The following is a 55,058-nucleotide window of genomic DNA, read 5'->3' as shown; positions in this document are numbered from 1 at the left end:
GGCTGGTGACCCGTCACGCGGCTCAGGCCGGTCTCGCCCATGCGGTGATCTATGTGGCCGACCTGCAGCAGAACGTGCTGCGTCCGCTGGCCGACGACGGCGGGGCCGGCGAGTTGCTTGTCGACACCACGCTGGCCGGCCGAGCCTTCCAGGAAGTGCGGCCCCTGTCGCAGCGAGGCGAGGACGGAGGGCAGTTGTGGTGGCTCCCCCTTCTGGACGGCACCGAACGGCTCGGCGTGCTCCGGCTGCCCGGCGACGGGAACGCGCCCCCTCCGGCCGGTCGTCATCTGGCTTCGCTGCTGGCGTTGTTGCTGGTCAGCCAGCGCACCAGCAGCGACACCTACTCGCGGCTGGTGCGCTCGCGGCCGATGAACGTCGCCGCCGAGATGCAGTGGCGGCTGGCTCCGTCGTTGACCTGCGCCACCCCGCGGGTGACCGTCAGCGCGGTGATGGAACCCGCCTACGAGATCGGCGGAGACTGCTTCGACTACGCCTTCCACGGTGACACCCTGCATCTGGCCGTCTTCGACGCCGAAGGACACGACCAGTCGGCGGCCCTGACCGCCGGCCTGGCCATGGCCTCCTGCCGCAACCATCGCCGCCAGGACATGGACCTGGCCACCAACAGCGCGGAAGTCGAAAAGGTGTTGATCGGACAGTTCGGGCGCACCACCCGCTATGTCACCGCCGTCATGGCCGACCTCGACCTGCGGACCGGCACGCTCAGCTGGATCAACCGGGGCCATCCGCCGCCGGTGCTCATCCGCGGCGGCCGGTGGAGCACCACCTTGACCTGCCCGCCCGCCCATCCCATGGGCATGAACCTGGGCGTGCCCGTCACCCTGTGCCGCGAGCAGCTCGAACCCGGCGACCGGCTGCTGCTCTACACCGACGGCATCACCGAAGCCGGCGCGCCGCACGGCCGTGAGTTCGGGCTGGCACAGTTCGTGGACTTCATCATCCGTCACCACAGCGGCAACCTGCCCGTGCCGGAAACCCTCCGGCGCCTGATCATGAACATCCTCGACTATCATCACGGCCGGCTCGGTGACGACGCCACGGTCCTGCTCACCGAATGGCGTACCGCCGCCCACGAACAACTGACGCCCGAGCAGGGGAGCGGGCGGTGAGGCTCGTGCGCCATCCCGGCGGCCTGACCGTCACCGTGGCCGGCCCGGCCGCGCCGTCACGACGGCTTCAGCCGTACCTCAGGAAGGGTTGAGCTGCCAGATGGCGAGGTTCAGCGTCGCCGCGTAGCTCACCCAGAGCAGGTACGGCACCAGCAACAGCGCGGCCACGCGGCGGATGCGCCAGAACAGCACGATGTTGGCGACGATCAGCAACCCGAGCGCCACGATGTCGGCGAAGGCGAGACCATACTGGCCGGCCGCGAAGAACAGCGGGGTCCAGGCGGCGTTCAGCACCAGCTGGGCCCCGTAGGCGACGAACGCCGCCGGATCGCGGCGGGTGGTCCAGGCGAGCCAGCCCGAGACGGCGATCAGGACGTACAGGACGGTCCAGGCCGGGCCGAACAGCCACGGGGGCGGCGCCCACGCGGGCCGCCGCAGGGCCAGGTACTGGCCGCGCGCGTCCATCGCCGCCACGGACCCGACGGCGGCCACCAGCACGACGACCGCCACGAAGATCGGCAAGGTGGCCCAGGTGCGGGCCGGCTGGTTGATGACCATGCGTTCCTCCCTGCCCGCACGGGGACGAGTGACACGGATCGGTCAGCCGGGAAGGGTCTCGCCGCCGATCGGGGCGAGGATCTCGCCGCTGTAGTAGGACGACAGCCGCTCGGCGGCGAAGAACACGTACGAGGGCGCGATCTCGTCAGGTTGCGCCGCACGGCCCATCGGCGCCTGCTCGCCGAAGTCCTCGACCCGCTCCTGCGGGAAGGTGGCGGGGATGAGCGGCGTCCATACCGGGCCGGGTGCCACCGCGTTCACTCGAATGCCGCGGTCCAGGAGGTTCTGCGCCATCGCCTGGGTGAAGGCGTTGACCGCGCCCTTGGTGGCCGAATAGTCGAGGAGTGTCTTGTTGCCGCGCAGGCCGTTGACCGAGGAGGTGTTGACGATCGCAGCCCCTTCTCCCAGGTACGGCAGCGCCGCCTTGGTCACCCGGTAGTAGCTGTGGATGTTGACCTCGAAGGTGCGCTGCCATTGTTCGTCGGTCAGCTCGTCCAGAGACGACACCGGCGCCTGGTAGGCGATGTTGTTCACCAGGATGTCAAGGCCGCCGAGCTCGGCCACGGTCTGTTCGACGACGTACCGGCAGTGGGTGGCCTCGCCGAGATCTCCGGCCAGCAGGACGCACTGCCGGCCGGCCCTTTCGACCAGGGATCGGGTGTGGGCGGCGTCCTCGTCCTCCGACAGGTAGGCGATGGCGACGTCGGCGCCCTCCTTGGCGAAGGCGACGGCGACCGCACGGCCGATACCGGAATCGCCTCCGGTGATGAGTGCCCGCTTGCCCGCGAGCAGGTCCCGGCCGGCGTAGTCGCGCATCTCGTCGCGCGGGTCCGGAGTCATCCGGTCGCTGGCCCCGGGATAGCGCTGTTCCTGGGGCGGCGGCGTGCTGTCGTTGACTGCCATTCCTTTCGGCTCCCCGGAGCGAGCATGGCCAAACATCATGGCCGCGCGTGACCTGCGATGACGTGCGAGCGGATCGCTATTCGAGCGTGCTGGGGAAGCGTTCCCAGACCCGGTGCCCGGCCAGCAGCCCGGTCACCTTCTCAAGGACGTCGTCCGCCTCGCCGGCGGACACCACACCCAGCGCCGAGGCCGGGATCGCGGCGGCGTCGAACACCTCCTGCGCCCCGCCCCAGCCGCCGATCGGCTTGGCGTGCCGGTACGCCTCGCCGAGTAGCATCACGACCCGCGGATCGAGTTGGCCGCAGCTCACGCCCGCCTTGGCGTCGCGGGCGCCCCGGGCGTCGGCGGCGGGCGCCGGCGCCCCGGCGACGATGATCGCGTCGAACTCCACCGACCTGGCAGCCGCGAACGTACGCTGCACGGCCACCGGTTCGCCCGGCCCCGGCAGTACGCCGCCGGCCGGCGCGATCACCAGTGGCATCATGCCGCCGTCGAGCACCGCCTGCCGTACCGTCCGGACCGCGTCGAGGTCGGGACCGGCCACGATGCCGATGACGCGGCCCGCTGTCGGCCAGCTCTGGCCCACCTGCGACAGCGCCGGGCTGGGCTGCGGGTCCGCTTCCGGCGCGCCGTCCGGCACCGGCAGGCCGAGCCCGGCTGCCACCTCCCGGCACAGCACCGGATCGATCCTGGCCAGCACCATGAGCTGCCGCTCCTTGACCACCTGCTCGTACACCTTGCTCAGCTCGAAGGTGTAGGCGGCGATCACGTGCTCCCGCTCCGCCGGCGACAGGCTCAGCCAGAACAGGCGCGGCTGGGTGAAGTGGTCGTCGAAGGAGGCGGGCGCGAGCCGCCCGCGCGGCCCCGCCTCCACCGGAATGGGCGCCTCGACGTAGCCGCCGGGCGCGTGGAACGGGCAGCCGCCGTCGAGCGAGTTCGGCCGGTACGGCGCCGCCCCGGCGTGCACCGCGCTCTGGTGCATGCCATCGCGCAGCATGTCGTTGACCGGCGCGTGCGGCCGGTTGATGGGCAACTGGTCGAAGTTCGGCCCGCCGAGCCGGGTGATCTGCGTGTCCAGGTAGGAGAACAGTCGCCCGGCCAGCAGCGGGTCGTCCGTCACGTCGATGCCCGGCACCAGGTGACCGACGTGGAAGGCGACCTGCTCGGTCTCGGCGAAGTAGTTGACCGGGTTGGCGTTGAGCGTCATCAGCCCGATCGGCTGCACCGGCGCCAGCTCCTCCGGCACGATCTTCGTCGGGTCGAGCACGTCGATGCCCTCGAACGTCTGCTCCTCGGTGTCAGGGAAGACCTGCACCCCCAGCTCCCACTCGGGCAGAACGCCCGCCTCGATGGCGTCGGCCAGGTCCCGCCGGTGGAAGTCGGGATCGAGGCCGCCCAGGAGCTGCGCCTCCTCCCACACCAGGGAGTGCACGCCCGCCTTCGGCTTCCAGTGGAACTTCACCAGGACCGTGCCGCCGTTCTCGGCGACCAGGCGGAAGGTGTGGACGCCGAAGCCCTCCATCATCCGGTACGAGCGCGGGATGCCGCGGTCCGACATGTTCCAGATGGTGTGGTGGGTGGCCTCGGTGTGCAGGGAGACGAAGTCCCAGAACGTGTCGTGGGCGCTCTGGGCCTGCGGGATCTCCCGGTCCGGGTGCGGCTTGCCCGCGTGGATGACGTCGGGGAACTTGATCCCGTCCTGGATGAAGAACACGGGGATGTTGTTGCCGACCAGGTCGAATACCCCTTCGGAGGTGTAGAACTTGGTCGCGAAGCCCCGCGTGTCACGGACCGTGTCGGCAGAGCCGCGGGAACCCAGCACGGTGGAGAACCGCACGAAGACCGGGGTCTCGACGTCCTTGGCCAGGAAGGCGGCCCGGGTGAGCGAGGCGGCGGTGCCGTACCCGCGGAAGATCCCGTGCGCGGCGGCGCCGCGCGCGTGCACGACACGCTCGGGGATGCGCTCGTGGTCGAAGTGCGTGATCTTCTCGCGAAGGTGGTGGTCGCGCAGCAGGGTCGGCCCGCGCGGCCCGGCCTTGAGTGAGTGGTCGGTGTCGGGCAGCCGCGTGCCCGTGGCCGTCGTCAGGAACTCCCCGCCCTGGGCACGCGTCTGCGCCGTCTCGCCGGACGGCTGTCCCGTGGGCGTGAACGGGCCGGGTCCGCGCTGGTTCGGCTTGGGCGGCAGCGGATCGCGCGGCTTCACGGGTTCGGCCAGGCTCGGCGGCTCGGCGCCGGGCCGCCCCGGGATCTCCTGCGCGTCGCGATCGGCCGCCTTGGTCTTCTTCTTCGGCATGGAAGCGTTCCCCTGTGTATGGCGTGCTTCTAGTCGCTGAGCGCGTCGATCAGTTCGTCCTTGGTCATCGAGCTGTAGCCCGTGACGCCCTTTTCCTTGGCCTGGTCCAGCAGTTCCTGTTTGGTACGCCCGACGGGCTTGGGCGGCGTCGCCAGTTCGTCGGCCTTGGCCTGGCTGAAGACGCGGCCCAGCTTGACGAGCTTGTCGGCGGGGATGGCCTTGGCCATGGCCGGGAGGATCTCGTTCTCCTCCTCCTCGACGTGGTGGCTGACCGCCTTGATCAGGTTCTCCAGGGCGCTGAGGAACTCCGGCTTGTCGGGGTTGGCGTCCATCAGCTTGGCCAGCAGTTCCTCGGCCTCGTGGTGCTCCTGCACGCCGTGGTGGACCTCCCCGCGCTCCGACGGCTTGGCCTTGGCCAGCGCGGTGTAGACCTTCGTCTCCTCCGCCCGCGCGTGCGCGACGAACTTGGCTGCCAGCTCGGCCACCAGCGCGGGACGGTTCTCCGGCTGCCGCTTCAGCTTCTCGAAGAGCATCTCGACGTCGCGGTGGTCCGCCTTGATGAGGTCGATTACATTCTGTGACATTATTCCTCCTGATCGTGACGCGGATGGTGCTACCCGGGTATGAGCGACATACGCGGCCGACCGGTCGTGACCTCGGCAGACGTACCCAAGGTCTATCCACCGCCCGTCAGGGCAGGGGCCGGGCATGAGCGCACAGTCGTACTGGATGCGGACCGCGCCGGGGCACTCCTACCCCGCCCTGGAGCAGGATCTCCGCGCGGACGTCGTGGTGGTGGGGGCGGGCATCGCGGGACTGAGCGCGGCCTGGGAACTCGTGAAGGCCGGCCGCAGCGTGGCGGTGCTGGAGGCCGGGCGGATCGCGGCCGGGGTGAGCGGCCACACCACGGCCAAGCTGTCGGCCCAGCACACCCTGATCTACGCCGACCTCGCCTCCTCGGCAGGGGCGGGGACAGCGGCTCTGTACGCGCAGTCCCAGCAACAGGCGATCGACCATCTCGCCGCCACCGCGACCACCCTGGGCATCGACTGTGACCTGGAGCGGGTGCCCGCGCTCACCTACGCCGAGTCGGCCGACGACCTCGGTCTGCTGCGCGCCGAAGCCGAGGCCGCCGCCCGGGCCGGACTGCCGGCCTCCTTCGTGACCGACAGCACGCTGCCCTTCCCGATCGCCGGTGCCGTACGGGTGGAGAACCAGGCCCAGTTCCATCCTCGCGCCTACCTCCTCGCCCTCACCGAGGCCATGGCCGGGGAAGGCGCGCTCGTCTTCGAGGGCACGCGCGTGGTCGATCTGAAGGAGGGCGAACCCTGCCAGGTCACCACCGAGAGCGGGCAGGTCGTCACGGCGGCCGACGTGATCGTCGCCACGCACTATCCGATCTTCGACCGGGCTGTGCTGTTCGCCCGCCTGCGGCCGCATCGCGAACTGGTCGTCGCCGCGCCGATCCCGGCCAGGAGCGACCCGGGCGCGATGTTCATCACCACGGAGCAGAACACCCGTTCCGTCCGCACCGCCCCGTACGGCGACGGGCAGCGGCTGCTCATCGTCACCGGTGAGTCCTTCACCCCCGGAGCGGGCCGGGTGACCGAACGGCTGGACCGGCTCCGCTCCTGGACGACGGAGCGGTTCGCGACCGACACGGTGACGCACTGGTGGGCGGCTCAGGACAACAGCACCACCGACGGACTGCCCTTCGTCGGCCCGCTCCACCTCGGGGCCAGGCACGCCTACGTCGCCACCGGCTTCGGCGGGTGGGGCATGAGCAACGGAGTCATGGCGGGCCTGCTGCTCAGCACCCTGATCACCGGGGGAGAGTCGCCATGGTCGGAGATCTACGATCCCCGGCGGCTGCACCCTCTGCGCGAAGCCGGTCCGGCGGTCAAGGCGCAGACCGCCGTCGTCCGGCACTTCGTCGCCGACCGGCTGGCCGTACCTGACAGCGGCGACGTGACCGATCTGCCGCGCGGACAGGGAGCCGTAATCAAGACCGACGGCGAACTCCGCGCTGTCTACCGCGACACCGACGGCGCCCTCCACGCCGTGTCGGCCATCTGCACCCACCTGCGCTGCGTCGTGGCCTTCAACGAGGCGGAACGCTCCTGGGAGTGCCCCTGTCACGGCTCACGCTTCGACGTCGACGGCGCCGTCCTGCAGGGACCCGCGGTGCACCCATTGCCACCGGTCGAGCCGGACGCATCACCGGATTAGGACATGGTCGAAGCCGGTCTCCTCGGCCAGATCGCGCACCGGCCGTCGTACCACGATCGCGGTCTCCTGCCGACCAGCTTGTTGCCGGATGCGCCGCCAACGTGCGTGCCGGTAAGGAGGCCACCGCCCGCGGGCCATGAATGAGTCCGCTGCGTGGAAATCGTGGGCGAGGCAGGATGCGCGCGTGGAGGGGCGGGTAGGAAGCGCCCGTGATTGCTTCAGGGCGTGACGTTCCGGTCATGATGGACATGCGGCTGTCGGTCAACGGCGACGGCCACCCCGTGGTCGTGGACACCCGCGAGACGTTGCTGGACACGCTCAGGGAACGCCTGGATCTGACCGGCGCGAAGAAGGGCTGCGACCACGGTCAGTGCGGCGCGTGCACCGTGCTGGTGGACGGCCGGCGCGTCAAGTCGTGCCTGACGCTCACGGTGACCCTGGACGATAAAGAGATCACCACGGTCGAAGGGCTGGCCGAAGGGGAGACGCCGCATCCGCTCCAGGCCGCTTTCATCGCCCACGACGCCTTCCAGTGCGGCTACTGCACGCCGGGACAGCTGTGCTCGGCGGTCGGCGTGCTGGCCGAGGCCGCCGCGGGCTGGCCGAGCGTGGTCACGGGGGACGTGCGCGCCGAGCCTGCCCTCGACGAGGAGGAGATCCGCGAGCGAATGAGCGGGAACCTGTGCCGCTGCGGCGCCTACGTCAACATCGTCGCCGCGATAGGGGAGGTGGCGCGGTGAAACCCTTCGACTACCAGCGGCCGGGCGACGCGCGGTCGGCGGTCGACGCGCTGAGCAGGCAGTCCGAGGCCATGTACCTCGGTGGCGGCACGAACCTGGTGGATCTGATGCGGCTGGGCGTGGCCACGCCCGCCGTGCTGGTGGACATCACCCGCGCCACGTCGGACGCCATCGAGGAGAGCTCCGGCGGCGGCCTGCTGATCGGCGCGGCGGCGCGCAACAGCGACCTGGCCGCCCATCCCGTGGTGCGCCGTCGCTACCCGATGCTCGCGCAGGCGCTGCTGGCGGGCGCCTCCGGGCAGATCCGCAACATGGCCACCGTCGGCGGCAACCTCCTGCAGCGCACCCGCTGCTCCTACTTCCAGGACATCGCCAAGCCGTGCAACAAGCACCGGCCCGGCTCGGGCTGCCCCGCCCGCGAGGGCGACCACCGTAACCTGGCGATCATCGGGCACTCCAGCAGCTGCGTGGCGACCCACCCTTCGGACATGGCCGTCGCTCTGGCCGCGCTCGGCGCCAGCGTGCACGTCGAGGGCATCGAAGGGATGCGTACCCTGCCGATGCCAGGGCTTCACCGGCTGCCGGGCGACGATCCCGAGCGCGACACCGTGCTGGAACCCGGTGATCTGATCACCGCGGTCGAGTTGCCTGCGTTGCCGTACGCCGCCCGCTCGCGCTACCGCAAGGTACGCGACCGGGCTTCGTTCGCGTTCGCCGTGGTGTCGGTGGCGGTGGCGCTCGACCTGACCGACGGAGTCGTGCGCGACTGCCGCATCGCGCTGGGCGGCGTCGCCCACGTGCCCTGGCGGGCCACGCTGGCCGAGTCGGCGTTGCGTGGCGCGCCCGCCACCGCCGAGGAGTTCACCAGAGCGGCCGACATCGAGCTGGCCGGCGCCCGCCCGCTGCCGGACAACGCCTTCAAGGTGCCGCTCGTCCGCAACGTCCTCGTCCGTGTCCTCAGCGAGCTGGCGTCATGACCACCACGGCCAGGAAGTACGTCGGCACGGCCCTCGACAGGGTCGAGGGCATGGAGAAGGTGACGGGCCGCGCCCGCTACGCCTACGAGCACTCTCCCGACGAGCTTGTCTACGCGGTGCCCGTGCAGGCGGCCATCGCCCGCGGGGAGGTGCGAGCGATAGACGTGCAGGCGGCGCTCACCATCCCCGGCGTGATCGCGATCATCTGGCATCGCAACGCGCCCAGGCTGGCGCCCCCCGACAATGCCGAGCTGTCGGTGCTGCAGTCCGCGCGGGTCGCCTACCGGGGTCAGTACATCGCCGTCGCGGTGGCCGAGACCCTGCAGGCGGCCGGGGATGCGGCCAGGTCGCTGTCGGTCGACTACGCGAGCGAACCGCACGACACCGAGCTGCGCGCCGACCATCCGGGGCTGTACCGGCCCGAGAAGGTCAACGCCGGCTACCCCACCGACAGCGAGCACGGCGACCCCGACGCGGCCATGGAGGCGGCGCCGATCCGGGTCGACGCGATCTACAGCACGCCCGCCGAGCACAACAACCCGATGGAACCGCACGCGACCGTCGCCCGATGGGACGCCGACGGGCTGACCTTGTACGACTCGACCCAGGGGGCATCGGCGGTGCGCGCCACGCTGGCGGCGCTGTTCGCCATGCCGCCGGCGAACGTCAGGGTCATCGCCTCCCATGTCGGAGGCGGGTTCGGGTCCAAGGGGCTGCCCCTTGCCCCGGTTGTGCTCGCAGCGCTGGCCGCCAAGCACGTCAGCCGCCCGGTCAAGCTCGCCGTACCCCGCCAGCAGATGTTCGCGGTGACCGGCTACCGCACTCCGACGATCCAGCGCGTACGGCTCGGCGCCGACGCGGACGGCCGGCTGACCGCGATCGTGCACGAGGCGATCGAGCAGTGTTCCACCATCCGCGAGTTCGTCGAGCAGACCACCGTGCCCACCCGGATCATGTACGCCGCGGCCAACCGGAGGACCACCCACAGGGTGGTCAGGCTCGACGTCCCCACTCCGAGCTGGATGCGCGCGCCGGGAGAGGCCCCCGGTATGTTCGCGCTGGAGTCGGCCATGGACGAGCTGGCGATCGCCTGCGGGATCGACCCCGTCGAGCTGCGCGTCCGCAACGAGCCCGACGCCGATCCGGAGAGCGGCGAGCCGTTCAGCTCCAGGAACCTGGTGGCCTGCCTGCGTGAAGGGGCGCGGAGGTTCGGCTGGACGGACCGCGATCCCACGCCGGGCGCCAGGCTCGTGGGGCGGACCCTGATCGGGACCGGCGTGGCCGCCTCCACCTACCCGGCCTATCGCAGCCCCTCCCAGGCGAGCGCCCGCCTGGAGCCCGATGGCCGCTACACCGTCAGGATCGCCACCACGGACATAGGCACGGGCGCCCGCACGGTGCTCACCCAGATCGCCGCCGACGCCCTGCGCACCTCACCCGACAGGGTGACGGTGGAGATCGGCGACAGCGCGCTGCCCCCCGCCACCCTTGCGGGCGGGTCGATGGGCACCGCCTCCTGGGGCACGGCCGTCGTGCGGGCCTGCGAGGCGCTGCGGGAACGGGTCTCCAGGAGCGGCGACGTGCGCTCAACCGGTCTGGAGGCCACCGCCGACACCAAGGAGGAGATCGGCGCGCAGGAGCGCCTCTCCCGCCACGCCTTCGGAGCCCAGTTCGCCGAGGTCGGCGTGGACGTCGACACGGGAGAGACCAGAGTCCTGCGGATGCTCGGCGTGTTCGCGGCGGGAAGGATCGTCAACCCGAAGACCGCGCGCTCGCAGTTCATCGGCGGCATGACGATGGGCCTGTCGACGGCGCTGTTCGAGGAGAGCCTCATGGACAGGGAGTTCGGCGACTACCTCAACCGCGACCTCGCCCAGTACCACGTGGCGGCGTGCGCGGACGTGCGCGACATCGAGGCGGTCTGGGTCGAGGAGGACGATCCGCACCTCAACCCGATGGGCACCAAGGGCATCGGCGAGATCGGCATCGTCGGCACCGCGGCGGCCATCGCCAACGCGGTGTACCACGCCACCGGCATCCGGATTCGCGACCTGCCCATCCGCCTCGACAAGCTGCTGCGCTGAGCGCTCCTCCCAGGGGACCGGGCTGAGGAGGCGTCGGCGGCCATCGATGATCGCGGTCAGGCGCAGTGGCGCAGGTCCTGAGCATCTGCCGGTACGACTCCATCAAACCCAGTCTCATGGCGGCGGCCTGTTGCTCCCAAGACTCTGATCGGGCCCCAACAGGCCTGGGCATGAGGGCCGGACCCCGGCCGGGGCCCGGCGAAACCTCCGGCGGCTGCCCGGCTACGGCAGCTGGAAGCGGGCGTAGCGGCGGTGCCCGGTGCCGGAGCGCGGCGGCTCGATCAGGTCGGCGGCGCCCAGAGTCCTCTGGCCGTTCCCAAGCGGTTCGCCGTCCACGATCAGGCCTTCAGGAGCGAGCCGAGGCGGTCGAACACCATGGGGATCTGCTTGCCGAGCTGGGCTCGGACCAGGCGTTCTGCCATCTTCGGCACGCCGTCGAGCTCCAGGCTGAACGGGACCTGGCAGCCGTTCGCGGATGCCCGTACGCCATAGCGCTGGGTGACGCCGGGGCGGCTGTTCGGCGCGGTCCGCAGGGTGAGGTACCCACCGGGCGCGTACTCGGTGACGGTGAGGTCCAGCTCGGTGCGGCGTCCCATGACCTTGCGCACCTGGGAGACGGTTCGCATCCCCTGAGGTGGGGTGTTGCGACGACCACTAGAACGGAAGATTTCACCGTCGGGGCCTTTCCCTCCAGGGCATCCGAACGGTCGGCTCGGGCATAACTCCTCCGTAGCTGCGCTACCGCTAATTCCTGCGGACTTCCTCCTCGACCCCGGACATGGTCATGAGCAGCATCACACGCCCGGACGGGGATGTGGGGCCTCGAAACGCGTGGTGCTCAGCCGATCGAGGTCTGGCGCGTTTCGTACGGTGCGGTTGGCTGGCCTGCCGACGACGGCCGCTGGGTGCCGGACACGATCAGGGCCCAGGCCAGGCAGCCGAAGGCGGCGATGTGGACGAGAGCCCGGATGCTATTCCACAACACCCACTTGCTCTCGAAATGCTCGCGTGCGGCGGCGAGATGCTGAGCGTCCCCCGCCTTGGCGAGCTGGTCGTTGAGGGGGACGTTGACGCCGCTGGTGATGAGGAACGCCACCAGGCAGAGCACGAGAGCGGCGATGATCCACGGCAGTGCCGGCTTGCCGTACCCCCGCCAGGCCAGCACGCCGGCCAGGGCGATGAGCGGGATCGACCCCATGAACAGCGACATGAAGGTCGGATTGAGGATCGCCTTGTTGATGTTCTGCATCGCCTCGACCATCGTGCGGTCGGAGGAGCGGTTCAGGCCCGGCATCACCGAGTAGGAGAAGCCCGCGAACAGCCCGGCCATTAGGCCGGTGCTGATAGCGGAGATGAGGAGTATGACGCTTTGCAGGAGTTTCACATGGCCTCCTTGGGGTTCCAGATGCCGGTGGCGGCGGCGTGGCGGCGTAGTCGGCAAAGGTGCGGGGAGCACGGCCCAGGGCCAGCTGCACACCGTCGCCGAGGTGAGCGTTGCGGCCGTCCATGACGGTGGTGAACAAGTAGCCGAGCAACTCGACGATCTCGATGGGCACACCCTCGGCGGTCAGCGCGTCAGCGTAATCCGCCGCGGGGATCGAGTTGAAGGTGACGTCGCGGCCGGTGGCCGAGGCGATGGCGGCGATCGCGTCAGCGAAGGTGAGCAGGCCAGGGCCGGTGACCTCATATGTCTGGTCGGCGTGCCCCTCGCCGGTGAGCGCGGCGACCGCTACGTCGGCGATGTCGTCGGCGTCCACGAACGGCTCGCGGATGTCACCGACGGGCAGGAACACCTGGCCGTCCAGTACGGGCTCCAGCAGGTAGTTCTCGCTGAAGTTCTGGTTGAACCAGCGGCGATATCGGCTGCTTCGACCGGGGGTGAAGCAGCAGCCGCCGACGGGTACCCGGCAGCTTGTTCGACCTGCGACGGCTTGCTGATCGTTGTGAGTTTCATCGGTAAATGGCCGGGATTCTTCAGCGCTATCTGGCCAAAGGCACCGGCCCAGACGACCGCGTTTCGGCTGTGGATGAGCGCTCGCTGCTCGGACCGGATTGGCCTGGTGGTCGGTGCTGTGCCGCTGACCTGGGGTGACGCAACGCAGGAGACCGTACAGAGCCTGGCTTCTGTCTGGTCAGCCTGCTGCACCGCAGCCAGGACGTCGCGCCGGCCTGACGGTGCCTTCAGCGACTCTCGATCCGGCCTCGAGCGGCTCGGTCGACCATGAGGATTCCGGCGATCCGTCGTTGTTGGGAGGACGGACCTTGATCTCCTCGCCGCTGAGGTATCCGTTCGCATGCCCACACACCGATACGTTCTGCATAGAAGTCATTACATATCGTGACGGATCGCTTTCTGGTAGGCCGATTCCAGAGAGGCAGACCGCTGTGTGCATCCACCCCCTCCCGTACCCCTTCCGCCGGCCGGGGCCGCTCGCCGTACCCGAGGAGCTGGACACGATCCACGACGAGCCCGTGCGGCGCGTGAGCATCCCCAGTGGGGACGAGGTCTACCTCGTGACGCGCCACGAGGACGTCAGGAAGGTGCTGACCGACCCCAGGGTGAGTCGCAACCTGAACCGGCCGGACGCGCCGAAGATGTCCAAGACCACCATGATGTTCCAGGACGCGAAGCTGGACCCCGACCCGCCCGAGCACACCCGGGTGAAGCGGCTGGTGATGAGGGCGTTCAGCGCGACCCGGGTGGAGCGGCTGCGGCCACGCGCGCAGGAGATCACCGACGAGCTGATCGACGCCATGGCGGCCAAGGGCCCGCCCGCGAACGTCGCCGAGGACCTGGCGTTCCCGCTCAGCATCCGCATCATCTGCGACCTGCTGGGCGTCCCGCCGCAGGACCAGAGCAGGTTCCGCAGGTGGACCGACCACTTCCTGTCCACCAGCAGATACACCAGGCAGGAGATCCACCGCGCGCTGGGCGAGCTGAACACCTACATGAGCACGCTCATCACGGCCAAGCGGGAAAGCCCGGCCGGCGACCTCGTCAGCGCGCTGATCCAGGTCCACGACGACGACACCCGGCTCACCGAGTACGAGCTGCACTGGTGGTGCCGCCTGCTGCTGCTCGTCGGCTACGAGACCACCGCCAGTCAGCTCAGCCTGAGCGTGGCCAAGCTGCTGTCCGAGCCGGACCAGCTGAAGCTGCTGCGGGCCGATGAGTCGCTGCTGGACGGCGCCGTGGAGGAACTGCTGCGCTGGAGGCTCATGAGCGGCTCGCTGTCGATGCTGCGCTATGTCACCGAGGACATCGAGGTCGGCGGCGTGACGATCCCCCGGGGATCCGGGCTCATCCCCGCGGTGGAGTCGGCCAACTGGGACCGCGAGGTGTTCGAGCGGCCCGGCGACCTCGACATCACCCGCACCGACAACGCCCACCTGACCTTCAGCGCCGGCCCGCACTTCTGCATCGGCGCCGCGCTGGCCCGGCTGGAGCTGCAGACCGCTCTGGGCACCCTGCTGCGCAGGTTCCCCACGCTGCGCCTGACGATCGCGGCGGAGAAGTTGCGGCGTACCGAGGGAACCCTCATCGAGAGCCTGGTCGAGACCCCGATCACGTGGTGAGCCGCGCGGTGAACCAGGCCGCCGGCAAGCCACGGTGGCGTGCTCGGCGAGCCCGGCGGATGGTGCCGAAGCTTCGGCCGGGCCGGCGCGTGAACGTCAGCCCGGTGGGGAGGGCTGGGCAGGGCGGGGGCCCCAGATGTCGGCTGCGCGGTTGGCCAGTACATAGACAAGGTTCACGGTCAGGATGGCCGGGGCGACCACCGCCACGAAGCCGGGGAATTCCCGTTCAAAAGCCAGGGCCAGGATCACCGCCGTGATCCCGTTCTGTTGCGCCAGCCCCAGATGGATCCGGTCGATCATGGGCAGGCCGTGGGTGAGGACGAGCGCGGCGAGCATCTGGGCGGTGAACGCGGCCAAGCCAAGGAGCAGGCCCATCGCCAGGTTGGTCCCACCGACCAGCAGCAGTCCCATCAGGAACGCCGAGAGGGCGAAGGCGGCGGTCACCGCCCGGGAGAGCCAGCGGGAATCGGGCAGGCGCAGGTACAGTCCGGCGGTGGCGATGCCCAGCATGAGCGAACTCCAGGCCGCGGAGGCGATCGCGGAGACCACGGCCAGATAGGTCAGTACGGGCGGCGCGTTGCGAACGAGCCGCCACAGTCCGTAGGCGGCCGCGGCGAACAACGCGTTCAGTCCCAGATCCATCAGGTAGGACGCCGACAGGCCGTCGGTGGGCCGGCTGAGTGACACGGCGTAGAAGGCCAGGATGATCGTCACCGGATCGTCGAAGGACGACCATGCGCCCAGGATCGTCCTGGCTCGATCGGACAGGCGGTTGTCGGCCATGACGGAGGCGACCGACAGCGGGTCGATCTGCGCCATCGCCACCGCCAGGATCACCGCGCGCGGATCGCCGGAGACGAGGTAGACGACTCCCGCGATGAAGGCCGCCTTCAACAGTACGCCGACGGTGACCGCGAGCAGGATCAGCTTGCCATGCTGGCGGGCCTCGGCCCGGTCGATGCCGTGCGTGCTGCCGTACAGGCCGATCGCCAGCAGCAGGCTGCTGAGCAGCAGATAGGCCCCCGAGTGCGTCAACCCGCGAATGCCGGCCAAGTCAGCAGTAAGCCATCCGAAGCCGACAATGAGGATTAAGAACCCGATTCTGACCAACGTTCACCCCCTGAGATCGGTCGCAAGTGCCCTCGCGATGGGGGCTCGCGCTGGTTGATCGGCGGCAGCGTGAAGTGCCCGCGGATGATGTCCACGAGCCGGGCCATCTTGTCGTCGACCACGTCGACCTTGCGCTGGTCCAGCGTGACGCCGACCAGATAGAGGCCGGCATCGACCCAGTGAAAGTACAGCGCGCCACGCTCGACGTCGAGCACAGTCCTGATCAGGATGCCGCTCTCGATCCTGGACAGTTGCCGGTCCAGCCGGGCGGTCAGCCACAGCATCTGCCGCCCGGCCTGTAAGTAGAGTTCTCGGCGCTGCTCGGGGTCGGTGTCGTGGAAGAAGTGGGCCAGATCGGCGTCCTCCAGCACGTCGGTGTAGAACAGGCATTGCTCACCGAGGAAGTAGCCGACGAAGTGCAGGTCGTCCTGGTCCAGCATGGCCACGCAACTGTTGAGAGCCTTCTCCACCGAGCCGCTCGGGTTGGGCACGGTCCGGATCAGGATTTCCGATTCGCCGATCACCCTGCGCTTGGTGGCCGTCGGTGCCGGACCCGTGGGCGCCGACAAATGCGGAAGGTAAAGGCCCCGGCGGTACAGGGTCATCAGGTAGACGCCGGTGGCAATGGTGAACGCGCTGACTCCCGCGGTGACCAGCCCCAGCAACTCGCTCGCGATTCCGCCCCGCCACCACACCGGACCGAACGCGGCGACGAAACCCATGACGCCTTCTGCCACCGCTGCCACCGTCATCGCGGCCACCAGGAGTATCGGCAGCCGGGCCCGCAGCCGGCCGAGCACCAGCGCCGTCACGGCCAGCGAGACGATAACCAGAAGCACGGTGATGGCGCGGGAGACGCTGTAGTCCTCCCGTTCGATGTACCAGGAGATGAGCTCAAGGACCAGCGGGAGAAGGACCAGTGAGGCGATGACGATGGCGAACCTGGCGTAGCGATCCCTGTCCACGCGTGTACCGGCCTTTCGAGGGGGTGACTCCAGGCTCCAGGACATCGGGCGATCATGTCAATTCCCATGGATTCAACTCGCGGGAGGGTTCCTTTACGGATACCGCGCAAGTCATCCAGAGAATGCAAGGCCGCCTTTCTTTCGGCACCGACCCCGGAAATGGCGGGGCCTATTCCAGGCCGCGGACACCGGTGCCGCGACAACCCACGGGTCCACCAGGGCAGGTTGCTCCGGGACATGAACACCCGTGTCTGCCGGCCACTGGTTCAGATTTCTCTGCGATACGCGTACCGGGTGGCCAGGGTCAGACAGATTGTGGTGGCGATCGCCGCCACTCCGGCGGCGGGTGTGAAGTCGGTGAGGCCGGCCGTTCCGAGCAGGGTGTGCTGCGCGGTGAGTAGTCTCGACGGCATCCACGCGCCGAGCCCGGGTACAAGCCCCGCCACGGGCAGTGCCAGCAACACCATGGCCGCGACACCGGCGATGAGCAGCACGCCGCGAAGGAGTGCGGACAGCAGGGCGACCACCGCGACGGCGAACGCCAAGTAGAGGGCCACGAGGAGATTGCCGAGCACCATCGCCGCCGCGGAGGGCATCGCGATGAGGACCGCCGTCTCGTACCAGGTGATCCACGCACCCACCGAGTAGGCCGCGATCATGGCGAGCGTCACCACGACATAGCGGGGAACGAGCAGGGCGGCGGCCGAACGCGCCCGGCTGCGGTAGTAGATCGACACGGCCGGACGGTGGTCGATGGCCAGGGTCGCCGCGGCGATCACGATGACGAGCAGGAGGCCCAGGCCGATGCTGTTGTCGACGAAGGAGGCGACGCCGGCCGCGGGCGTCACCGCGACGGGCGGAACAGACAGCGAGGCACCGGCTCGCGCGATGATCGCACCGGAGTACAGGGCCATGAACGGCCCTGACATGCCGAAGGTGATGAAGAGCGCCGCCGCGGCCAGGAAGCGGTGGGTGCGGCGCAGGCGCAGCCACTCCAGGCGCCATGCCCATCCGTTCATCGGGTGCCTTCCGAGGTCAGCGCCGCGAAGGCGTCTTCCAGTCTGGCTTCCTGCGGGTACATGCCGGTGATCGCGTGGCCCGCGGCGCTCAGCACCGCGGGGATGCCGCGCTCGCCCGAGGCGATCGAGCCGGCCTCGACATGGACGGTGTCGTGGTTCACGGCACGGGACGTCGTGACCCAGGGCTGCGCGGCCAGCAGGTCCGCGATGTCGTGGGCGGTGCCGCGCACGCCGATGCGCCAGGCCGGGGACAGGCGTTCGGTCAGCAACTGCCGGACGGGTCCTTGGTGGACCAGGCGTCCGTCTCGCAGGACGCCGACCTCGTCGCAGACTCGCTCGATGTCGCCGAGCTGGTGGCTGGAGAAGATGACGGTGGTCTGTCCCGCCAGGGATTCGATCAGGGTGAGCACGTCGGCTCGTCCTTGCGGGTCGAGGCCGGCGGCGGGCTCGTCCAGGATGAGCAGGCGTGGCCGCCCGATCAGGGCGGCGGCCAGGCCGAGGCGCTGGCTCATGCCGCGGGAGAATCCCTTGGTACGGCGGTGCGCCACCGCACCGAGCCCCACCTGCTCCAGAACGTGCCGGGCCCGGCCGGGCTCATGGTCGTGCCCGGCCAGTCGGGCGGCCCATTCGACGACTTCCGCGGCGCTCAGCCAGGGTTCGAACTCCGGCACGTCCGGGCAGATCGCGATCTCGGTGGGGGCCGGTCTGGCGTTGATCTGCCCGGAGTCGGGATGCCTGAGTCCGGCAAGGAGCATCAGCAGTGTGGTTTTACCGGCGCCGTTGAGGCCGACGAGCCCGTAGACGATGCCCTGGCCCACCGACAGGTCGATGTCGAACACCCCGGCGCCGTTCCCATAGTCGCGCGTCAGCCCGTGGGTGATCACAGCATGCTCGCTCACCGATCTCTCCCCACGGCCAGGTAGAGGATGCCGCCCAAGGGCATGGCCAGCAGGCAGGCCAGCGCCCAGCCCCACTTGGGCAGGTGCTTGACTCCGGGGACGCGGGAGAGGTCGATCAGGCAGTAGATCGCGAAGGCGATCATGATCGCCATGTAGGGGATGAGAGTGAGCAGGACGATTGTCGTCTTGTCGGGTGTCATCAGCGGGACCTGGCCATGGCGAGAAGGACCATCAGAACGTAGATCGGCGCGATCAGCAGGGCCGCGGCCACGACCACGATGGTCGGCGGCAGGAAAAAGACTCCGATGGCGCAGGCGATCCCCAGGATCACCATGGCCGCGCCGCCGGCTCGCTGTGAGTGCTGCCAGGCCAGCGCGAAGCGGCCGGAGACCCGCGCCGGGCTGATCTTGGGGAGCACGTTGCCGAGCGAGGCCAGCAGGACGCCGAAGGCCACCCCCACCGCCTGCTCCAACGGGAAGTGCCGGTCGGTGGTCTTGAACAGCAGGCCGGTGTGCAGGACGAGGAGGAACAACGGGAGGATGACGAACAGGACGTTCATCGACCTGGTCTGCGAGCGCGGGCTGGCGACGAGTCGCGGGTCGACATGATGGCGCAGACGGCCGCCGAGCGTGGTGGAGACGGTCATGATCGCGGCGATCAGCACCAGTACGCCCGGCAGCGCGGTGACGACGACGATGCGCGGCACCTGGACGCCGGCGCGGATGGGCGTGGCCTCGCGGGTGTTCACGAGTGCGGGAAGGGAGTCCCATACCCTCCAGGCCACGACGGCCATGGCGAGCAGGCTCAGGGCGGACACGATGATGCCGATCCACGGTGGACGGGCGGTCTGGAGGTTCGATGGCGCGTTGCTCATACAGCCTTCCTCATCCTCACGTGGTGGTTGTCGGTGAGATCCGCGAGGACGGCCGCGCGGATCTTGAGTGCGGTGTTTTCTCTGGTCAGAAGCGATAAGACGAGGTGGGCGGTCTCTTCCATCACGCTGAGGTTGAGCCGGTACCAGATGGTCGTCCCGTCTCGCTCGCCTACGATCAGCTCCGCGCCTTTCAGGACGTTGAGATGCCCGGAAAGGGTGGGCCGGGGCACGCCGAGGTGCTCGGCGAGCTGGCCGGCCGACATCCGCTGGTGATCTCTGAGTACGGACAACACCTCGCGGCGCCGCGCGTGAGCCAATGCTTCGAAGGTGCGATTCGCCAACACCTAACACGCTCCGTTCCGACGTTTGTCGCTGCCTGAGCCGGGCCCCCGTTAGGAGTCGTGATGATCGTAGATTCGGATAATCGGTCCCAGATATCCCACACATGGCACATCAGGGTCATGATTCGGAGCGGGGCCGCCATGACCGGGGTCATGGCTGTCAGGACATGACCTTTGCCACGCTGTGCTGAGGGAAAGGGCTGGTTATGCTCCCGGTTATGCGGGATGCCAGGTCGATCCGTGACGTCAACAGCTGGGTGGGATTCCCAGAGGATCGCCCGCCGCTGGTGTTCAACATCTTCTTCTGGGGGTCCGCGCTCATCAGCGCGCTGGTGTTCGTGGTCGGATTCCAGGCGTCAGATCGGTTGCAGGATGGGTGGCCGCTGTCGCAGACGACGTTCCTGATCAGCGCGGCCGCCTTACCACTGAGCTGCGTGTTGTGGCTGGCGGTGCCGTGGCGGCCCGGGGCTTCTGTTCCGCGCAAGACGGCCAGTGCGCTGTTCGTGGTCACGAGCCTGCTGCTGATGATGGCCGGAGGGGTCGCCGCTCTGCTGATCGCCAGCATGGCTGTGGGCAACGTCCTGGTGGTCTTCGGATTGCGCGGGGGCATCGCCTACGCCGCCACGGCCGGGTTGTTCCATTTCCTGCTCGGAGTGATCAACCCGGAGCAGTCGCTGCTGGCCGCCGTTCTGAACGGCGCGACCGTGCTGCTTCTCTGTTTGGTGATCATGGTTGTCGTGGTGGCGATGATCGAGGCGCATCGGCGGGCGGAGGAGACGCGGCGTCTGCTGTCCGAACTGGAGGATGCGCACGCGGAGCTCCGGCGCCATGCGGCGCGGACTCGGGAGCTGGCCATTGCCGAGGAGCGGGCCAGGATGGCGCGGGACATGCATGATTCGGTGGGTCACTATCTGACCGTGATCAATGTGGGGCTGTCGAACGCGCAGCGGTACAGGTCCTTGCGCCCCGAGGCGGCCTGGGGGGAAGTGCGGCAAGCCCAGGAGCTCACGCTGGAGGCCCTGACGGACACGAGGCGGTGGGTACGTGCGCTGCGGCCGTTGCGGATGGACGGTCGCAAGGGTATCGCCGCGCTGCGGGCACTGGCCGAGTCGTTCTCCTCGGCCGACCTCGAGGTCGACTTCACGGTGACGGGCGCGTGGCCGGACATCGATGAGGGTCGTGAACTGGTGTGTTACCGGATAGTTCAGGAAGGGTTGACCAATGCTCTACGCCATTCCCGGGCGCGCCGCATCGAGGTGGCGCTCCAGTGCACGCCGGAGCGTGTGGAGGTGAGCGTCCGCGACGACGGCACCGGTGTTGTGGTGGACGCGATCGCCGGCGGGTTCGGACTGCGCGGCCTGCAGGAACGAGTGGAAGCCGTCAAGGGCGAGCTGCGGCTGGCGAGCGACCCTGGTGAGGGATTCACTCTGCGAGCGATGGTGCCGGTATGAACGTGATTCGGGTCTTGCTGGTCGACGATCAGATCCTCATGCGTGAGGGCCTGCGTAAGCTGCTGGAGATCGAGCCGGGTATCGAGGTCGCCGGGTTGGCCGCCGATGGTCTGGAGGCGCTGGAGCTGCTGACGACGTTTTCGCGGGAGCGTCAGCCGGAGGTCGCCTTGGTCGACGCCCGAATGCCGCGTATGGATGGTGTCGAGCTGGTTGCGAGGCTGCGTGCGGACTTCCCGCGGATCGCCGCGGTGATGCTGACGACGTTCGACGACGATGACTATATTTTTGGCGGCCTGCGCGCGGGAGCACGCGGTTATCTGTTGAAGGACACCTCGCCAGATGAACTGGTGGCCGCGATCAGGCGGGCTGCGCGGGGGGAGACCGTGCTGGGCGCGCCTGCGGCCGAGCGGCTGGTGGCGGCCCTGCGTGAAGAGGCCGGCGTGGCTGGTCCGGCCGAGCCGCAGCAGCCGGGCGCCGCGGTGGGGGCACCGTGCGGGTTGTCGGATCGCGAGTATGAGGTTGCCATGCTCATCGGTTCCGGCGCTTCCAACCGTGAGATCGCGCGGCACCTGCACATCACCGAGGGCACGACCAAGAATCACATCTCCAACTGCCTGCGCAAGCTGGGCCTGCGCGACCGGACCCAGCTGGCGGTGTGGGTGTCTCAACGGCAGACCGGCTCGTGAGGTACGGCGGATCCGCCATGGCCTGATCCGCGCTGTCCGGCGGGAGCGACGAGTTCGGCGTAGAGCGCGCAGGATGTCAGGAGATCGTCATGGTCGCCGAAGAAGGCACGGGTGCCGTCCAGCAGGAGGATGTGGTCAGCCCGCAGGGCGGACGCGGCGCGGTGAGCGATCACGATGAGCGTGCCCGGCCGGTCGCGGAACGCGCGCTCGGCGTGTGCCTCCGCGGCGGGGTCCAGGTGGCAGCTGGCCTCGTCCAGAATGACCACCCGGGCTCGGCTCGCGTAGGCGCGGGCCAGCCCGATCAGCTGCTTCTCGCCCGCCGACAACGTGGCGGGGTCGAGCTGCGCGCGCAGCCCGCCCAGGCGGGTGATGAGCTCGTCGGCGCCGACGAGCTCAGCGGCGGTCACCAGCTCATGCTCGTTCGACTCGGGAGCGAGGTAGCGGAGGTTGTCGGCGACGGTGGCGCGGAAGACATACGACTCCTGCGGTACCAGCACGATGTGCTCGCGGCGGTGGTGGGCGGCGATGCCATCAGGACGCACCGCCCCCACCGTGACCTCCCCCCGGCAGGGGAGCGCAAGCCCGGCCAGGAGCATCGCGAGCGTCGACTTGCCGATGCCGCTGGGGCCCACGATGGCCAGATGGCCGTCCTCAGGCACGGCGAAGGACAACTCACGCAGGACGGGTTCGGTGTCCGCGCCGTAGGAGAACCAGATGTCGTCCACCATGACGCGGTTGCCGCGCGGAGTGACCGGCTCACCTGCCTGAGCGGGCGCCGGCGCGTGATCGAGGGCGGCGAGGCGGCGGATGGTCACCGCCAGTTGCAGCCCGGACCCGCCGACGAGCTCGGTGAGCATCCGCATGGCCGGCTCCAGGTGCGCGCTGAGGTAGGTCGCCGCGCCCACGAGCACACCGGCGCTCATGCCACGGTCAATGAGCCAGGGAGCGGCCAGCAGCAACGCGAGCAGAGGTAGCTGGCCGCCGATCGCGGTGATGAGGCTGCGCGTGGCGGTCGCGCCGGCCAGCCGCTGCTGGGCTGCGCGCTCGGCGCTCAGCGCGAGGTGGACGCCGTCGACCACCTCGTCCTGGCGGCCGAAGGCCGCGATGTCGCGATGGCCGCCGATGGCGGCGCTCGCCTCGCGGGCCACGCGCTCGTTCGCCTCGATCGTGGCCCGCTGGCGGCGGGCCAGGCGGCGTAGCAGCGCGGTGAACAGCAGCGCCGAGACGAGCACGGGCGGCAGGATCAGCCACACGATCTCGCCGGCCAGCGCGCTCAGCCCGATGGCCGCCGCGACGATCGTGAAGGCGAAGCGGCGCAGCCCGTTCAGCAGCGCCGCCACCGATCTGCGTACGGATTCGACCTGCTGGGTGATACGGGAGATCGTGGCTCCGTCGGCGATGACGCCGTCGCTGCCGCGCACGATGCCGGCGACGACCGCGTGCATCAGTTCGTCGCGCAGGGGCTCGACGATCGATCCGATCATCGGGAAGGTGAAGCGGGTGGCGATGCCGCCGAGGGCGTAGGCGAGCAGCAGCCCGGACAAATACAGCAGCCCGGTTCGGATGTCGCCGCGCAGGAAGCCCGTGTCGATCGCCTTGGCGAGCAGCAGTCCGGTTACGGTCGCGGGCAGCGCCTCGAGAGCCGACCAGGCCGCCAGCCCGGCCAGCGGCTTGCGGCGGGCCACGAGCGAGTGGCCGATCAGGTGCCAGCCCACCGTGTCATGACGCATCGCTGAACTCCCGTTCCTGTCCCGGGTTGAACAGCCGGCGGTAGCGCGGCTGTTTCCACAGCTCGTGGTGTGGCGCCACAGCGCGCAGGCGGCCGTCTTCGAGCCAGGCCACCCGGTCGGCGCGGGCGGCCAGTGAAGGGCGGTGGGTCACGATGATCCGAGTAGCGGTGACCTGCTGGGTGAGGGCCTTGCTGATGTGCAGCTCGGTGACGCTGTCCACGCTGGACAGCGCGTCGTCGAGGATCAGCAGGCGACTGGTGCGGGCCAGGGCGCGGGCCAGGCCCAGGCGCTGGCGTTCCCCGCCGGACAGCGGGGTGCTCGCGCACTCACTGTCATACCCTTGGGGCAACCGCCTGATGAACGCGTCCGCCTGCGCCGCCTGGGCGGCATCCCGGACCCGGTCGCCGGAGCCGAAACCGATCGCGTCCGTGAACGTCCCCTCCAGGTAGCAGGGGCGCTCGAACGCCCAGCTGACATGGGCGGCCAGCTCCGCGGCGGCGAGTTCACGTACCGGTACCCCGTCCAGGAGTACCTGGCCGGCGTCCGGGTCGGTGAGCCGACCGGCGACCGCTGCCAGCGTGCTCTTGCCCGATCCGGACAAGCCGACGAGAGCAAGGCTGCTTCCGCCCGGCACGCGCAGGGTGACGCCGTCCAGGACTCCGTTCACGGTCAGGCCTTGAAAGGTGAGTTCACCGGGACTTTCGGGCAGCGTGCGCGTGCCGTACGACATGGTCGGGGTGGACAGGACTTCCTCCAGGCGGCGGGCGCCCGCGCGTGCCTGGGCAAGGGCCATGAAGGCCCCGGCCTGACTCAGCAGCCCGAGGGCCATCCCCGCATACGCCGCTGCGGCGGTCAGCTGGCCCGGGGTGATGTCGCCACCCACCAGCGCGTACCCGGCGGTGGCCAGGACCGCGACCTGGATCAGCGGCATCAGCAGGGAGGCACGCAGGCTCAGCTTGCCCTGCAGTATCCACGAGTCATGCCCGGCGCGATGGAGGTCGGGCAGGTCCGCGAGCACGCGGTCGATCTCCTGAGTTTCGGAGCCGGCCGCGCGGACCGTGCGGATGCCGGCCAGAACCTCCGCCAGCCGGCCCGACATCCGGCCCTGGATCTCCAGATACGTGGTCAGCAGCGGCGAGACCCTGCCGACGAAGGAGCGGATCACCAGAGCGGCGACCGGCGCGCCGACGACGAAGGCGGCCGACAGGCGAAGGTCGATCAGAGCGAGCGCGATCAGGGCGCCGCCGGATACCAGCAGCGAGGTGATCCAGGAGCTGAACAGCGGGACGACGGAGGCCGTCTCCGTGGTGTTGGTCAGCAACCTGCTGGTCAGATCACCGCCGGCGAACCTGGCACGCTCGCGGGTGCCGAGCCGCAGGATGTGGGTGAGGAAGTCACGCCGCAGGCCCAGGACGAGCGTGCTCACACACCAGGGCGCGATGAGCTGGTTGACCACCTCGGCTGCCAGCAGGAGCAGGACAAGGCCGGTCAGCTGGGTGATGGCGGTATGTCCCTCCTCCTTCGCGAGCCGCTCGTCGATCGCCGCCGCGAGGACCGCCGGGAGCGCGAGAGCCCCGGCCGCGCGGATCAGATTCACGGTGAAAAGCGGGATGTTCCACCACCAGCCGGCCCGTGCCGTGCGGGCCAGTAGCCGGTCGGCGCTTGTCCAGCGCATTCATGTCCTCCCTGACATGAGCGTGGCCGGGGCGCGCGAGGCGCCCCGGCCAGGCTCGGACGGTGCTACATGCAGACGACGGCGCTCACCGTGCTGCCGCCGATGCACGCCGACAGGCTGACGGTGCTGGCCAGGCAGGCGACGCCGACGCTGACGGTGCTGAGTACCGAGGCGGGTCCCTCACCGGAGGAGGGGGCGCTTCTGTTCTGCAGATTGAGGACGTATCCCATGGTCGGTTCCCTTCGCTTGTGCGGATGGTTAGCAGACGGCGATGCTGGTGGTGCTGAAGCACGTCACAGGGCTGAGGAAGCTGAGCGAGGCCGGCTCGACGCCGTCGTGCGCCTCGCGGACGTTCTTGGTCTGGAGATTGAGGACGAAGCTCATGTCGGGTTTCTCCTTTCAGATCACGCGGTGATGGTGGTGATGCACAGGAACTGACTGGCGCTGCTCTGGCAGTTGAAGTAGCTGTTGGTGCTGATCGACAGGACCGCGTCACCGTCGGCGGAGGCGCCGGATCGCGACAGGTCCTGAAGGTTGAGGACGAAAGCCATGTCGGTCTCTCCTTAACGGCTAGCAGGCGGCCCAGCTTTGATTGCTGAAGCACAGCGACAGGCTCCAGGTGCTGGGCTGCCTGGCGGCGCCGTTCCCGGTGTCGTCACGGCCGGCCTGGATGCTCTGCAGGTTCAGAACGAAGGACATCTCTTGGACTCCCTTGGGTCGTCAGCAGCCGATCAAGGTCCAGCCGCTGATACAGAACGATGGGCTGAGGCTGCTCGGACCGAGCGCGTCGTAGTCGCCGTTGGCCCGGTCGGCCGGAACGCCACGCGACTGGAGGTCGAGGACGAATGCCATGTGGATCTTCCTTTCGGGATGGAGTGGAACGGTCAGTCGAGCTCGTCTGGGTGAGCGGGCGCCTCCTTTCCGCGCTCTGCCCCGGCGAAGGGCCGCAGGAAAGGCAGCAGCGGCAACGACGCATCGCGTACACCGGCGAGCGCGTGCAGGATGCCCGCGCTGCCGGTGCCGAAGTCCATCGACAGCCGCATCAGCTGATCGCCGGGGAAGGCGATCTCGCCCCGGAGCCCGACCATGTGCAGACGCAGCCGCTCGCGTTTGACGGCGATCAGCTCATCCAGGCGGGTGGTGTCCGGGTAAAGCGTGCGGAGGTGGTTGAGGAAGCCCATCTGGCCGGCAGTGCCGAAGAACACCATGGGGCACACGTGGAACTCGGCGTGGGCCGCGCGGCGCAGGCGATCCATCGCGAGCGACAGATCCTCGGTACGGCGGTGCCGCAGCAGCTCACTGAGAGCCAGCCCGACACCCGCCGACCCGGTGCCGATGTAGGGCATCATGCGCCAGCCCTCGTTGACGAACAGCACGTCGGTTTCCTCGACGTGGGCGCAGCAGTCCAGCTCGTGCCCGATGGCCTGTTCGGCCAGATCGAGGTAGGTGTCGTCGCCGGTGGCCTCGAAGAGCCGGACGAACAGCAGGGCCGGCCCCGACATGCCATACAGCAGCCCGGCTCTGCGGTGCTTGCCGTTGTCATCGACCGGCTTGGGCGGCTGGTTCACCAGCCGCTCGCCGATCTGGTTGGCCGCCTTGATCGCCGAGTCGCGTAACCCCTGATCGTCCAGGCGTCCGGCGAAGTAGAGCTGGTTCAGCGCCACGCCGCTCAGCCCGCTCATCAACTCGTCGGCCAGCGACACGTGGCCGATCGTGTCGATCCGGTCGAGTACCTCCAGCGCGGCCTTCCGGTTGCCGATCTCCTCGAAGGCATGAGCGATGCCGTGCAGGCCGTCATAGAAGCCGATCCGGTGCAGGCCCTGATGGTGGCGGACCCGCTCCAGCAGCCACCGCTCGTATTCCTCGCGCCGGCCGTACCCGCTTTTGGCCAGCGCGTACAGCACGCCGGCCGCGCCATAGCCGAACCCGAGGCCGCCCAGGGTGAACTGCTCGACGTCGCCCGGAAAGAGGCGGTCTTCGCGTTCCGGTGTGGCGCTGGCCCACACCGCCCTGGCCATGGATGCCTCGATCTCCTGCCAGTCGGCTCCAGCGATCACCTCGCTGGTACGCGTCATCTGCTCCTGGCTGCCCGCCCATTCAGAGGAGCCCAGGTCGAGCAGGCCGAGCACGCTCTCGCCCCAGCCTTCTGGCATCGGGAAGCGCTGCTGCACGAAGTCGACCAGGGCGCGTGCCCTGGTGGTGTCGAGGGTGATGAGCACGGTGAGCGGCACGAACGGTGCGATCTTCAAGCAGCCGAGGGCATAACGGTCGGCGGCCAGGCTCTCGCGCTTGTCCGGCGGCACGAAGCCCGGCGCCCCCATGCCGATGCGCTGTTCTTGGTCGACGTAGGTGGCCAGCTCGAAGTCGATCAGTTTCACCTGACCCTCTTCGGTGATCATGATGTTGTTCGGGTGCAGGTCTCCGAAGGCGATGCCGCGTTCGTGCAGCCGGGCGACGACCTCGTCGATCTGCGCGGTGATGTCGACGGCCCATTCGGCGAACTCGCGGATCGTCTCCTCGGTGGGCTCGAACTGGATCAGCGGCGTGCGGTGCACCATGCGCTTGTTGAGCGTGACGCCGTCGACGAACTCCTGGACCAGGAAGTGGTGCTCCCAAAGCTCGAAGTAGTCGTAGCAGTCGACGACCGCGTCCAGGTCGGCCAGCTTGACCAGGAACTCGTGCTCCCTCTTCAACCGGCTGACCGCGTCCCGGCCAACCTGGTCGAGCCCCGCTCCGGGCCTGGCCTCCTTCAAGATGACCTTCCTGCCGGTGGCCTTCTCGATGGCCACGTAGATGCCGCCGCCGTTGGAGAAGTGCACTGCCGACTCGATGTCGTAAGGGAAGTCGGCGGGGGCCTCACCGTCGCGCCGCTCGCGCAGATGGGAGTCGAGGAAAGCCGGCGGGTGCACCCAGTCCGGCACGTAGAACACCGGATCCCGCTGGTCCACCACCAGCTCGCCGTCCGGCGTCTCGATCGCCATGGCCGGCTCGCCCAGGTCATTACGGGTCACCCGCTCGACGAAGCCGCCGTAGCGCAGGTACAGCGGGCCGTCCTTCCAGCGCAGGTCACTGAGGATGTACGGCCCGCCGAGCCCTCGCAGACGCGGGTTCAGGTCATCGAGCACCTGCTTGAGCTGCTCATCAGAGGTCGGGTAGATGGTGATGAACTTTCCGCTGCCGCCCCGGTCGGCGTACTTGAGGTTGCGGCCGATGAACGCGGCCTCGCTGGTCAGGAACTTGAAGGAGATCTGCCCGGCCAGGCAGTACTCCGCGGTGACGTCGAGCACCTGTTGTGCTGTTTCACGAGTGGCCGAAATATGAATCTTCCAGCCCTGGGAGAGCATTGTCGCCGCGCCGCACATGTAATTGAACCAGGGGCCCTTTCGGACCGTGCGCCAGCCTTCTGGGGCAGGGGTCTCGGCCTGCTTGTATCCCTTCTGGGCTGCAGCCCACTTGCCTGGCTCGTCATAGAAGAGGCGGTCGGCGAAACAGTACTCGAAGTATTGGAGCTTCATCTCTGCACCGTCCTGAGTGGGCCTTGTCTGTGTGCGTGACTAACACGATATGGACAATGCGAATTAAGTCCAATTACGCAGAGTTGCCGCGATCTGGGCAGCTGGCTGGGCTGATAACGTTTTCAATCACGTCTGCGATGTGCTCCGACGCGCTCCGTGATCGCCGTTGAACATTTCCCGAGGGAAAGGCAAGGAGTCCTGATTACGCTGTGTGATATCCCCGGGCGAAGATTTCTTGAGAAACGTCGCTATTTTCATTCTTTCCGAATAATCAAAAAGGCGCAATCGGGGCCCGGTCGACATGAAATGGCTCGCGGCTAAATTCGGCGATGGCGTTATGTAGAGAAAATGTAGACGAAGCGAGTAGCCTGCACAATTCTTTGCCCGGCCGCCCGTAGAAGTGCGCTGCGCTCGGGGCTGGCCGGGCTCGTCGGGTCGTCCTGATCGCCTGGGGGCTCATCGCCCTGCGGATCCGGCCGCTCGTGCTGGGCAGCGTCCTGCTCGTGATGGCCCAACTGCGGCGGATCGATCGCCGCGGCCCGCTGTACGGCCGGCGAGAGAACGACGGCGGCCGAGTGAGCCGGACGGCCGGCGCGGCGATCCAGCAGAACATGGGAAGACCTGGCGCTGGCGGCCCCCGCTGTTCAGGACGGGTCGGGCGGATCGAGTGGGAGGGGGGCTGGCGTGGGTCGGATCTGTGTCGGCGTCGGTGTGCTCGTGTAGGGGACCGCGGGGCAGCGTGTGCCGGGAGGGGGAAGCGTCTGGTCGATGAGGTATCGGTCGATCGTGCCGCGGGTGCACTGGCTGCGGTTGTAGATGCTGTGTCCCCAGCCTTCGTACGTCAGCAGCCGTGCCTCACCGCCGATCTGGCCGGCCGCGCTGGCTGCCCAGGCGTGGCCGGTGGCGGGGTCATGCCGTGCGTTGCCCAGGAGCAACGTGGGGGTGCCATCGATCCGCAGGCGGTGTTGCGGGTTGGGGATCGGGACGGGTTCGCCGAGGCAGCCCATGGTGAAGGAGAAGGTCAGCGGGCTCACCCGCATGTCAGGTGCGATGCGCTGCGAACGGCGCAGGAGGGCCGCGAACTCGCGGTAGTTCCGGATCGGCAGATGGAAGTCCTGGCAGACGATCCGCAGGGGGTTGGCGACGAGACCGTCCGCACGCGGGGCCCGGCGCTGCGTGAGCTGCCGTGTGAAGATCTCCGGCAGCGCTTTTGAGGGGGTGGCGCCACTGTCGATCGCGACCATCGTCTCGGCGAGTTCCCGCCAGTAGGGGCCGTAGGTGGTCTGGAAGGGAAGCCTGATGAGGTCGAGAGTGCTCAGCGTGACGGTGGGGTGGCCGGGGTGGTGCAACTCGCCGCGTTCGGCGCGGGCGAGCAAGTTCGCCCAGAACGCGCGTAGGTCGCGGTCATGCAGTACGCAGGCGCTGTCGCGTTCACACCAGGCCGCGAACTCCTCGAAGGAGTCCTGGGCCGTGGCGGCCCCCGTGTTGAGGAAGGCGGCGGTGCGCAGGCTGTGGTCGATGTTGCTGTCCAGGGCGAGCGCCCGGACTCGGCCGGGGAAACGCTCGGCGTACAGCTGCCCGATGAGGGTGCCGTAGGAAAGGCCGTAGTAGGTGAGTTTCCCGTCACCGACGGCGGCGCGCAACGCGTCCACGTCGTTGACCACGCTGAGCGTGTCGACGTGGTCGAACAGGGGTCCGGTCCGGGCGCGGCAATCGGCGCGGAGCCGGTTGTTGTAGTCGAGCCATCGATCGAAGTCGATCTGGCTCTTGAGGAAAGGGTCGGCTGGTGCCTGCCGCATGAGTTCGGCGGAGCAGACCACGGGATTGCTGCGCGCCACACCGCGAGGATCGAATCCGACGATGTCGAATCTTCGGGTGATCTCTTCGCTGAAGTAGCTTCGCCGTCTCAGGGCGAAGTCGACCCCCGATTCGCCGGGACCACCCGGGTTGATGATCAGGGAGCCGATTCTGGCTTGGGGGTCGGTGGCCTTGCGCCTGGCCACGGCCAGGTCGATGGTGGGGCCGCCGGGGTTCGCCCCATCGATGGGGACGGTCAGGGTGCCGCACTCCGCGGTCGGGTTCTCGACGCAGGGTGCCCAGGCGATGGCCCGGCCGGCCGACGTCACGGCCGCAGCCGCGTTTCCACGAGGGATGAGGACCGTCAACATCAGAAGAACGGTCAGGACGCGAACGAATCTTGTCATGCTTCTCCGCTCGTCAGGTGGGGTTGGCCGACCGCACCGGTTATCGGAAAGGCGATTCGTCCCGATTATCGATCATGCTCGGCAGCTGTGCCCATGAGCCGTGAGGATGACATGACTGATCGTCCCTTCGAGGGATGTCGATGAGATGGTGTCCAGTTCTCGCTGCCCGGCACGAACGGGTCAGGATGTTCCGGAGTTCAGGACCGCATCGACCGCCATGTAGAGGGTGTCGTTCTCGGCCTGCAGGATCGAGCCGTCGGAGGGGAGGGCTCGCTCCAGCGCGAGGCCGTTCAGGACAGTAAGGAGGAACTTCGCGCGCCGGGAGGTGTCGCCGGGGGTGAGGGCGCCTTCCTGCGTGAGCACCGTCAGCCAGTACTCCACGCGACGACGCCCCTCCCCTTCGAGGGCGAGGTACGCCTCCCGCACGTGTTCGGTCGGTTCCGGGGCGATGAAGTGTTCGTGGATGGTGCGGTGCGCCTCCCGTGCGCCGGCGCCGACTCCGGCGGGGGCGAGGACCTGGCGCAGGCAGTCGACAAGGCGGTCACGGGCCGGCACGTCCCGATCGTGGATCCGGTCTTCGGGAACGACGACGTCGTACAGACGGGTGAGTACCTCGTCCTGGAGCGCCCGCTGCGTCGGGAAGTGGAACCGGAGAGATCCCGTGCTCACTCCCGCGCGCGCGGCGACCGCTCGTACGCTGAGCTTCGCCCCGGGGTTTTCCCCGATCAGCTGCATCGCCGCCAGGAGAACCTTGTCCCGGCTGCTGAGCTGCTCGTTCTGTTCCGTCATCACCTGAACCTCCGCCTCACTCGTTCACAACTATCACACTGTACTAGCACGCTGTGATAGCTTGGCCATCATTCCGGGTAACACAGTGTGTTAGTCGAGTTGTGATGAAGCGACGGGGTGGAGGAAACGTGTTGAAGGTATGGCGGCGCAGCCGGGCGATCCGGCGGGTCAAGCGCGGCGACGGACGGCCTCTTCAGCGGTATCGCTGGTGGCAGTTGCCCTTGGGGCGCGCGCTGTTCCACCTCCCGCCCTCGTCCGATGGCCGGAGGCCGGGGACATACGCCGTCGACGTGCGGCACTGGGGCAACCAGTCAGGCGGCGAGAGTACGGCGCACCTGTATCTCGACGGTCGCCATCACGCCCAGTCGAAGATCCCCGCCGTGTTCCCCCTGGAGGGCGGCGTCATCGAGGTCGCGACGAGCAGCTTCGGGATCAAGCGCTGCCACTTCGTCACCACCACGGGCGAGGAGCACCAACTCGTTCCCGACCCGGCATCGGGAGGCTCAACATCACGCTCGCCCTCGGCGCCGCGCCGGCCGGCATGGAAAGGGCACTGCGTCTGCGCCACCACTGGCTGCTCGACGCCGGGGGCAACTGACCGCCGGGTGGCCCGCTCCGGCAGACGCCGATGACACATCACCAGAGAAACGGAGACGAGAACCATGAACCTCCTTCGCAGGCCATTCCAGATCATCCGTGCCGACCCGCGCGCGTACCTGCTGATCAACGCCCTTGCCTACGGCACGCTCCTCCTGGGCATGGCCCTGGCCCTGATGTTCCCCGATCTCCACGCCGCGCGGACGTCCTCCTTCGTCGACGGCGGCCAGGGGGCGCTCGTCGACGCCGTGATCGGCAGCCCCTGGGTCTTCGGCGCGACCATCTTCTTGGTCAACGTGTTCGCGACGGCGCTGCCGCTCATCGTCCTGCCGTCCCTCGTGATCCCCTTCGCGGGCCTCGTGGTCTTCGTGATCAAGACGATCGACATAGGGATCCTCCTGGCGCCCGTCGACCGGACATCGGCACTGATCCTCATCCCGCACTCGCTGACCATGCTCATCGAGTTCCAGGCCTACGCGCTGGTGATGTTCGGCGCCTACCTGCTGGGCAGGTCCTGGCTCCGGCCGGCGACGGTGGGAGCCACCACGCGACGGCAGGCCTACGTGCGCGGTCTGAGCCGGCTTGGCCGGCTCTGGCTCGCGGCGCTCGCGCTCTTCGTCATCGGCGCGGTCTACGAGGCCGTCGAGATCTACTTCCTCGTACCGTTGGTGCTCGGCGCCTGACCGTCCCCATGGCGACGCCGATCGAGGCTTCCGGGCTCGCCCGCCTGAGCGAGTCCGGCCGGTCAGGCGTCACTCAGATCTGGTCCAGGCCGCCGTCGACGTACGATCGGGTGGCGGCCCTGGTCGCCGCGTACACGCCGAACTCCCGCGGCATCTTGCGCCATTGAGCGCCGGTCCTGAACCGCCGGATCACGCCCGTGCTGGGCAGACTGCCGGAGGGCGCCCGTCCCGGCCGGGACGGGCGCCCTCCAGTTCAGGGTGCGACGCGGTGGTCAGGCTCCGTGCGGGCCCGGTGCGGCGCTTCCCTTGTACTCTCCCAGGTCGGAGACCAGCTCGGCGATGTCGGGGATGTTGTCGTAGCGGCGCTGGTGCAGGGCGGCGATCTTCGCGCCGATGTCCGGATCGGGGTCGTCGGTGATGTCGAACGAGGTCATCTTGTCGATCAGCGGTAGTCCGATGCGGTCGGTGTGGAGGTGTGCGGGGTGGATGAGGTACTCCCAGTAGCGGTCGAGGTCCTCGATCGCCCAGGTGGCTCCCCACTCGTATTCACCCCCGTAGTCGCGGCCGACGACGAAGGACGTCACGGGCGGGATCTTGCCGTGGTTGCGCAGGCTCTGGAGGGCCTCCTCGAGCTGTTGCGGTGTGACGCCGGGCTTGAGGGTGAAGCGGATGCCGTGAATGATCATCGGTCTTCCCTTTCTGGTGGTGTTGGTGGTGATGGGTTGTCAGCCGGCGGCGGCGCGGGCCCTGCGTGCCACCCACGGTGCGAGGGCGGCGAGGGCGGCTGCCGCTGCCATCGCGATCCCGGTCCAGGTGAAGGCGGCGGTGATGCCGGCGCTCCGGACCAGGGGTTGGATGACCAGTGGGGACAGGAACTGTCCGAGGAAGATGCCCGTGACCAGGCCGCTGAGGACCCGGCCGCGCTGGTCGGGGTGGGCGAGCTCGCTGAGCCGCAGGTTGAGGTTGGGGACGGCGAATCCGACCCCGAGGCCGCCGACGAGCAGCCCGGCCGCGATCTGGCCAACGGCGTCGGCCGTGCCGACCAGCAGCCAGCCCACGCCGAGCAGGGCGACGCTGACCGCGGTGATCGTGGCGGACCTCAGTCGCCGGCGCAGCGCCGGGAAGGCCAGAGCGCCGATCGCGCTGGACAGGGTGCTCCCGGCGATCACCGCGCCGGTGAGGGTGGGTCCGCTGCCGTGGCTGCTGAGCAGGAACGGCAGTTGGGTGGGTGCCATGTAGAACGCCAGCGTCACGACCAGGGCCAGCGCGTACACGCCGAGGATCCTGCCGGTCATCGGCGACCGCCGAGGACGTGGGAGGCCGGGCGCCGCCGTACGCCGGCTCGATGGTTCCCGGCGCAGGGCGCCGATGGCGAGCGCGGCGACGCCGGCCGAGGCGAGGTAGATCCAGAACGGTGCCCGCCAGCTGGCCGTGGCCAGCAGTCCGGCCAGTGGCAGGAAGACGACACCGCCCAGGCCGGCGAAGGCCTGCTGCAGCCCGAGGAAGGACGCACGCCGCGGCCCGGCGAACCAGTCGGTGATCGTCGCGCTGACCGCCGTCATGATTCCGCCCACCGCGATGCCGAGCAGCGCCCTGGTGGCCAGCAGCAGGTACAGGTCGTTGGCGAAGAATCCGGCGGTGCCGCTGATGGCGTACAGCACGAGGCTGGAGACCAGCAGCGGGCGGCGCCCCAGGCGGTCGGCGACCAGCCCGGAGACGGGGGCGCTGACGGCGATCGCGAGGGAGGTGACGGTCAGCGCGAAGCGGACGAGGAGGTCCGCGCCGGGGGTGCCGGCGAAGGCCTCCCGCATCGCGGGCAGACTGGGCGAGATGATCGCCGGCGCCATGATCGTCAGCATGGCCGCCGCCAGGACCGCGGCGCGCGCCGGGCGTGAGGGTGCCCGCTGGGACGGGGCGGGCTGAGTCGAAACGGATGCCATGGGAGGGCTCCTCTCGCGGGATCGGCCGAGAGCGCCCGGCCGGAGGGTCAGTTCCAGAGCGTGACCATGAAGGCCAGCGCGAGGGTCAGGACGGTGAGCGTGGCCGCCCAGGCGAGGCGTTCGACGCGTGGGGTCGTCGGGGTGGTCATGGCGATCTCCTCAATCTCCAGATATGTGTGGTCAATCACTCACTCTTTGGTCCGAAAAAATGGCCACCGGGACCGGTGACGCGGGGGCGCTCAGCGCCACAGCATGAACAGCACCACGTCCAGAACGGCCAGCGGCGCGAGCGCGGCCCAACGGACCACGACGTTGCGGGTCATGTCATCACCTCCTTCGGTCTACCTCGGCACGGACGTCAGTAATGGCGCAGGCCGTCGCTCAGCGCCCGGGCCCAGGGAGCATCGACCTGGTGGGCGTCAATGGCGACCACCAGATGGCACAGCATGCCCCTCGCGAAGAACTGCTGGATATCGGCCTCCGCCGCACCGGAGACACCTCGTACGTACTCGACCAGCCGGGCGTAGCCGGCGCGCACCACCTCACGGATCGCGGTCTCCGAGGCCGCCGCACACTGCGCATGCAACTGCACCAGGAGCAGATCCCGGTCGGCGACAAGCCGAGCGTAGGCGTCGCCCATCGCATCCAGGACCTTCTCCGGCGAGCTGCCCCCGGCCGCGGCGGCGCCATCGCTCAGGCTTTCGCGGATCAGAGCGAAGCAGTGCTCGACCACCGCCACGAACAGCGTCTCCTTGTCGGGAAACAGCCGATAGACGTAGGCCTGCGAGATGCCCGCCCGCTGGGCCACATCCATGGTCGTGGTCCCGAAGTAGCCCCGGCCGGCGAAGGTGCTGACCGCTGTTTCAAGGACCACCTTCTTCCGTTCGTCGGCGGTCGACAGCTGTCGTCGGGATGGTGATGTCGCCATATGAGTAATTAACCACTCACACTTTTGCCTGTCAAGCCCGGCTCGGAGCCTCCGCTCATCCCGGCCGAAGCGTCCAGCCAAGTCGCTCACGGCTGCCAACCTCGCCCTCCAGCTCGGCGTGCTCGCCGAATTCGGCTACCAACGCCCGGGGCGCGATCGTGTAGGAGCGGGCGGTGTTCGGGTTGACGATGGGAAGACGCAGTTCTACGCACACGCCCCGGAAAGGTCGAGTCGTGAGCTGCGATGAGGTCGTCCGGAGAATACCGTGGGCGTCATGGATGCCGACAGCGCGGAGCCGTTCGGACCAATGCTCCGACGTCTGCGCGAACGTGCGGGTTTCACGCAGGAGCAGCTGGCGGAACGCGCCGGGATCAGCACGAACGCGGTGAGCGCGCTGGAGCGCGGCATCCGGTCACGGCCCTACCGCCACACGCGGGATGCGCTCGCGGACGCGCTCGGGATCGCTGCCGTCGAGCGGGCGGCGTGGGAGGGAGCTCTCTCGGTGCCGGTGTTCCGGCCGCGACTTCCGGCTGTCGCGTCTCCCATCCTCGGGCGCGAGTCGCAGATCGACCTGGTGCTGCGCAGGCTGTCGACGGAACGTATGGTGACGCTGACCGGCCCGGGCGGGGTCGGCAAGACGCGGCTCGCGCTCGCGGTGTCCGAGCGGATCGGGGCGCGGTTCGCCGACGGGGTGATCTTCGTTCCGCTCGCCGCTCTCCAGGAGGGCTCGGATGTGCTGCCCGCGATCGCGCACGCGGTCGGCCTGCGGGAGCTCGGTCCCCGTGACGTGCGGGAGGTGCTCGCCGGCCACCTGCGCGCCAGACGCGCGCTTCTCGTCCTCGACAACGCCGAGCACGTGCCGGACGCGGCGGGGGAGGCGGCGGCGCTGATGATCGCGGCTACCGCGATCGTGGTCCTGGTGACCAGCCGCGCACCGCTGCGTATACACGGCGAGCACATGCATCCCGTTCCTCTCCTCACGGCCGGGGAAGGCGGTGCACTGTTCGCCGCGCGGGCGGCCCAGGCGAGTGGTCACCCCCTCGGCGACGGTGACCGGAGCGTCGTGGCCGAGCTGTGCGCGCGTCTGGACCACCTCCCGCTGGCCATCGAACTGGTGGCGGCCCGGACGCGGCTGCTCACGCCGGTGCAGCTTCTCGCCCGCCTCGACGCTCTGGTCCTCGGTACGGCCGGCGGCCCGCGGGACGTACCCGCACACCAGCGGACGCTGCGCGACACCGTGCGCTGGAGCTACGACCTCCTCGACGAGGAGGCGCGCACACTCCTGCGTCACCTTGCCGGATTCCGCGGAGGCTGGACGCTGCCCGCGGCGATGGCCGTCGGTGAGCTCTCGGAGACCGAGGCGCTCGACCTGCACGCCACGTTGCTGGACAACAGCCTGATCGTGCGGGACACGGCGAGCGGCGAGCCCCGGTTCCGGATGCTGGAGACGATCCGGGCCGTCGTCCTTGAGCACCTGTCCGCCCCGGGCGAGGCGGACCGGCTACGCGAGCGGCACGCCAGGTACTTCTGCGACCGCATGACCACCATCGCACCTCTCCTGTGGGACCCCAGGACGGCCGAGGCCCTGGACGAGCTCGAATCCGACCACGAGAACCTGCGTGCGGCCATGCGGCACCTGCTCGCCAACGGCGCGCTGTCCGAGGTCGCCGCCGCCTGCGCCGGATCATGGCTGTACTGGGTGATCCGCGGCCATCTGCGCGATCCGTTGCACTGGGCACGCACGGCCCTTGGCCCGGGGACGGAACCGGCGGTCCGTGCCAGGCTGCAGTACATGGCCGGGTGGTCGCTTCTCCCGCGCGGACACCACGACGAGGCCGCCAGGTGGTTCGAGGCCGCCGCCGGCTCGGCCCGCGACGCCGCCGCGGACGCGGAACTGGCGTGGATCTTGTTGTCCTGGGCGCATGCCGAGGTCTATCGGGGTCGGCCGGGGGCGGCCGCGGAACTGCTCGCGTCGGCCGCCGCGGCACTGGACGGGCACCGCGACGTTCACGCGCTGTCGTGCGTGGCGATCGGTTACGCGCACGTCGCCATAGCCGGCGGTTCCATGGCGGAGGCCGACGCATTGCTGGCCGCACAGCTTCCGGACATCGAGGCCCGTGGCGCGCAGTGGCCGATCGCCGTCGCGCTCGGTATCCAGGGCCGGGTCGCCGCCGTCCTCGGCGACCACGCGCGGGCGGCGAAGCTGCTCGATCGCTCGGTACGCATCTTCGGCGAACTGCAGGACACCTGGGGCATGGCTCACCAGCTCACCCATCTCGCGGACGCCGCCGCGCTCCAGGGCGACCACACCCGGGCGGCCCTGCTCTATGGCGCCGTCGACGAGCTCGCCCACGAGGTGGGCGCCCAGGTTTTCCACGTGTGGCAGGAACTGAGCGATCGTTGCCAGGCGGACGTCATGTCCGCGCTGGGGGTTGACCGCTGTACACGACTTCGCCGCCGTGGCCGGTTGCTCAGCGTGGCCCAGGTCGTCGAACTGGCGACCGGGTCACGTGACGCCCACACAGTAGCGAGTGTGTGAGCGGTGTCCGTGGTGCTCGCCTTCGCGACGGCCGACGCTGGTCCTCATCCGAGCAGCCCAACCGGAAGGACCGGCACCATGTCATACGAGAGCACCGCCAACCTGAAGATCGTGCAGGGCCTGTACGCGGCTTTCGCCGGCCGGGACCTGGAGACCATCCGCGCCGCCATCCACCCCGAGTTCGTGATGCGGCAGAGTGACCTGCTGCCGTGGGGCGGACGACGCCGGGGGCCCGACGGCTTCCTCGCCTTCCTTGGCACGCTTCTCAGCCACGTCGGCCCTGCCCTCGACGTCGAGGCCCTGTACGACGCGGGCGATCACATCGTGCAGTTCGGCTACAGCCACGGCACGGTTATCGCTCACGGCACGCCGTTTCGCGTACCGGAAGTGCACGTCTGGCAACTCCGGGACGGCCTGATCACGTCCTACCAGGTCTACGTCGACGTTCCGGCCATGCTCGCCGCCTTGACCGACGGCAACTCCACTCCGTGAAAGAATCCACGTTGAGGGCCTTGGCGCATCTGGGGCGAGTTACTTGGTCTTGGGTATCGGGTGGGGGAGGGGCGGTCCGCCGGGTCCTGGCGGCGGCGAGGCTTGGGCCCGCGCCGCGTGGGGCTTCACCGACCTGGCGCCAGTTCCTCACCTCTGAAGCCTCCGGCATCCTGGCGTGCGACTGTTGAGTCGGCCTGGGGCGCGGTGTCGGGGTTGCTCCGGTCCGTTTCCCCAGGCCGCTCGCCGAACCCGCCGTGCGGATCTCTCCGCAACGGGCTCTCCACGGTTGCTGCCGTCAGGCGTGGTGGGGGACTGTCCAAGGGTGGGGGATCTTGTTGCCTCGGTAGCGGTATCGGGTGACCGGGGTTGAGGCGATGTTGAACAGTTCGATCCCGTCCGCCGAGGGTCTGCGCCACCGGCCGGTGTGGTCGGTGAGGTGTCGGCGGACGTCCTTCCATTTCCAGCGGAACAGTGCCATCCACCAGCGGATCACCCGGCGCCATGTGAAGTTTTCGATGGAGTCCAGGGTGTTCTTGCAGACGGCGTGCTGGAAGTAGGTGGCCCACCCGCGCATGATCTGATTCAGTCTGATCAGCACGGTTCTGGGGTCCTGCTGCGACGTTCTGTGCCGGAGCCGGTGACGAGCGGATCACCCGTACGGGCTTGGGGATGGGGCCGCGACATGCTTGTCAATGGACCAGGCCAGCGGGTCACCCTCACGGGCGTAGGGACGAGGACGCCACCTCGACCGAGCGGGGCATACTTCCACGGGTCACCCCCCCACGGGCGTGGGGACGAGTTCAATGGCGGACACCAAGAGGACATCGCCATCGGTTCACCCCCACGCCCGTGGGGGTGAACCGGCCCTGGTCCACCATCCGTGACTGTGCGCCTGCCGATAACTACGTCCACCCAGGTCATCACTCTGCGAGGGCTTCGCGTGGCGTGTGCGCGCTCTGGTCACCCGGGAGACGGAAGGGCGTACGGCAGGATGATCCGCTGTGCTGTTTCGCCTGGCCTACCTGACCGTCACGAACGCCTTCGCCGCGCTGCGGTTGCTGCCCATGAGTGATCGGGACAACGACGTGGAGATACTTGCTCTGCGTCACCAGATCACCGTCCTTGAACGCCGGCTCGGCGCCGACATCGGAGTGAGATTCGCGCCTGAGGACCGAGGCTTTCTTGCCGCGCTCCTGACGTAGCTGCCGCGCGAGGTCCTGCGCCGGCTGCGGCTCCTCATCCGCCCGGACACCGTGCTGCGCTGGCACCGCGATCTGATGCGGCGTCGTCACGCCGGTACCTGCTGGCCGAAGCGGCCTGGCCGCCCACCCACCGTCTACTCCGTCCGCGCCCTCATCCTGCGCCTGGTGCGAGAACCCTGGCTGGGGCTATCGGCGGGTGCACGGTGAGCTCGCCACATTCGGCATCACGGTCGCGCCGTCCACGGTGTGGGAGATCCTCAAACAGGCGGGGCTTGACCCGGTGCCCGAGCGGGCGTCCACCACGTGGGCCGACTTCCTGCGCTCGCAAGCCGACGACCTACTGGCCGCGGATTTCATCGAAACCGTCACTCTCAGCGGGCAACGCCAGTACATCCTGGCCGTCATCGAGCACGCCACCAGACGCGTCCGTGTGCTCGGCACCACCGCGCGCCCGAGCGCCAGCCGGGTCATCCAAGCGATCAGGAATCTGGTGAGGGATCTGGACGATGCGGGCTGCCGGGCGCGCTTTCTGCTCCGAGACAGGGATGGGACGTTCCCGGCCCACATGGACGAGATCCTCACCGAGGGCGGCATCAAGACGGTGCTCACCGGCATTCGGATGCCGCGGATGAACTCGATCATGGAGCGGTGGGTGCAGTCGTGCCGTCACGAACTTCTCGGCCGCTGCCAGATCTGGAACGAACGTCACCTGCGGCACGCCCTGCTCGAGTACGAACACTTCTACACACTGCGGGAACACCAGACCGGCAACATCCTTCATGTCACACCGGCGTCACGCTGACACAACAGACCACCAGAACCACGTATCGACACGAAACATCATGTTTCGTCACCACCGAAAGTGGGCCAGAGCGCTCTCACAGACGCTTGCGCCGCATCGGGTTGCTGATCCGACAGCCCGCGCGGACGTTCGCTACATCGGTGTTCCGGCAGGCGCAACCCCTGCGCCAGGTAGGTGGGGTCTGTCTAGATCTTGGCTCTGTCGCAGAAACGGTGGTGACAGAAGGTGATCACCCAAGAAGGATGCGATGACGGAGCAGAGTGAACCCTGCCCTGCCGTACATCTGGCGCTTGATCAGTTTCGTTTTCGTGTTGACGCCCTCGGTTCCGCCATGGTGATACGGGAGGGTGAGCCCGGCGTAAACGGCGGCGCGGTCTTGGTCGAGGCCGGTGCAGAAGCTGTGCAGGTGGGCCAGGTCCGCCTCGCGGACCACGGTGATCCATGAGTCGAGGAGTTCGGTGTTCTCCGGGTCGGGCTTGAGCAGGGCGGCGAAGTCTCGCACGGCAGTAGCCAGGGTGGTCATCTGCGTGCAGCCGGCGCTGAGTTGCACAGCCGGCTCACGGTCGGCGTTCTGGAGCTGGTCGGGGTTGCTGAGCAGCAGCCGGGTGACGCGGCGGGCGGAAATCGCGGGCCGATCAGCCTCGACCCGGCCCTGGTTGATGTAGCGGTAGAGCAGGTTCTGGCTGCCGGTACAGCCCAGTTCCTTGATCTCGGCCAGGAGCGTCTGTACCGGGACGGCCGGGTCCTGTTCGCGCCGGGCGCGAAGGTGGTCGCGGTAGGGGCCGACCACGGTGGGGCGGTACTGCGGGGCGCGCCGCATGCGCTCGGGCTCGCCGGCCCGCGCGTAGCGCTTAACCGTGTTCAGCGACCATTGCAGGCGGCGGGCGATCTCCACCCCGGGATGGGCACACAGCCAGGCGGCCAGGGTCTCGGCCTTGCGACCCGACAGCACGTCGATGCGCTGATTCGTCTCGACGTCGATCAAGATGGTGGCATAGGAGGCACCCTTGCGCAGCGAGAAGTCGTCCACGCCCAGGACCCGCGGGGTGCCCGCGAGCGGCAACGGCAGCGCCGGCAGCATGCGCAGCGCCGTGAACCGCGTGACCGCGACGGCCATGACCTGCAAGGTCCGCGCGGCGGCCCGTCCGGCCAACTCCTTGATCACAGCTGTGATCTGCGTGGCCAAGCGGACGGTCCGGCGCTGATAGCGACGCAGCAGGCCGGGAATCTGTTCGCGAAAGGTTCGCCGGCAGCCTGGCGTTGGGCACACCAGCCGGCGCACGCGCACCACGAGCACGACGGGTCGGGCGTCGACCGAGACGTCGGTGACGATCCGCTGGTGGTAGCCGTGCACGCTCCTCGTTGCAGTGCCACAGTCCGGGCAGGAGCTCGGGTCATCCGGGGTCCGTACCCGTAGCCGTATCCGGTCACCCTCGTCGACCACGTCCTGGACGATCAGCGGCGACAACCCTGCAAACACCGTGCTCACGGGCACTGTGGCATCGATCATCGCTCACGGTGACACGTGCAGACGATCAGTCACCGCCGTTTCTGCGACAGAGCCAAGATTTCTACAGTCCCGCACCAGAGTGCTTATGGCCGACGGTACCACGAAGCCAATCGAGCAAGTGAGGGTCGGCGACCGGGTAGTGGCTACCGACCCGAAGACAGGGAAGACCTCGGCCAGGCCCGTCAGTGCGCTAATAAAAAGCGCAGGAATTAAGAATGTTGTTCAGATCGCAACAGGTATCGACGGGAACCGCGGCAGTTTTACGGCCACCGATTCTCACCCTTTCTGGGTTCCTGCTCTAGATACGTGGATTGAGGCGGGGAAGCTCAGGCCCGGAACCCTACTGCATACAAGCGCAGGTACCTACACCCAGGTCTCGGCTATAAGGAGATGGACCCAACAAAATCAGGTCGTAAATAACCTGACCGTTAATGAGTTTCACACCTACTACGTCGTCTCGGGCAACGAGGCGGTACTGGTTCACAACGCAAACCCCTGCGGCCCAGCAGCACAGTTCAAGGTGTCAACCACCCTGGCGTGTACACGATCCACCTAAGGATGGTACAAAGTATGTCGGAATGTCGACCACTAACATTAATGATCGCGTGTCAAAGTTCATGAGGAGTAAGCATGCCGTCCGCAAGGCCGGATATGGGCCAGGAGACGTCGTCAATGTCACGTGGATCGATCTCCCGAAGGGAGTAAAAGGCGCAACCGCACGGCGTGTGGAGCAATCCGTCATGGAGGGCTGGAAGTCTCAAGGGACGAAGCTTCACAACAGGCGGGATCCTGAGATCGACACCTCTCCGGGCGATTATTTCAACTAGCTCTCACAAGTTCTCGAAGCAAAGTCCGTGATACCATCTGGACGGTGATCTAAGAAGAAGCACTCGTAGGAGAATGCGCTTATGGGAACATGGGGCGCTGGTCCGTTTGAGAGTGACAGTGCCGAAGACCTGCTCGACGAGCTAGAGGGTACCGATTCGGAAGGGAAACTGGATCGAATTATTCGGATTATGAATTCGGCTGTACGAGGTGACATGTTCCCGGAGGGAGATCTTCTGCCCGAAGAGATTATCGCGGTCGCCGCGATCGTTGCGCTAAACGTGTCACCTGACATGGAGGGCGTGTGGGAAAGCGAGGTCACGGGTCTCGCTGGATGGCTGCCAAAGCCAGTGACGCCTCCCACGATGGATCTAGCGATTCAAGCGCTGGCTAAGGCAACACCGCTGGATGGGTGGTGGAGCAAGAGTTGGGTGGATGAGTCCGAGAGATCCGAGGCTATGAACGCAATCAGTCAGATTCGTGAGAAGCTACAGTCTGCCACCCAGAGCTAAACAGATTGAAAGCTTGAGGTGACACGGCGTGGTTGCGTGCTCGCCGGGTGGTTCGGGAGTATGCCGGTGGGATGCGTTATCCGGATGGTGGTGGTCTGACCTCGGCGGCGCGGGCCAAGCGTGAACAGGTTCGCTTGAAGGCTGTCGGGTTGTTCGCCGCGGGCATGTCGCCCCCGCAGGTGGCCAAGAAGTTGCGGGTCTCACGCAAGTCGGCCTATTCCTGGCAGAGGATCTGGCGCACCGCTGGAGCCGAGGCATTGACCTCGTAAGGGCCGGGCGGGCAGCAGTGCCGGCTGAACGCGGCGCAGGTGCAGCGGTTGGAGGCGGCGTTGGACGACGGAAAAGTCGTGACGGCGTTTCCTTACTAGATGGGCAGCGACGAAGGAAGAGCATTGATTCATCTCTCTTTTCATCTCCCAGATCCGGATTCGGCCTGGCGGAAGACCTGGGACACCGCCAGGCAGGTCGATCCGGCTGCCGTCACGGAAATGGACCTCCGCTCGGCGTCGACCACGGTGGGGCGGCCGCCAACGCGGCCGCGTGCTCGTGCGGCGGCCAGGCCCTCGTGGGTGCCGGCGATGATGAGTTCGCGGATGAACCCGGCCGCTATCTGAGGCTCTTCCTGTCCTGTCCTGTCATTCATGTCTGTCATGGTCATCTTCAAGGCTGTGATCCGGCTGGTGGACATGGTTATCTCCTCCTCGTCCAGCACGTGGATGAATGGAGGAAGTGATGCATGTTCAGCGAGTGGTGATGCCCGGTTCGGGGGTGGCGTCGTGGACGGTTCTGGGGGGTGATGATGCTCCGGTCGAGCCGGTGGAGCGGGTTCCTCGCCGACGGTCTTGTCCACGGCTTTGCCCAGGTTCGACCAGACGTGTCAGCGGTCCACCACCTGTCTGGCCGGGGGCGCGCCCAAGTCAAAGGGCGGCTCGGGTGATCCATCTAATGGCCAGGTCTTGTGTAGGGTCTGTAATAGGTCCAAGTCGGATAATTGAAGGGCGTTCACTGTGAGCGGAAATCAAGGGAAGGCAAGTTTTGGCGCGATTCAGCAAAAGATTCATCAGGATATGCAGGCTCGCGGCTGGAGTTGGATCTGGGTCTTTGACCCCGGCAGAGAAAATTCTCCCTTTGTGTACAGTATTGGGTTCTACACCAGCTTCAATCATCCTGAAGTGGTAGTTGCCGGACTTCCGCAAGATGTTTCCGAAAATGTCTTGAGCTCGGTTCACGTAGCCCTTACCGAAGGGGTTGTATATAGTGCGGGCGACACCTCGGATAGAATCCTCGAAGGGGTTGGCGTTCAGTTTCGGGCAATCCCGCAAGACTTGCTGCTTTCCGCTCTCGCGCAGGCATCGGCGTTCTACGCCGGGGAAGCCTTTAGCGCGCTGCAGCTGGTCTGGCCTGACAAGGACGGCAACTTTCCAGGCGAAGGCGCACCTGCCTGGCTCAATGACCGACAAGCTATTTTGCCATAGAATCAGATCTTTCGCAGATCTCACCAAATTGTTTCTGTCCCCCAGAACCAGTACCGCTCGAATATGGAGTCTGGTGCTTGAGCTGCATGTCGGTGCCCGAAACTCGGCCGTTGGGACTGGCCTGGGGTTCGGAGCAGGTCGGCTGAGCACTGTTCGCTGCGGCGTGCAACGCGGCGTCCAGCGCACTCGAAGCGGCTTTGCCGGTGCTTGGGCGGGCCTGCGATCAAGTCGGGCACGAGCTGCCCGTCGCCTCTTCCGCGATGCCCTCCCGGTGCCCTTCTTGCGGGTCTGGCTTGACCTGCTGGGCTCCGGGGTGGCTCGCATAGCCTGTCAGCGGGACTGGCGTACCTCACCTTGACCTGCGCGTATGTAGGCGCCCCCGAGGAGCAGATAGGGGCGGAACGGGGTAGCTGCGAGAAAGCTGCTCCGTCTGTCCAAAGGTGGCTTTGCTGATGCTTGGGTGGGCCTGTGATCAGACCGGGCATTGGTTGCCCCCGGCCCCTTCCGCCATGCCCTTCCCTTGTGCTCCTGGCGGGCCTGGCTTGATCTTCGGGGTCCCGAGGGCCGCGTGCCTACCGTGGGTCCGCCCGTATGCCGGATGCGTGCCCGTCAAGTTCCGGTACCCGCGCGACGGTGGAGTTCTGACTCGGCCATCCTCGCCTCCCTGAGGGGGCCAAAAATCTAAGAATCCCCAGGTCGGATGGGGTGTGGAGTAGTAGGGCGCCCGGGGCTCGAACCCGGAACCTACGGATTAAAGACGCAAGGAAGTATGCCGGCCGATGTCCCGCCGTATTAAATGGTGCCGCTCTGCCGAATTTTGTCGGATTTAAAATGTCCGGAAATGTCGGCCGATCTTTATGGGTGCCGATGGCCGAAGAGCACGCGACGAGCACGCGGCTCGCGATGCGGTCCACCGTTGTGAGCTCTTGACGGTTCGATCTGTCCCGAATTCGGACGGCGACGGAGGCAGAGGACCCTATTTGCCTTTTCTTGCCAGGGGGTGATGGCGTTTGCCGCGGGTTGTCGTTCGGCTCGGGTGCTACTAGGCCGCGTATCGAGTCGTGATCAACTGGTGGTCCGGGTGAGGTCCTTGACCCAGATCATTGAGGCGCGTAGATGGAGGCCGGCGAGGTAGCTGTCCGGGGTCGTGTCCTATCGTGTGGCGACGCCTCGCCAGGCCTTGAGCTTGTTGATAAGGCGCTCGACGGTGTTCCTCTCCTTGTAGAGGTCGGCGTCGTGACTGTTAGGCCGGTCGCCCGCAGAGCCCTTCTTCTTCCGGTTGGCGGCCTGGTCGCTCTTCTCCGGGATCACTGCCTTGATACCGCGCCTGCGCAGGTGGGCCCGGTTACCGCGGGAGGAGTACGCCTTGTCCCCGGCGACCGCGTCCGGCCGGGTGCGGGGGCGGCCGACGGGGACGCGGACCCGTATCCTGCCCAGCACGGGAATGAACGGCGGGCTGTCCGCCGCCTGGCCTGCGGTCAGCACGAACGCCAGTGGGCGGCACCTGCGGTCGGCGGCCAGGTGAACGTTGCTGCTCTGCCCCCCGGAGCGTCCCGGCAGAGCGGCCTTCAGCCGGAGTTTTCGCCGGCCCCGGACGCGTCGCCGCTCCCGCCACCCGGCGTCGATCTCGGCATCCTGTCCGACTTGTTCTTCAAGACCGCCCCTTTTGATTGAGCCTTGTCCGCCTCGGCAGCTGCCTTCTCCAGTGCGCCGAGGACGTCCTGGCTCAGGTGCATTCCGGCCGCGTCGTGGTGAGCACGCACAGTGGTGGAGTCGATGCCGACCGGGCTCCAGGTCAGACTAGGCGGACGAATTTCCGGCACCCACAACGTGCTGGCCGCCAAGCTCGTCAACGAACTCGTGGAGGCGACCGACGAACTGATCCTCAACAAGCCCATCGCCCGCTACGGACGTTTCGATCTTTTGTGCCTCGACGAACTGGGCTCGACCACGCGGCGCTGACCTGCGTGGTGGGCAACAGGAGGACCAGTGCCGCCGCCTCAAAACCACCTAGCCCGCGACGCTCGCGACCGCCGCCGGGGTGACCAGCGGCTCGCTCCTGTCCGGGCATCATAAGCTGGGGGCTCGGAACCAAGCTGATCTACCGTCTACCCCTGGAGAGCCTTCAGGGGGACGGCTCAGCCGGCCCACACGTGGGTGGTGAACATCAGGACGTGCAGGGCCGACAGGGGGGCGGCAACGGCGGCGTACAGCAGGAACCAGCGGCGGTCGGCGCGGCCGAGCAGCACCCACAGCGGGAACCACAGCAGGGCCGAGCGCGGGATGGACATGTAGAAGGTCGAGGTGGTCAGGGCGGCGACCTGGAGGCCGACGTAGGTGAAAGCGGGCCACTGGCGGCGGTGGGCCAGCCACACCGTCAGCGCCACACCGAGCACCGCCGCGGCGAGCTCGCCGCGGAAGGCCCAGGTGAAGGAGTTGTCGACCTGCCACGCGGCGTTCCAGCTGGTCTGCCACGCCTCCCACGGCCAGACCAGCTCCCTGCCCCAGCCAGCCTTCTGCGCACTCTGCCAGGCCAGCCAATCGCCGGTCCTGCTCCACTGGTAGGCGCTGTAGGTGGCCAAGGGGGCGAACGGCAGCAGCAGCCACCCGGCCGAACGCGTCCGCGCCCTACCTGAGCGGACGAACCAGACGACCAGCGCCACGGCCAGGAACAGGCCGGTGATGCGGACCGAGGAGGCGAGGGCAGCGCATCCGGCGGCCGCCACCCAGCGCCCGCGCCCGGCCAGCAGCCAGGCCGGCAACGCGAACGCCAGGAAGAGCGCCTCGCTGTAGCCGGCGACCAGGAAGACCGCCGGTGGGGCGAGCAACAGGGCCCACACCGCCTGCGCGCCTGCACCGGGGCGGGCCTCGCTCTCGGCCAGGCGGGCCAGCGCGCACACGGCGACCGCCCCGGCGGTCAGGGAGATCGCCAGCCCGGCCAGCGTCCAGTCGCCGATCACCATGTGCACGGCGCGCAGCAGCAGCGGGAAGCCGGGGAAGAACGCGGGCAGGCCTGGGTCGGGGTCGGCGCCGGGGTCGCCGGCGTAGCCGTAGCGGGCAATGCGCATGAAGTGGACCGCGTCCCAGCGCATCCATCGCTCCAGGTGACCGGCGTCGCGGCCGATGTTCAGGTACCAGGCGCCGCCTGCCGCGAGCAGGGCCATGGCGAGGTGGGCCAGCAGCCAGGCGGTCAGTGCCTGGCGGTGCGGCCGGCCGTTCAGAATGGAGTGCATGAAGTCTTCCCGGATTGGTGATATTGCGCAGGTCACTGCACCAATCGGGGTGTTTGGCGGGTGTCGCGGGAAAACCATACGTTCGCGATACGCCCGTCCTGCCAGGCTGTCCGCGCACGGGGAAGGGGCGGCGATGAGAGTGCTGGTCGTCGAGGATGAGCCCTACATGGCCGAGGCGCTGCAGGCGGGGCTGCGGCGCGAGGCGATGGCGGTGGACGTGGCCGCCGACGGGCACGCCGCGCTGGAACGGCTGGCGGTCCACGACTACGACGTGGTCGTGCTCGACCGCGACCTGCCCGGCGTCCACGGCGACGAGGTCTGCCGCAGGCTTCCCGCCCTGAACCCCGCCTGCCGCATCCTCATGCTGACCGCCTCCGGCCGGCTGGACGACAAGGTGACCGGGCTGCGGCTGGGCGCCGACGACTACCTGGTCAAACCGTTCGACTTCCCCGAACTGGTGGCCCGCCTGCGTGCGCTGGAGCGACGCACCGCCCCCGCCGCGCCGCCAGTGCTGCGGCGGGCCGGGATCGTGCTCGACCCCTTCCGCCGCGAGGCCTACCGCGACGGCCGCTACCTGCGCCTGACCCGCAAGGAGTTCGGGGTGCTCCAGGTGCTGCTGCGCGGGGGAGGCGGCGTTGTCAGCGCCGAGCAACTGCTGGAGAAGGTGTGGGACGAGCACGCCGACCCCTTCACCAACGCGGTGCGTATCACCGTCTCCACGCTGCGCCGCAAACTCGGCGATCCACCCGTCATCCACACCGAGACCGGTGTCGGCTACAGCCTCCTGCCGCCCTCGTGAGCCGCCTGACGATCCGGGCCCGGCTCACGCTCGTCTACGGGGGCATGTTCCTGCTAGCCGGGGTGGCGCTGGTCGCGCTGGTGTACCTGCTGATGCGCTTCGCCCCGCGGTATGCCTTCCCGGAGGGCCCGGCCCCGGCTCCGGAGCCGACCGGCTCCCCGAGTCCCATCCCCACCGTGGCCGCCTCCGACGTGCTGGACATCAACAGCAAGGAGGACGTGCTGGCCACGTTGCTGCTGTTCAGCGGCGTCGGCCTGGCCGTGCTGAGCGTCCTGGCACTCGCGCTGGCGTGGTACGTCTCCGGGCGGATGCTGGCCCGCCTGCACGACATCACCGCGGCCGCCCGTACGGTCGCCACCGGCAACCTGCACGAGCGCATCGCCCTGAACGGCCCGGCCGACGAGCTCAAGGAGCTGGGCGACACCTTCGACGAGATGCTCAGCCGCCTCGACGTCGCCTTCCAGGCCCAGCGCCGCTTCGCCGCAAACGCCTCCCACGAGCTGCGCACCCCGCTGGCCACCACCCGCACGATGCTGCAGGTGGCGCTGGCCGACCCCGACGCGCACGACCTGCGGGTCCTCGGCCCCAAGCTCCTGCGCACCAACCAGCGCAGCATCGACATCACCAACGCCCTGCTCACGCTGACCAGGGCGGAACACGGCCTGACCGCGGCCCAGCCCATCGATCTGGCCCGGCTGCTGGCCGAGGCGGTCGCCGGGCTCGACCACGGCGACCGTACGGTGTCGGCCTCGCTGAGCCCGGCCGTCATCCACGGCGACCCGACCCTGTTGCGCCAGCTCGTGACCAACCTGCTGGCCAACGCGATCACCCACAACGTCCCCGGCGGCCGCGTCCGCGTCACCCTGACCCGCGAGAGCCTGACCGTCACCAACACCGGCCCCGTCGTGCCCCCCACGGACATCGAGCTCATCTTCGAGCCCTTCCACCGCCTCGAAGGCCGGCGCACGCGCACCGGCCACGGCCTGGGACTGGCCATCGTGCACGCCATCGCCGAGGCCCACCACTTCACCCTGACCGCCCGCCCCAACCCTGGCGGCGGCCTCACCATCACCATCCACCTCCCGCCCATAGACATATGAACCCGCACACCTGAGCCGTCACCACCGAGGACGGCCCCGCAGGTCACCGCCCGGCATCCTGTACCGCGTCAAAAGGCACCAACGGCGCAGGAGTTGCAACCACGCGATGCTTAACACTGCGCCTGCCGATAATTCCATCCGTCCAGGTCACGGCCATGCACTGCTTCTCTTTACGGGCAGGCTCCGGCCCTTACAGAGCCAGTGCGGCAGGATGGCCGGTCGTGCTCCTTCGCCTGGCCTATCTCGCCGTTACGAACACCTTTGCGGCGCTGCGGTTGCTCCCGGTGGGAGATCGAGACAAGGACATTGAGATCCTCGCCTTACGTCACCAGATCACCATCCTGGAACGGCAGCTTGGCACCGGCACCCGGGTGAGGTTCGATCCCGAGGATCGAGCCTTCCTGGCTGCTCTCCTGGCGCCGCTGCCCCGCGATGTCTTGCGCCGGCTGAGGCTGCTCATCCGGCCGGACACTGTCGTGCGGTGGCATCGTGATCTGATGAAGCGGCGTCATGCTCGTGCCTGCGCGCCGAAACGGCGCGGGCGCCCGCCAACCGTCCGTTCCATCCGCGCCCTCGTCTTGCGCCTGGTACGGGAGAATCCGTCCTGGGGGTACCGGCGGGTGCATGGAGAGCTCGTCACGCTCGGCATCAAGGTGGCACTGTCCACGGTCTGGGAGATCCTCAAGAAGGAAGGCATCGATCCCGCGCCCGAGCGGGCGTTCACCACCTGGGCCGACTTCCTGCGCTCCCAAGCCGATGCACTGCTGGCCTGCGATTTCATCGAGACCGTCACTCTCGGTGGAAGACGTCAGTACATCCTGGCCGTCATCGACCACGCCACCAGACGCATCCGGGTGCTCGGCACCACCGCGCACCCGACCGCGAACTGGGTTGCGCAAGCGTTCAAGAATCTTGTGATGGATCTGGAGGACGCCGGTTGCCGGGCCCGCTACCTGATCCGCGACCGGGACGGCAAGTTCCCCTCTCTCATGGACGAGATCCTCGCCGAGGTCGGCATTCAGACCGTGCTCACCGGTATCCGGATGCCGCGGATGAACGCGATCATGGAACGGTGGGTGCAGTCCTGCCGCCGCGAACTCCTCGATCGTTGTCTGGTGCGGAACGAACACCACCTGCGGCACGCCCTGCGCGAGTACGAACAGTTCTACAACCGGCACCGCGCCCACCAAGCCCTCGCCCAAGCCGCCCCGCTGCGTCCCGTCCCGGATCCGATCACCGATCCAGAGCAGATCACGAGCTTGACCATCCGCCGACGAGATTGCCTCAGCGGAATCCTCCACGAGTACTCACATGCCGCTTGAACTGCACGGATGGACTTTTCGGCAAGGACAGTCCTCTGCCGGGGTCTGGATGGACAGAGAGCTGGGCGCCGTTGCGTTCGCCGTTGCCGGGCAGAGGAGTAGGGCCATCGCGGCCAAAATAGCTGTCGCGAGTCGCGTGAGCTGCATGTTCTCCCTCATTTGTCAGAGCGGCTCGATGATCGTTCCTCGACGTGATGGTGGCGCCGGCAATGGTGCGGCTTCAGGTTTTGTGCGATGCCTGTTACCTCCGGCGAACCAGAGGCCAGCAGCTCACCGGTACGTCGATCGTGCCGGTCGGTCAGCAAGAGCTTCACCGCGATCGCATGGGTTGGGCCCAAGTCCATGCCTTTCCAGAAGCTGATTCAGCGCACTGTTGGGCCCAGCGCTGCTGTAAGGCCAGCGCCCCATGGTCACATGTGGAGGTCTCTTCATGAGGCCAACTGTGATCACAGATGACGCAACCACGCGAAGAGCTTCGGCCGAAAGGAATGGCGGGGACCGTGAACCTTTTTCATCCTCGCGCGACCTCTTAGTTCTGCTCTAGCACATGTGAAGATGACCACATGACCGAAACGATCCGCGTGGAAAAGCCTGCGTTACGCAGAGCCGCGTACTTGGGAGCGGCGCTCTTGGTCGCCGTCCTTGTCGTGGCCCTGACCTGGGCTGAGGATCTGCGCTTCGCCCACTCGGCAGGGAATATGGAGGCAGTCGCCCGCACGCTGGGGGAGGGCGCCGAACTCAGGGATCAAAGCATCGGAAGCCTCTCGTTCGAGTTCGTCCGGCAGGAGAACGACCTGGTCTACTTCTACCGAGGCAAGGGCTGGGGAGGGGATGGCTACGGCTATGTCTGGAGCCCCGCGCGCCGGCCGGGCGATGTCCTGCATGTGGAGGGTCCTTGGTACAAATTCCGGGACGACGCGCACCAGTGAACCCTTTCGGCCTCCCGGGCGGGGGCCCTGGTCACAGCATGATCGCGATGCCGGTGTTCGGCCGGTGATGTGAAGAAGCTCCTGGTAGACGAGTTGATCACCACAACCCACACCGTCACAACCAGGAACTTCCGGTGCTGTTCTATCGTGCTGCCGTCGATTTGTCGCGTCAGACCCTGAACTACGTCGCCGGGATGATCCGGCGGCATCGTAAGGCAATCGGGTCGGTCTGGCGGCGGCTCAATCCCGGCCAGCAGGCCCTGCTGGTCTTGGTCTACCTGCGCAAAGGCGAGACCTACACCGAACTCGGGGCCGGTTTCGGCGTCTCAACGGCCACCGCATGGCGGTACGTAGAGGAGACAGTGGCGCTACTGTCGGCGCGCTCGCCCAAGCTCGGGCAGGCGCTCCGCAAGGCCAAACGGGACGGACTGCACTACCTGGTGCTGGACGGCACGCTGATCCGTACCGAGCGGATCAAGGCCGACCGGCCCTACTTCTCCGGCAAGCACCGCGTGCACGGAATGAACGTGCAGGTCATCGCCTCACCGGACGGGACCATCCTGTGGACCTCCGGAGCCCTGCCCGGCAAAGCCCACTACCTGAGCGCCGCCCGCATCTGGGGCATCCTGCGCGACCTGGAGCAGGCCGACATCATCACCCTCGCCGACAAGGCATATCAGGGAGCCGAGGGCCCAGTCCTCACCCCCTACAAGGGCAAGAACAAGCCCGAATCCCAAAAGCAGGCCAACCGCTCCCACGCCAAACTCCGCGGACCCGGCGAACGCGCCAACGCCCAGCTGAAGAACTGGAAGACCCTCCGAAAGCTACGCTGCAGCCCCAGCAAGGCCGGCCACCTGTGCAAGGCCATCGCCGTCCTTCAAAACCACCGAGTCGCCCAGGCCGCGTGAGGATGAAAAAGGTTCCGTGTCCGGATTTCTGGGTGTCGCGTCTGATCTGCAGCACCCTCTTCCGCCTACCGCTTGGCCGCACCCGCAAGGGCTGAGCCCGCGGCCCGGTTCCAGTCGGCGGCAGCGGGAGGTTCCCGATAGCCCCAGCGCCCGCGACGGCCTGGACCGCGAAGCCCAATCCCAGGCCGACAAGAACGAGCACAAGCACGAGGGCGATCAGGACGATGGCGGCAGATCCAGCCCTTGCGGCAGTCGACGTGGAGGGCTCGCCCGCACAGGGGCGAGCCCTTCCACGTGCTGGCGCGCTACTGGTGCGGCCGCCGATTCTCACAAGGCGCCGCCCCGCAGCGGCGGCCTGGCATGACTTGGGAGTTCCCGGCCGAGCCAAGGCCGTACTCGGCGATAGGCGGCAGCACCAGACGTCTGGTGAACAGTCCCCCGATGCTGCTGGGCGAAATCGCACGGTGTCCCTGGGGCTGTTTCATGAGTGGTCACCCATGAAACACTCCGCCCCACGGCGGCCGTCCAGGCATTCCGCAGCCCCTATCTGTTGCATAGGTCGTTTCAAGAATCTTGACGGATGAAACGCACACATGAAACGCTTCCGGGGTGAGTGACGACGACTTCCTGCGAGTCGAGGCCCGCGACTGCCCGATGTCGACCTGCGCCGCCCCGGCCGGCTCTCCGTGCCGTACCGGGCGGGGGAAGGTGGCCGTCGCCTACCACACCGCCCGCTTCCGGCAGGTGCCTCATCTGGCCAAGGCGCTGAGCGTCGCCGTGCCGCCAGTGCGCAAGCCCGGCACGGCCTGGGTTGAACTGCACCGCCCTGCCGCCGGCGTCGAGACCTCCGAGCACGCGCGGGTCGGCTACGCCCGCGCCTCGACCGTGCGTCAGTCGCTCGACACCCAGCTCGACTCCCTCGCGGCCGCCGGGATCACCCGGGTGTTCGCGGAGAAGATCTCCACCCGCGCCACCGTCCGGCCCGAGCTCGACAAGGCGATCGCCCTGGCCCGCGAGGTGCGTGCCACCGGGGTCGCGGTCACCCTCGTGGTGCACGAACACAAGCGGCTCGGTCGCGGCCTGGAACTGGCGGCGCTGGCCGAACAGCTCAAGGCTGCCGGCATCGGCCTGCAGTTCCTCACCGGCGAACTCCAGGGCAGCCACGACCCGTCCGGGGTGGTGTTCACCGTGCTGGCCGCCCTGTCGGGGATGGAGCGCGAGTACATCCGCGACCGCACCCTGGAAGGCCACGAGTCGGCCCGCGCCCGCGGCAAGGCCATCGGCGGAGCCAGCGTCGTCGACGAGGCGATGCTGTCCATGGCCCAGCACCTACGTGGCCAGGGCGCCAGCCTGCGCGACATCGCCGCCAAGCTCGTCATCACCTCTGGCGCCAAGAAGGGCCGACACCCCTCCGCCGCTACCGTGCTGCGGATGCTGCGCGAGCACGACCACGCCGCCCAGACCGCCGAGGTGGCCGCCCTGGAACCCACCGCCTGACCTCCCCCGGCACCCCC

55 protein-coding genes and 3 pseudogenes (1 of these 58 running past the window's edge) are annotated in these 55,058 nt (G+C 68.0%); 26 read left to right on the top strand and 32 right to left on the bottom strand.

What is annotated here, in order from left to right; all coding sequences use genetic code 11:
• Window positions 1–1,130, top strand: the 3' portion of a protein-coding gene (locus tag ACIBI5_RS37445) for a PP2C family protein-serine/threonine phosphatase (RefSeq protein ID WP_397253845.1). It extends 85 nt beyond the left edge of the window; the window shows 1,130 of its 1,215 coding nt (coding positions 86–1,215); its start codon lies beyond the left edge, outside the window; the stop codon is at window positions 1,128–1,130.
• A 78-nt stretch (window positions 1,131–1,208) separates the two neighbouring features.
• On the opposite strand, the gene ACIBI5_RS37440 is transcribed toward ACIBI5_RS37445, so the two are convergent.
• The 4 genes from ACIBI5_RS37440 to ACIBI5_RS37425 form a co-directional block, all read right to left on the bottom strand.
• The gene (locus ACIBI5_RS37440) at window positions 1,209–1,688 is read right to left on the bottom strand and encodes a TspO/MBR family protein (RefSeq protein WP_397253843.1); all 480 of its coding nucleotides are present in this window, start codon (window positions 1,686–1,688) and stop codon (window positions 1,209–1,211) included.
• A gap of 42 nt (window positions 1,689–1,730) precedes the next feature.
• Window positions 1,731–2,591, bottom strand: coding sequence for an SDR family oxidoreductase (locus ACIBI5_RS37435; RefSeq protein ID WP_397253841.1), 861 nt, complete (start codon window positions 2,589–2,591; stop codon window positions 1,731–1,733).
• Window positions 2,592–2,667: 76 nt separating this feature from the next.
• On the bottom strand, window positions 2,668–4,884 hold the full coding sequence (locus ACIBI5_RS37430; protein WP_397253839.1) for a catalase: 2,217 nt from the start codon (window positions 4,882–4,884) through the stop codon (window positions 2,668–2,670).
• 29 nt (window positions 4,885–4,913) lie between these two features.
• Window positions 4,914–5,468 (bottom strand): hemerythrin domain-containing protein, encoded by a 555-nt coding sequence (locus ACIBI5_RS37425; protein WP_397253837.1) that lies wholly within the window; start codon window positions 5,466–5,468, stop codon window positions 4,914–4,916.
• Between the two features lie 124 nt (window positions 5,469–5,592).
• On the opposite strand from ACIBI5_RS37425, the gene ACIBI5_RS37420 reads away from it, so the two are divergent.
• The 4 genes from ACIBI5_RS37420 to ACIBI5_RS37405 all read left to right on the top strand — a co-directional run bounded on the left by ACIBI5_RS37420 (window position 5,593) and on the right by ACIBI5_RS37405 (window position 10,914).
• On the top strand, window positions 5,593–7,113 hold the full coding sequence (locus tag ACIBI5_RS37420) for an FAD-dependent oxidoreductase (protein ID WP_397253835.1): 1,521 nt from the start codon (window positions 5,593–5,595) through the stop codon (window positions 7,111–7,113).
• A gap of 239 nt (window positions 7,114–7,352) precedes the next feature.
• Entirely contained in the window at window positions 7,353–7,853 is a 501-nt protein-coding gene (locus ACIBI5_RS37415) for a (2Fe-2S)-binding protein (RefSeq protein WP_397253833.1), read from the top strand.
• Window positions 7,850–8,830 carry an FAD binding domain-containing protein gene (locus tag ACIBI5_RS37410; protein WP_397253831.1) on the top strand — a complete coding sequence of 327 codons (981 nt, stop codon included), beginning with the start codon at window positions 7,850–7,852 and terminating at the stop codon, window positions 8,828–8,830. The genes ACIBI5_RS37415 and ACIBI5_RS37410 overlap by 4 nt, the downstream gene beginning before the upstream one ends.
• Window positions 8,827–10,914: a xanthine dehydrogenase family protein molybdopterin-binding subunit gene (locus ACIBI5_RS37405; protein WP_397253829.1), complete on the top strand. Its 2,088-nt coding sequence runs from the start codon at window positions 8,827–8,829 to the stop codon at window positions 10,912–10,914. The genes ACIBI5_RS37410 and ACIBI5_RS37405 overlap by 4 nt, the downstream gene beginning before the upstream one ends.
• 338 nt (window positions 10,915–11,252) lie before the next feature.
• Here the strand turns inward: ACIBI5_RS37405 and ACIBI5_RS37400 are convergent, their stop codons facing one another.
• On the bottom strand, window positions 11,253–11,540 hold the full coding sequence (locus ACIBI5_RS37400; RefSeq protein WP_397253827.1) for a hypothetical protein: 288 nt from the start codon (window positions 11,538–11,540) through the stop codon (window positions 11,253–11,255).
• A 212-nt stretch (window positions 11,541–11,752) separates the two neighbouring features.
• Window positions 11,753–12,298, bottom strand: coding sequence for a DUF1772 domain-containing protein (locus tag ACIBI5_RS37395; RefSeq protein WP_397253825.1), 546 nt, complete (start codon window positions 12,296–12,298; stop codon window positions 11,753–11,755).
• 103 nt (window positions 12,299–12,401) lie between these two features.
• On the opposite strand from ACIBI5_RS37395, the gene ACIBI5_RS37390 reads away from it, so the two are divergent.
• Complete coding sequence (locus tag ACIBI5_RS37390) at window positions 12,402–13,139, top strand: hypothetical protein (RefSeq protein WP_397253823.1); 738 nt, start codon at window positions 12,402–12,404, stop codon at window positions 13,137–13,139.
• Between the two features lie 160 nt (window positions 13,140–13,299).
• Complete coding sequence (locus tag ACIBI5_RS37385) at window positions 13,300–14,490, top strand: cytochrome P450 (protein ID WP_397253821.1); 1,191 nt, start codon at window positions 13,300–13,302, stop codon at window positions 14,488–14,490.
• Between the two features lie 96 nt (window positions 14,491–14,586).
• Here the strand turns inward: ACIBI5_RS37385 and ACIBI5_RS37380 are convergent, their stop codons facing one another.
• The 7 genes from ACIBI5_RS37380 to ACIBI5_RS37350 form a co-directional block, all read right to left on the bottom strand.
• Window positions 14,587–15,525: a hypothetical protein gene (locus ACIBI5_RS37380; protein ID WP_397253819.1), complete on the bottom strand. Its 939-nt coding sequence runs from the start codon at window positions 15,523–15,525 to the stop codon at window positions 14,587–14,589.
• Window positions 15,526–15,578: 53 nt separating this feature from the next.
• Window positions 15,579–16,565: a hypothetical protein gene (locus tag ACIBI5_RS37375; RefSeq protein WP_397253817.1), complete on the bottom strand. Its 987-nt coding sequence runs from the start codon at window positions 16,563–16,565 to the stop codon at window positions 15,579–15,581.
• A 266-nt stretch (window positions 16,566–16,831) separates the two neighbouring features.
• On the bottom strand, window positions 16,832–17,584 hold the full coding sequence (locus ACIBI5_RS37370; protein WP_397253815.1) for a hypothetical protein: 753 nt from the start codon (window positions 17,582–17,584) through the stop codon (window positions 16,832–16,834).
• Complete coding sequence (locus ACIBI5_RS37365; RefSeq protein WP_397253813.1) at window positions 17,581–18,483, bottom strand: ABC transporter ATP-binding protein; 903 nt, start codon at window positions 18,481–18,483, stop codon at window positions 17,581–17,583. The genes ACIBI5_RS37370 and ACIBI5_RS37365 overlap by 4 nt, the downstream gene beginning before the upstream one ends.
• Entirely contained in the window at window positions 18,480–18,683 is a 204-nt protein-coding gene (locus tag ACIBI5_RS37360) for a PLDc N-terminal domain-containing protein (protein WP_397253811.1), read from the bottom strand. Before ACIBI5_RS37360 ends, ACIBI5_RS37365 begins: the two co-directional genes overlap by 4 nt.
• Window positions 18,683–19,357 carry a hypothetical protein gene (locus ACIBI5_RS37355; RefSeq protein WP_397253809.1) on the bottom strand — a complete coding sequence of 225 codons (675 nt, stop codon included), beginning with the start codon at window positions 19,355–19,357 and terminating at the stop codon, window positions 18,683–18,685. The genes ACIBI5_RS37360 and ACIBI5_RS37355 overlap by 1 nt, the downstream gene beginning before the upstream one ends.
• Window positions 19,354–19,701 (bottom strand): metalloregulator ArsR/SmtB family transcription factor, encoded by a 348-nt coding sequence (locus tag ACIBI5_RS37350; protein ID WP_397253807.1) that lies wholly within the window; start codon window positions 19,699–19,701, stop codon window positions 19,354–19,356. Before ACIBI5_RS37350 ends, ACIBI5_RS37355 begins: the two co-directional genes overlap by 4 nt.
• A 215-nt stretch (window positions 19,702–19,916) precedes the next feature.
• Between ACIBI5_RS37350 and ACIBI5_RS37345 the strand changes: the two genes are divergently transcribed.
• Window positions 19,917–21,149: a sensor histidine kinase gene (locus ACIBI5_RS37345; protein WP_397253805.1), complete on the top strand. Its 1,233-nt coding sequence runs from the start codon at window positions 19,917–19,919 to the stop codon at window positions 21,147–21,149.
• Window positions 21,146–21,835: a response regulator gene (locus tag ACIBI5_RS37340; RefSeq protein ID WP_397253803.1), complete on the top strand. Its 690-nt coding sequence runs from the start codon at window positions 21,146–21,148 to the stop codon at window positions 21,833–21,835. Before ACIBI5_RS37345 ends, ACIBI5_RS37340 begins: the two co-directional genes overlap by 4 nt.
• Here the strand turns inward: ACIBI5_RS37340 and ACIBI5_RS37335 are convergent.
• The 11 genes from ACIBI5_RS37335 to ACIBI5_RS37285 all read right to left on the bottom strand — a co-directional run bounded on the left by ACIBI5_RS37335 (window position 21,814) and on the right by ACIBI5_RS37285 (window position 32,412).
• A complete protein-coding gene (locus tag ACIBI5_RS37335) occupies window positions 21,814–23,565 on the bottom strand; it encodes an ATP-binding cassette domain-containing protein (RefSeq protein WP_397253801.1) in 1,752 nt (583 codons plus the stop codon). The two genes, ACIBI5_RS37340 and ACIBI5_RS37335, sit on opposite strands and share 22 nt — an antisense overlap.
• Complete coding sequence (locus ACIBI5_RS37330; protein WP_397253799.1) at window positions 23,555–25,240, bottom strand: ABC transporter ATP-binding protein; 1,686 nt, start codon at window positions 25,238–25,240, stop codon at window positions 23,555–23,557. Before ACIBI5_RS37330 ends, ACIBI5_RS37335 begins: the two co-directional genes overlap by 11 nt.
• A gap of 65 nt (window positions 25,241–25,305) precedes the next feature.
• The gene (locus ACIBI5_RS37325) at window positions 25,306–25,470 is read right to left on the bottom strand and encodes a hypothetical protein (RefSeq protein WP_397106709.1); all 165 of its coding nucleotides are present in this window, start codon (window positions 25,468–25,470) and stop codon (window positions 25,306–25,308) included.
• Between the two features lie 28 nt (window positions 25,471–25,498).
• Window positions 25,499–25,624: a hypothetical protein gene (locus ACIBI5_RS37320; RefSeq protein ID WP_397253797.1), complete on the bottom strand. Its 126-nt coding sequence runs from the start codon at window positions 25,622–25,624 to the stop codon at window positions 25,499–25,501.
• A 20-nt stretch (window positions 25,625–25,644) separates the two neighbouring features.
• Window positions 25,645–25,791: a hypothetical protein gene (locus tag ACIBI5_RS37315; RefSeq protein ID WP_397253795.1), complete on the bottom strand. Its 147-nt coding sequence runs from the start codon at window positions 25,789–25,791 to the stop codon at window positions 25,645–25,647.
• A 19-nt stretch (window positions 25,792–25,810) separates the two neighbouring features.
• Window positions 25,811–25,939 (bottom strand): SapB/AmfS family lanthipeptide, encoded by a 129-nt coding sequence (locus ACIBI5_RS37310; protein WP_397106715.1) that lies wholly within the window; start codon window positions 25,937–25,939, stop codon window positions 25,811–25,813.
• A gap of 21 nt (window positions 25,940–25,960) precedes the next feature.
• Window positions 25,961–26,092, bottom strand: coding sequence for a hypothetical protein (locus ACIBI5_RS37305; RefSeq protein WP_397106717.1), 132 nt, complete (start codon window positions 26,090–26,092; stop codon window positions 25,961–25,963).
• 32 nt (window positions 26,093–26,124) lie between these two features.
• Entirely contained in the window at window positions 26,125–28,755 is a 2,631-nt protein-coding gene (lanKC, locus tag ACIBI5_RS37300) for a class III lanthionine synthetase LanKC (RefSeq protein ID WP_397253793.1), read from the bottom strand.
• Window positions 28,756–29,399: 644 nt separating this feature from the next.
• Window positions 29,400–30,959, bottom strand: coding sequence for an alpha/beta hydrolase (locus ACIBI5_RS37295; RefSeq protein WP_397253791.1), 1,560 nt, complete (start codon window positions 30,957–30,959; stop codon window positions 29,400–29,402).
• Between the two features lie 180 nt (window positions 30,960–31,139).
• On the bottom strand, window positions 31,140–31,748 hold the full coding sequence (locus tag ACIBI5_RS37290) for a TetR/AcrR family transcriptional regulator (protein WP_397253789.1): 609 nt from the start codon (window positions 31,746–31,748) through the stop codon (window positions 31,140–31,142).
• A gap of 355 nt (window positions 31,749–32,103) precedes the next feature.
• Window positions 32,104–32,412, bottom strand: coding sequence for a hypothetical protein (locus ACIBI5_RS37285; RefSeq protein ID WP_397253787.1), 309 nt, complete (start codon window positions 32,410–32,412; stop codon window positions 32,104–32,106).
• On the opposite strand from ACIBI5_RS37285, the gene ACIBI5_RS37280 reads away from it, so the two are divergent.
• The gene (locus ACIBI5_RS37280) at window positions 32,411–33,028 is read left to right on the top strand and encodes a stage II sporulation protein M (protein WP_397253785.1); all 618 of its coding nucleotides are present in this window, start codon (window positions 32,411–32,413) and stop codon (window positions 33,026–33,028) included. The genes ACIBI5_RS37285 and ACIBI5_RS37280 overlap by 2 nt on opposite strands.
• Before the next feature lie 272 nt (window positions 33,029–33,300).
• On the opposite strand, the gene ACIBI5_RS37275 is transcribed toward ACIBI5_RS37280, so the two are convergent.
• The 3 genes from ACIBI5_RS37275 to ACIBI5_RS37265 all read right to left on the bottom strand — a co-directional run bounded on the left by ACIBI5_RS37275 (window position 33,301) and on the right by ACIBI5_RS37265 (window position 35,896).
• Window positions 33,301–33,714 (bottom strand): Dabb family protein, encoded by a 414-nt coding sequence (locus ACIBI5_RS37275; RefSeq protein ID WP_397106731.1) that lies wholly within the window; start codon window positions 33,712–33,714, stop codon window positions 33,301–33,303.
• Window positions 33,715–33,753: 39 nt separating this feature from the next.
• Complete coding sequence (locus ACIBI5_RS37270) at window positions 33,754–34,968, bottom strand: MFS transporter (protein WP_397253783.1); 1,215 nt, start codon at window positions 34,966–34,968, stop codon at window positions 33,754–33,756.
• Between the two features lie 358 nt (window positions 34,969–35,326).
• Window positions 35,327–35,896 carry a TetR/AcrR family transcriptional regulator gene (locus tag ACIBI5_RS37265; protein ID WP_397253781.1) on the bottom strand — a complete coding sequence of 190 codons (570 nt, stop codon included), beginning with the start codon at window positions 35,894–35,896 and terminating at the stop codon, window positions 35,327–35,329.
• Window positions 35,897–36,170: 274 nt separating this feature from the next.
• On the opposite strand from ACIBI5_RS37265, the gene ACIBI5_RS37260 reads away from it, so the two are divergent.
• Window positions 36,171–38,435 (top strand): ATP-binding protein, encoded by a 2,265-nt coding sequence (locus tag ACIBI5_RS37260; RefSeq protein ID WP_397253779.1) that lies wholly within the window; start codon window positions 36,171–36,173, stop codon window positions 38,433–38,435.
• Between the two features lie 78 nt (window positions 38,436–38,513).
• Window positions 38,514–38,927 carry a nuclear transport factor 2 family protein gene (locus tag ACIBI5_RS37255; protein WP_397253777.1) on the top strand — a complete coding sequence of 138 codons (414 nt, stop codon included), beginning with the start codon at window positions 38,514–38,516 and terminating at the stop codon, window positions 38,925–38,927.
• A 295-nt stretch (window positions 38,928–39,222) separates the two neighbouring features.
• Here ACIBI5_RS37255 and ACIBI5_RS37250 read toward each other — a convergent pair.
• Window positions 39,223–39,549: pseudogene (locus ACIBI5_RS37250) on the bottom strand (group II intron maturase-specific domain-containing protein); the annotation flags it as partial.
• Window positions 39,550–39,928: 379 nt separating this feature from the next.
• Here ACIBI5_RS37250 and ACIBI5_RS37245 point away from each other — a divergent pair.
• Together ACIBI5_RS37245 and ACIBI5_RS37240 are read left to right on the top strand one after the other, a co-directional pair.
• Window positions 39,929–40,129, top strand: a complete 201-nt coding sequence (locus ACIBI5_RS37245) for a hypothetical protein (RefSeq protein WP_397253776.1) — start codon at window positions 39,929–39,931, stop codon at window positions 40,127–40,129.
• Between the two features lie 244 nt (window positions 40,130–40,373).
• Window positions 40,374–40,931 carry a hypothetical protein gene (locus ACIBI5_RS37240; RefSeq protein WP_397253774.1) on the top strand — a complete coding sequence of 186 codons (558 nt, stop codon included), beginning with the start codon at window positions 40,374–40,376 and terminating at the stop codon, window positions 40,929–40,931.
• Between the two features lie 229 nt (window positions 40,932–41,160).
• On the opposite strand, the pseudogene ACIBI5_RS37235 reads toward ACIBI5_RS37240, so the two are convergent.
• Window positions 41,161–42,315 (bottom strand): annotated as a pseudogene (locus ACIBI5_RS37235) (transposase); the annotation flags it as partial.
• A 211-nt stretch (window positions 42,316–42,526) separates the two neighbouring features.
• Here ACIBI5_RS37235 and ACIBI5_RS37230 point away from each other — a divergent pair.
• From ACIBI5_RS37230 to ACIBI5_RS37220, 3 genes are all read left to right on the top strand, one after another.
• Window positions 42,527–42,997 carry a polymorphic toxin-type HINT domain-containing protein gene (locus tag ACIBI5_RS37230; protein ID WP_397253772.1) on the top strand — a complete coding sequence of 157 codons (471 nt, stop codon included), beginning with the start codon at window positions 42,527–42,529 and terminating at the stop codon, window positions 42,995–42,997.
• Window positions 42,998–43,349: 352 nt separating this feature from the next.
• Complete coding sequence (locus tag ACIBI5_RS37225) at window positions 43,350–43,778, top strand: DUF4259 domain-containing protein (protein ID WP_397253770.1); 429 nt, start codon at window positions 43,350–43,352, stop codon at window positions 43,776–43,778.
• Window positions 43,779–43,849: 71 nt separating this feature from the next.
• Window positions 43,850–44,047 carry a helix-turn-helix domain-containing protein gene (locus tag ACIBI5_RS37220; RefSeq protein WP_397253768.1) on the top strand — a complete coding sequence of 66 codons (198 nt, stop codon included), beginning with the start codon at window positions 43,850–43,852 and terminating at the stop codon, window positions 44,045–44,047.
• A 140-nt stretch (window positions 44,048–44,187) separates the two neighbouring features.
• On the opposite strand, the gene ACIBI5_RS37215 is transcribed toward ACIBI5_RS37220, so the two are convergent.
• The gene (locus tag ACIBI5_RS37215; RefSeq protein ID WP_397253766.1) at window positions 44,188–44,490 is read right to left on the bottom strand and encodes a hypothetical protein; all 303 of its coding nucleotides are present in this window, start codon (window positions 44,488–44,490) and stop codon (window positions 44,188–44,190) included.
• 130 nt (window positions 44,491–44,620) lie between these two features.
• Between ACIBI5_RS37215 and ACIBI5_RS37210 the strand changes: the two genes are divergently transcribed.
• A complete protein-coding gene (locus ACIBI5_RS37210; RefSeq protein WP_397253764.1) occupies window positions 44,621–44,773 on the top strand; it encodes an HNH endonuclease in 153 nt (50 codons plus the stop codon).
• A 12-nt stretch (window positions 44,774–44,785) separates the two neighbouring features.
• Window positions 44,786–45,253, top strand: a complete 468-nt coding sequence (locus tag ACIBI5_RS37205; protein ID WP_397253762.1) for a DUF4262 domain-containing protein — start codon at window positions 44,786–44,788, stop codon at window positions 45,251–45,253.
• Between the two features lie 1,065 nt (window positions 45,254–46,318).
• On the opposite strand, the pseudogene ACIBI5_RS37200 reads toward ACIBI5_RS37205, so the two are convergent.
• Window positions 46,319–47,043: pseudogene (locus ACIBI5_RS37200) on the bottom strand (IS5 family transposase); the annotation flags it as partial.
• On the opposite strand from ACIBI5_RS37200, the gene ACIBI5_RS37195 reads away from it, so the two are divergent.
• The gene (locus ACIBI5_RS37195; RefSeq protein WP_397254296.1) at window positions 47,030–47,215 is read left to right on the top strand and encodes a hypothetical protein; all 186 of its coding nucleotides are present in this window, start codon (window positions 47,030–47,032) and stop codon (window positions 47,213–47,215) included. The pseudogene ACIBI5_RS37200 and the gene ACIBI5_RS37195 overlap by 14 nt on opposite strands.
• A gap of 176 nt (window positions 47,216–47,391) precedes the next feature.
• Here the strand turns inward: ACIBI5_RS37195 and ACIBI5_RS37190 are convergent, their stop codons facing one another.
• On the bottom strand, window positions 47,392–48,486 hold the full coding sequence (locus tag ACIBI5_RS37190) for a mannosyltransferase family protein (protein ID WP_397253760.1): 1,095 nt from the start codon (window positions 48,484–48,486) through the stop codon (window positions 47,392–47,394).
• 133 nt (window positions 48,487–48,619) lie between these two features.
• Here ACIBI5_RS37190 and ACIBI5_RS37185 point away from each other — a divergent pair, with 133 nt between their 5' ends.
• From ACIBI5_RS37185 to ACIBI5_RS37160, 6 genes are all read left to right on the top strand, one after another.
• A complete protein-coding gene (locus tag ACIBI5_RS37185) occupies window positions 48,620–49,285 on the top strand; it encodes a response regulator transcription factor (RefSeq protein ID WP_397253758.1) in 666 nt (221 codons plus the stop codon).
• Window positions 49,282–50,385, top strand: coding sequence for a sensor histidine kinase (locus ACIBI5_RS37180; RefSeq protein WP_397253756.1), 1,104 nt, complete (start codon window positions 49,282–49,284; stop codon window positions 50,383–50,385). Before ACIBI5_RS37185 ends, ACIBI5_RS37180 begins: the two co-directional genes overlap by 4 nt.
• Window positions 50,386–50,606: 221 nt before the next feature.
• Window positions 50,607–51,707 (top strand): integrase core domain-containing protein, encoded by a 1,101-nt coding sequence (locus tag ACIBI5_RS37175; protein ID WP_397253754.1) that lies wholly within the window; start codon window positions 50,607–50,609, stop codon window positions 51,705–51,707.
• A 563-nt stretch (window positions 51,708–52,270) separates the two neighbouring features.
• Entirely contained in the window at window positions 52,271–52,636 is a 366-nt protein-coding gene (locus tag ACIBI5_RS37170; protein ID WP_397253752.1) for a hypothetical protein, read from the top strand.
• 134 nt (window positions 52,637–52,770) lie between these two features.
• Window positions 52,771–53,544: a transposase family protein gene (locus tag ACIBI5_RS37165; RefSeq protein WP_397253750.1), complete on the top strand. Its 774-nt coding sequence runs from the start codon at window positions 52,771–52,773 to the stop codon at window positions 53,542–53,544.
• 609 nt (window positions 53,545–54,153) lie between these two features.
• Window positions 54,154–55,041 carry a recombinase family protein gene (locus ACIBI5_RS37160; RefSeq protein ID WP_397253748.1) on the top strand — a complete coding sequence of 296 codons (888 nt, stop codon included), beginning with the start codon at window positions 54,154–54,156 and terminating at the stop codon, window positions 55,039–55,041.
• Window positions 55,042–55,058 lie beyond the last annotated feature (17 nt).

Source organism: Nonomuraea sp. NPDC050540, from assembly GCF_044457485.1.
Lineage (GTDB): Bacteria > Actinomycetota > Actinomycetes > Streptosporangiales > Streptosporangiaceae > Nonomuraea.
Note: the sequence above shows the minus strand (reverse complement) of the source record. Positions and strands in the feature narration are given on the sequence as shown.

What these genes read in the sequence shown, in the direction of transcription:
- ACIBI5_RS37440 (WP_397253843.1), bottom strand. Translation starts at nt 1,688, where the DNA reads ATGGTCATCAACCAGCCGGCCCGCACCTGGGCCACCTTGCCGATCTTC.
- ACIBI5_RS37435 (WP_397253841.1), bottom strand. Translation starts at nt 2,591, where the DNA reads ATGGCAGTCAACGACAGCACGCCGCCGCCCCAGGAACAGCGCTATCCC.
- ACIBI5_RS37430 (WP_397253839.1), bottom strand. Translation starts at nt 4,884, where the DNA reads ATGCCGAAGAAGAAGACCAAGGCGGCCGATCGCGACGCGCAGGAGATC.
- ACIBI5_RS37425 (WP_397253837.1), bottom strand. Translation starts at nt 5,468, where the DNA reads ATGTCACAGAATGTAATCGACCTCATCAAGGCGGACCACCGCGACGTC.
- ACIBI5_RS37420 (WP_397253835.1), top strand. Translation starts at nt 5,593, where the DNA reads ATGAGCGCACAGTCGTACTGGATGCGGACCGCGCCGGGGCACTCCTAC.
- ACIBI5_RS37415 (WP_397253833.1), top strand. Translation starts at nt 7,353, where the DNA reads ATGATGGACATGCGGCTGTCGGTCAACGGCGACGGCCACCCCGTGGTC.
- ACIBI5_RS37405 (WP_397253829.1), top strand. Translation starts at nt 8,827, where the DNA reads ATGACCACCACGGCCAGGAAGTACGTCGGCACGGCCCTCGACAGGGTC.
- ACIBI5_RS37400 (WP_397253827.1), bottom strand. Translation starts at nt 11,540, where the DNA reads ATGCGAACCGTCTCCCAGGTGCGCAAGGTCATGGGACGCCGCACCGAG.
- ACIBI5_RS37370 (WP_397253815.1), bottom strand. Translation starts at nt 17,584, where the DNA reads ATGAACGGATGGGCATGGCGCCTGGAGTGGCTGCGCCTGCGCCGCACC.
- ACIBI5_RS37360 (WP_397253811.1), bottom strand. Translation starts at nt 18,683, where the DNA reads ATGACACCCGACAAGACGACAATCGTCCTGCTCACTCTCATCCCCTAC.
- ACIBI5_RS37355 (WP_397253809.1), bottom strand. Translation starts at nt 19,357, where the DNA reads ATGAGCAACGCGCCATCGAACCTCCAGACCGCCCGTCCACCGTGGATC.
- ACIBI5_RS37345 (WP_397253805.1), top strand. Translation starts at nt 19,917, where the DNA reads ATGCGGGATGCCAGGTCGATCCGTGACGTCAACAGCTGGGTGGGATTC.
- ACIBI5_RS37340 (WP_397253803.1), top strand. Translation starts at nt 21,146, where the DNA reads ATGAACGTGATTCGGGTCTTGCTGGTCGACGATCAGATCCTCATGCGT.
- ACIBI5_RS37335 (WP_397253801.1), bottom strand. Translation starts at nt 23,565, where the DNA reads ATGCGTCATGACACGGTGGGCTGGCACCTGATCGGCCACTCGCTCGTG.
- ACIBI5_RS37330 (WP_397253799.1), bottom strand. Translation starts at nt 25,240, where the DNA reads ATGCGCTGGACAAGCGCCGACCGGCTACTGGCCCGCACGGCACGGGCC.
- ACIBI5_RS37325 (WP_397106709.1), bottom strand. Translation starts at nt 25,470, where the DNA reads ATGGGATACGTCCTCAATCTGCAGAACAGAAGCGCCCCCTCCTCCGGT.
- ACIBI5_RS37320 (WP_397253797.1), bottom strand. Translation starts at nt 25,624, where the DNA reads ATGAGCTTCGTCCTCAATCTCCAGACCAAGAACGTCCGCGAGGCGCAC.
- ACIBI5_RS37315 (WP_397253795.1), bottom strand. Translation starts at nt 25,791, where the DNA reads ATGGCTTTCGTCCTCAACCTTCAGGACCTGTCGCGATCCGGCGCCTCC.
- ACIBI5_RS37310 (WP_397106715.1), bottom strand. Translation starts at nt 25,939, where the DNA reads ATGTCCTTCGTTCTGAACCTGCAGAGCATCCAGGCCGGCCGTGACGAC.
- ACIBI5_RS37305 (WP_397106717.1), bottom strand. Translation starts at nt 26,092, where the DNA reads ATGGCATTCGTCCTCGACCTCCAGTCGCGTGGCGTTCCGGCCGACCGG.
- lanKC (WP_397253793.1), bottom strand. Translation starts at nt 28,755, where the DNA reads ATGAAGCTCCAATACTTCGAGTACTGTTTCGCCGACCGCCTCTTCTAT.
- ACIBI5_RS37295 (WP_397253791.1), bottom strand. Translation starts at nt 30,959, where the DNA reads ATGACAAGATTCGTTCGCGTCCTGACCGTTCTTCTGATGTTGACGGTC.
- ACIBI5_RS37290 (WP_397253789.1), bottom strand. Translation starts at nt 31,748, where the DNA reads ATGACGGAACAGAACGAGCAGCTCAGCAGCCGGGACAAGGTTCTCCTG.
- ACIBI5_RS37280 (WP_397253785.1), top strand. Translation starts at nt 32,411, where the DNA reads ATGAACCTCCTTCGCAGGCCATTCCAGATCATCCGTGCCGACCCGCGC.
- ACIBI5_RS37285 (WP_397253787.1), bottom strand. Translation starts at nt 32,412, where the DNA reads ATGGTTCTCGTCTCCGTTTCTCTGGTGATGTGTCATCGGCGTCTGCCG.
- ACIBI5_RS37275 (WP_397106731.1), bottom strand. Translation starts at nt 33,714, where the DNA reads ATGATCATTCACGGCATCCGCTTCACCCTCAAGCCCGGCGTCACACCG.
- ACIBI5_RS37270 (WP_397253783.1), bottom strand. Translation starts at nt 34,968, where the DNA reads ATGGCATCCGTTTCGACTCAGCCCGCCCCGTCCCAGCGGGCACCCTCA.
- ACIBI5_RS37265 (WP_397253781.1), bottom strand. Translation starts at nt 35,896, where the DNA reads ATGGCGACATCACCATCCCGACGACAGCTGTCGACCGCCGACGAACGG.
- ACIBI5_RS37260 (WP_397253779.1), top strand. Translation starts at nt 36,171, where the DNA reads ATGGATGCCGACAGCGCGGAGCCGTTCGGACCAATGCTCCGACGTCTG.
- ACIBI5_RS37255 (WP_397253777.1), top strand. Translation starts at nt 38,514, where the DNA reads ATGTCATACGAGAGCACCGCCAACCTGAAGATCGTGCAGGGCCTGTAC.
- ACIBI5_RS37230 (WP_397253772.1), top strand. Translation starts at nt 42,527, where the DNA reads ATGGCCGACGGTACCACGAAGCCAATCGAGCAAGTGAGGGTCGGCGAC.
- ACIBI5_RS37225 (WP_397253770.1), top strand. Translation starts at nt 43,350, where the DNA reads ATGGGAACATGGGGCGCTGGTCCGTTTGAGAGTGACAGTGCCGAAGAC.
- ACIBI5_RS37220 (WP_397253768.1), top strand. Translation starts at nt 43,850, where the DNA reads ATGCGTTATCCGGATGGTGGTGGTCTGACCTCGGCGGCGCGGGCCAAG.
- ACIBI5_RS37195 (WP_397254296.1), top strand. Translation starts at nt 47,030, where the DNA reads ATGCCGACCGGGCTCCAGGTCAGACTAGGCGGACGAATTTCCGGCACC.
- ACIBI5_RS37190 (WP_397253760.1), bottom strand. Translation starts at nt 48,486, where the DNA reads ATGCACTCCATTCTGAACGGCCGGCCGCACCGCCAGGCACTGACCGCC.
- ACIBI5_RS37185 (WP_397253758.1), top strand. Translation starts at nt 48,620, where the DNA reads ATGAGAGTGCTGGTCGTCGAGGATGAGCCCTACATGGCCGAGGCGCTG.
- ACIBI5_RS37170 (WP_397253752.1), top strand. Translation starts at nt 52,271, where the DNA reads ATGACCGAAACGATCCGCGTGGAAAAGCCTGCGTTACGCAGAGCCGCG.